Annotated in this window: 54 protein-coding genes, 1 tRNA gene and 1 pseudogene (1 of these 56 running past the window's edge); 38 read left to right on the forward strand and 18 right to left on the reverse strand. The window is 38.9% G+C overall.

Features of this window, described 5'->3' with window-relative positions; translation table 11 throughout:
- The 4 genes from NT175_08500 to NT175_08515 all read left to right on the forward strand — a co-directional run.
- On the forward strand, positions 1-667 hold a 667-nt coding region (locus NT175_08500), incomplete at its 5' end, for a T9SS type A sorting domain-containing protein (GenBank protein ID MCX6234749.1).
- Positions 668-675: 8 nt separating this feature from the next.
- Complete coding sequence (locus NT175_08505) at positions 676-1635, forward strand: T9SS type A sorting domain-containing protein (protein ID MCX6234750.1); 960 nt, start codon at positions 676-678, stop codon at positions 1633-1635.
- Between the two features lie 33 nt (positions 1636-1668).
- Positions 1669-3207 (forward strand): hypothetical protein, encoded by a 1539-nt coding sequence (locus tag NT175_08510; GenBank protein MCX6234751.1) that lies wholly within the window; start codon positions 1669-1671, stop codon positions 3205-3207.
- 231 nt (positions 3208-3438) lie between these two features.
- Complete coding sequence (locus NT175_08515) at positions 3439-3612, forward strand: DUF3796 domain-containing protein (GenBank protein ID MCX6234752.1); 174 nt, start codon at positions 3439-3441, stop codon at positions 3610-3612.
- A 2-nt stretch (positions 3613-3614) separates the two neighbouring features.
- Here the strand turns inward: NT175_08515 and NT175_08520 are convergent, their stop codons facing one another.
- The 3 genes from NT175_08520 to NT175_08530 all read right to left on the reverse strand — a co-directional run bounded on the left by NT175_08520 (position 3615) and on the right by NT175_08530 (position 6889).
- Entirely contained in the window at positions 3615-4361 is a 747-nt protein-coding gene (locus NT175_08520; GenBank protein ID MCX6234753.1) for a twitching motility protein PilT, read from the reverse strand.
- 20 nt (positions 4362-4381) lie between these two features.
- Positions 4382-5386 carry a zinc-binding dehydrogenase gene (locus tag NT175_08525; GenBank protein MCX6234754.1) on the reverse strand — a complete coding sequence of 335 codons (1005 nt, stop codon included), beginning with the start codon at positions 5384-5386 and terminating at the stop codon, positions 4382-4384.
- Between the two features lie 297 nt (positions 5387-5683).
- Positions 5684-6889: an IS110 family transposase gene (locus tag NT175_08530; protein MCX6234755.1), complete on the reverse strand. Its 1206-nt coding sequence runs from the start codon at positions 6887-6889 to the stop codon at positions 5684-5686.
- Positions 6890-7032: 143 nt separating this feature from the next.
- Here NT175_08530 and NT175_08535 point away from each other — a divergent pair, with 143 nt between their 5' ends.
- The 4 genes from NT175_08535 (at position 7033) to NT175_08550 (ending at position 9455) form a co-directional block, all read left to right on the forward strand.
- Entirely contained in the window at positions 7033-7761 is a 729-nt protein-coding gene (locus NT175_08535; GenBank protein MCX6234756.1) for a pyridoxine 5'-phosphate synthase, read from the forward strand.
- A 64-nt stretch (positions 7762-7825) separates the two neighbouring features.
- The gene (locus NT175_08540; GenBank protein ID MCX6234757.1) at positions 7826-8701 is read left to right on the forward strand and encodes a hypothetical protein; all 876 of its coding nucleotides are present in this window, start codon (positions 7826-7828) and stop codon (positions 8699-8701) included.
- Complete coding sequence (locus tag NT175_08545; protein ID MCX6234758.1) at positions 8685-8882, forward strand: alpha/beta fold hydrolase; 198 nt, start codon at positions 8685-8687, stop codon at positions 8880-8882. Before NT175_08540 ends, NT175_08545 begins: the two co-directional genes overlap by 17 nt.
- Before the next feature lie 24 nt (positions 8883-8906).
- Positions 8907-9455 (forward strand): alpha/beta hydrolase, encoded by a 549-nt coding sequence (locus tag NT175_08550; protein MCX6234759.1) that lies wholly within the window; start codon positions 8907-8909, stop codon positions 9453-9455.
- Between the two features lie 35 nt (positions 9456-9490).
- Here NT175_08550 and NT175_08555 read toward each other — a convergent pair whose 3' ends face one another.
- From NT175_08555 to NT175_08570, 4 genes are all read right to left on the reverse strand, one after another.
- Positions 9491-10417 carry a DUF5668 domain-containing protein gene (locus NT175_08555; GenBank protein ID MCX6234760.1) on the reverse strand — a complete coding sequence of 309 codons (927 nt, stop codon included), beginning with the start codon at positions 10415-10417 and terminating at the stop codon, positions 9491-9493.
- Between the two features lie 4 nt (positions 10418-10421).
- Complete coding sequence (locus NT175_08560) at positions 10422-10871, reverse strand: PspC domain-containing protein (protein ID MCX6234761.1); 450 nt, start codon at positions 10869-10871, stop codon at positions 10422-10424.
- Between the two features lie 73 nt (positions 10872-10944).
- A complete protein-coding gene (tatC, locus tag NT175_08565) occupies positions 10945-11787 on the reverse strand; it encodes a twin-arginine translocase subunit TatC (protein MCX6234762.1) in 843 nt (280 codons plus the stop codon).
- A 240-nt stretch (positions 11788-12027) separates the two neighbouring features.
- On the reverse strand, positions 12028-13278 hold the full coding sequence (locus tag NT175_08570; GenBank protein MCX6234763.1) for an S-adenosylmethionine:tRNA ribosyltransferase-isomerase: 1251 nt from the start codon (positions 13276-13278) through the stop codon (positions 12028-12030).
- A 109-nt stretch (positions 13279-13387) separates the two neighbouring features.
- Between NT175_08570 and pssA the strand changes: the two genes are divergently transcribed.
- Entirely contained in the window at positions 13388-14104 is a 717-nt protein-coding gene (pssA, locus tag NT175_08575; protein MCX6234764.1) for a CDP-diacylglycerol--serine O-phosphatidyltransferase, read from the forward strand.
- Positions 14105-14149: 45 nt separating this feature from the next.
- Positions 14150-15556, forward strand: coding sequence for a serine hydrolase (locus NT175_08580; GenBank protein ID MCX6234765.1), 1407 nt, complete (start codon positions 14150-14152; stop codon positions 15554-15556).
- A 31-nt stretch (positions 15557-15587) separates the two neighbouring features.
- Here NT175_08580 and lptB read toward each other — a convergent pair whose 3' ends face one another.
- Positions 15588-16313, reverse strand: a complete 726-nt coding sequence (gene lptB / locus NT175_08585) for an LPS export ABC transporter ATP-binding protein (protein MCX6234766.1) — start codon at positions 16311-16313, stop codon at positions 15588-15590.
- Positions 16314-16324: 11 nt separating this feature from the next.
- The gene (locus tag NT175_08590; protein MCX6234767.1) at positions 16325-17296 is read right to left on the reverse strand and encodes a KpsF/GutQ family sugar-phosphate isomerase; all 972 of its coding nucleotides are present in this window, start codon (positions 17294-17296) and stop codon (positions 16325-16327) included.
- Between the two features lie 367 nt (positions 17297-17663).
- Here NT175_08590 and recQ point away from each other — a divergent pair, with 367 nt between their 5' ends.
- From recQ to NT175_08605, 3 genes are all read left to right on the forward strand, one after another.
- Entirely contained in the window at positions 17664-19865 is a 2202-nt protein-coding gene (gene recQ / locus NT175_08595; protein ID MCX6234768.1) for a DNA helicase RecQ, read from the forward strand.
- 70 nt (positions 19866-19935) lie between these two features.
- On the forward strand, positions 19936-20568 hold the full coding sequence (locus tag NT175_08600) for an OmpH family outer membrane protein (GenBank protein ID MCX6234769.1): 633 nt from the start codon (positions 19936-19938) through the stop codon (positions 20566-20568).
- Entirely contained in the window at positions 20558-20944 is a 387-nt protein-coding gene (locus NT175_08605) for a DUF4296 domain-containing protein (protein MCX6234770.1), read from the forward strand. Before NT175_08600 ends, NT175_08605 begins: the two co-directional genes overlap by 11 nt.
- A gap of 6 nt (positions 20945-20950) precedes the next feature.
- On the opposite strand, the gene NT175_08610 is transcribed toward NT175_08605, so the two are convergent.
- Both NT175_08610 and deoC read right to left on the reverse strand, forming a co-directional pair.
- Positions 20951-21388 (reverse strand): hypothetical protein, encoded by a 438-nt coding sequence (locus NT175_08610; protein ID MCX6234771.1) that lies wholly within the window; start codon positions 21386-21388, stop codon positions 20951-20953.
- 20 nt (positions 21389-21408) lie between these two features.
- Positions 21409-22203, reverse strand: a complete 795-nt coding sequence (gene deoC, locus NT175_08615; protein ID MCX6234772.1) for a deoxyribose-phosphate aldolase — start codon at positions 22201-22203, stop codon at positions 21409-21411.
- A 622-nt stretch (positions 22204-22825) separates the two neighbouring features.
- On the opposite strand from deoC, the gene NT175_08620 reads away from it, so the two are divergent.
- From NT175_08620 to NT175_08705, 18 genes and pseudogenes are all read left to right on the forward strand, one after another.
- Complete coding sequence (locus NT175_08620; GenBank protein ID MCX6234773.1) at positions 22826-26605, forward strand: C25 family cysteine peptidase; 3780 nt, start codon at positions 22826-22828, stop codon at positions 26603-26605.
- Between the two features lie 14 nt (positions 26606-26619).
- Entirely contained in the window at positions 26620-27798 is a 1179-nt protein-coding gene (gene pgsB / locus NT175_08625; GenBank protein ID MCX6234774.1) for a poly-gamma-glutamate synthase PgsB, read from the forward strand.
- Positions 27799-27802: 4 nt separating this feature from the next.
- Entirely contained in the window at positions 27803-28255 is a 453-nt protein-coding gene (gene pgsC / locus NT175_08630) for a poly-gamma-glutamate biosynthesis protein PgsC (protein ID MCX6234775.1), read from the forward strand.
- Between the two features lie 13 nt (positions 28256-28268).
- Positions 28269-29426, forward strand: coding sequence for a poly-gamma-glutamate system protein (gene pgsW / locus NT175_08635; GenBank protein MCX6234776.1), 1158 nt, complete (start codon positions 28269-28271; stop codon positions 29424-29426).
- 259 nt (positions 29427-29685) lie between these two features.
- Positions 29686-30396, forward strand: coding sequence for a hypothetical protein (locus NT175_08640; protein ID MCX6234777.1), 711 nt, complete (start codon positions 29686-29688; stop codon positions 30394-30396).
- Positions 30397-30442: 46 nt separating this feature from the next.
- Positions 30443-31585 carry a hypothetical protein gene (locus NT175_08645; protein ID MCX6234778.1) on the forward strand — a complete coding sequence of 381 codons (1143 nt, stop codon included), beginning with the start codon at positions 30443-30445 and terminating at the stop codon, positions 31583-31585.
- A gap of 68 nt (positions 31586-31653) precedes the next feature.
- Positions 31654-32655, forward strand: a complete 1002-nt coding sequence (locus NT175_08650; GenBank protein ID MCX6234779.1) for a hypothetical protein — start codon at positions 31654-31656, stop codon at positions 32653-32655.
- 4 nt (positions 32656-32659) lie between these two features.
- A complete protein-coding gene (locus NT175_08655) occupies positions 32660-33772 on the forward strand; it encodes a heparan-alpha-glucosaminide N-acetyltransferase domain-containing protein (protein MCX6234780.1) in 1113 nt (370 codons plus the stop codon).
- A gap of 27 nt (positions 33773-33799) precedes the next feature.
- Positions 33800-35077: a hypothetical protein gene (locus NT175_08660; protein MCX6234781.1), complete on the forward strand. Its 1278-nt coding sequence runs from the start codon at positions 33800-33802 to the stop codon at positions 35075-35077.
- A 210-nt stretch (positions 35078-35287) separates the two neighbouring features.
- Positions 35288-35611, forward strand: a complete 324-nt coding sequence (locus NT175_08665; protein MCX6234782.1) for a tetratricopeptide repeat protein — start codon at positions 35288-35290, stop codon at positions 35609-35611.
- Between the two features lie 74 nt (positions 35612-35685).
- Positions 35686-35958 (forward strand): annotated as a pseudogene (locus tag NT175_08670) (tetratricopeptide repeat protein).
- A gap of 348 nt (positions 35959-36306) precedes the next feature.
- Positions 36307-36972 carry a hypothetical protein gene (locus NT175_08675; protein ID MCX6234783.1) on the forward strand — a complete coding sequence of 222 codons (666 nt, stop codon included), beginning with the start codon at positions 36307-36309 and terminating at the stop codon, positions 36970-36972.
- Positions 36973-36991: 19 nt separating this feature from the next.
- A complete protein-coding gene (locus NT175_08680; GenBank protein ID MCX6234784.1) occupies positions 36992-37582 on the forward strand; it encodes a hypothetical protein in 591 nt (196 codons plus the stop codon).
- Between the two features lie 2 nt (positions 37583-37584).
- A complete protein-coding gene (locus NT175_08685; protein MCX6234785.1) occupies positions 37585-37965 on the forward strand; it encodes a hypothetical protein in 381 nt (126 codons plus the stop codon).
- Positions 37966-38404: 439 nt separating this feature from the next.
- On the forward strand, positions 38405-38872 hold the full coding sequence (locus NT175_08690) for a hypothetical protein (protein ID MCX6234786.1): 468 nt from the start codon (positions 38405-38407) through the stop codon (positions 38870-38872).
- Positions 38873-38981: 109 nt separating this feature from the next.
- Positions 38982-40058 carry a type I restriction enzyme HsdR N-terminal domain-containing protein gene (locus tag NT175_08695; GenBank protein ID MCX6234787.1) on the forward strand — a complete coding sequence of 359 codons (1077 nt, stop codon included), beginning with the start codon at positions 38982-38984 and terminating at the stop codon, positions 40056-40058.
- Positions 40059-40124: 66 nt separating this feature from the next.
- Complete coding sequence (locus NT175_08700) at positions 40125-40382, forward strand: SHOCT domain-containing protein (protein ID MCX6234788.1); 258 nt, start codon at positions 40125-40127, stop codon at positions 40380-40382.
- Between the two features lie 4 nt (positions 40383-40386).
- Positions 40387-40896 carry a hypothetical protein gene (locus NT175_08705; GenBank protein ID MCX6234789.1) on the forward strand — a complete coding sequence of 170 codons (510 nt, stop codon included), beginning with the start codon at positions 40387-40389 and terminating at the stop codon, positions 40894-40896.
- 344 nt (positions 40897-41240) lie between these two features.
- On the opposite strand, the gene NT175_08710 is transcribed toward NT175_08705, so the two are convergent.
- Positions 41241-41312 (reverse strand) — tRNA-Met (locus NT175_08710).
- Positions 41313-41409: 97 nt separating this feature from the next.
- Here NT175_08710 and era point away from each other — a divergent pair.
- From era to NT175_08725, 3 genes are read left to right on the forward strand one after another with little or no spacing between them, the layout of a single operon-like run.
- Positions 41410-42288, forward strand: coding sequence for a GTPase Era (gene era / locus NT175_08715; protein ID MCX6234790.1), 879 nt, complete (start codon positions 41410-41412; stop codon positions 42286-42288).
- A 54-nt stretch (positions 42289-42342) separates the two neighbouring features.
- Entirely contained in the window at positions 42343-43647 is a 1305-nt protein-coding gene (gene der / locus NT175_08720) for a ribosome biogenesis GTPase Der (GenBank protein MCX6234791.1), read from the forward strand.
- Between the two features lie 24 nt (positions 43648-43671).
- Positions 43672-44055, forward strand: a complete 384-nt coding sequence (locus tag NT175_08725; protein MCX6234792.1) for a S4 domain-containing protein — start codon at positions 43672-43674, stop codon at positions 44053-44055.
- A 31-nt stretch (positions 44056-44086) separates the two neighbouring features.
- On the opposite strand, the gene NT175_08730 is transcribed toward NT175_08725, so the two are convergent.
- From NT175_08730 to mfd, 4 genes are all read right to left on the reverse strand, one after another.
- Positions 44087-44803 (reverse strand): hypothetical protein, encoded by a 717-nt coding sequence (locus NT175_08730; GenBank protein ID MCX6234793.1) that lies wholly within the window; start codon positions 44801-44803, stop codon positions 44087-44089.
- Between the two features lie 36 nt (positions 44804-44839).
- Positions 44840-46180 (reverse strand): dihydroorotase, encoded by a 1341-nt coding sequence (locus NT175_08735; GenBank protein ID MCX6234794.1) that lies wholly within the window; start codon positions 46178-46180, stop codon positions 44840-44842.
- A 1-nt stretch (position 46181) separates the two neighbouring features.
- Positions 46182-46922 (reverse strand): polyprenol monophosphomannose synthase, encoded by a 741-nt coding sequence (locus NT175_08740; protein ID MCX6234795.1) that lies wholly within the window; start codon positions 46920-46922, stop codon positions 46182-46184.
- A gap of 79 nt (positions 46923-47001) precedes the next feature.
- Complete coding sequence (mfd, locus tag NT175_08745; protein MCX6234796.1) at positions 47002-50376, reverse strand: transcription-repair coupling factor; 3375 nt, start codon at positions 50374-50376, stop codon at positions 47002-47004.
- A 302-nt stretch (positions 50377-50678) separates the two neighbouring features.
- Between mfd and NT175_08750 the strand changes: the two genes are divergently transcribed.
- Entirely contained in the window at positions 50679-51512 is an 834-nt protein-coding gene (locus tag NT175_08750) for a hypothetical protein (GenBank protein ID MCX6234797.1), read from the forward strand.
- Between the two features lie 54 nt (positions 51513-51566).
- On the opposite strand, the gene NT175_08755 is transcribed toward NT175_08750, so the two are convergent.
- Entirely contained in the window at positions 51567-52802 is a 1236-nt protein-coding gene (locus tag NT175_08755) for a 6-phosphofructokinase (GenBank protein MCX6234798.1), read from the reverse strand.
- Between the two features lie 207 nt (positions 52803-53009).
- On the opposite strand from NT175_08755, the gene NT175_08760 reads away from it, so the two are divergent.
- Genes NT175_08760 through NT175_08770 form a run of 3 tightly spaced genes read left to right on the forward strand, consistent with a single transcriptional unit; the run spans position 53010 to position 57287 of the window.
- Positions 53010-55412: an efflux RND transporter permease subunit gene (locus NT175_08760; protein MCX6234799.1), complete on the forward strand. Its 2403-nt coding sequence runs from the start codon at positions 53010-53012 to the stop codon at positions 55410-55412.
- Between the two features lie 37 nt (positions 55413-55449).
- Entirely contained in the window at positions 55450-56310 is an 861-nt protein-coding gene (gene rfbA / locus NT175_08765) for a glucose-1-phosphate thymidylyltransferase RfbA (protein MCX6234800.1), read from the forward strand.
- 2 nt (positions 56311-56312) lie between these two features.
- The gene (locus tag NT175_08770) at positions 56313-57287 is read left to right on the forward strand and encodes a polyprenyl synthetase family protein (GenBank protein MCX6234801.1); all 975 of its coding nucleotides are present in this window, start codon (positions 56313-56315) and stop codon (positions 57285-57287) included.
- 1 nt (position 57288) lies between these two features.
- Here the strand turns inward: NT175_08770 and NT175_08775 are convergent, their stop codons facing one another.
- A protein-coding gene (locus NT175_08775) for an ABC-F family ATP-binding cassette domain-containing protein (protein MCX6234802.1) crosses the window boundary here: on the reverse strand, positions 57289-57671 show its 3' end. 1579 nt of this gene lie beyond the right edge of the window; the window shows 383 of its 1962 coding nt (coding positions 1580-1962); its start codon lies off the right edge, out of view; its stop codon occupies positions 57289-57291.

The following is a 57671-nucleotide window of genomic DNA, read 5'->3' on the forward strand; positions in this document are numbered from 1 at the left end:
TTTACTTGGCGATACCATTGTTGGAGGTAGCGCTCATCCAATTACTGTCTACAGGGATACTTCTTTAATAATTGGTATTCAATGGCGAAATGTAGAATTTCCCGTAGATGAAGGTTTTAGCGAAGTGATAATAACAGATACAACTGGAAATATTTTAAAACGAAGATTATTGCTATCTGAAAATACTATTCCGATTGGTATTATAACAACTTTTGATAACAAGATACTTGTCACAGGCACTTATAATCTTTTTCACATTTACCTTTGGAAACTCAATTCAGATTTAGAAGACGATACCCTATACACTCAGCCCTTTACTTATGACAGTCTTTGTCAATACCCGATCCCTTCTGATACCATCGACCTGAACTGTGGCGTATATGTTTCGATTGATGAAATACCGCTTAAAGAAGACTATGATAAGCCGATGAAGATATATCCCAATCCTGCTGCAACAACTATTTATTATGAATTCAAAGATCTGAAAACCGATGCCGTATTAAGCATTTATGACGGTTATTGCAGGCTGGTGGATGAAATTGAGATACCGGCATATACAAAGAAAATACAAACCGATGTTACGGCTTATCCGGCAGGTTTGTACCTGGCTATACTGAAAAATTCCCAAAATATCATAGGCAAAGAGAAATTTATGGTGGCAAGGTAGATAAAGTAATGAAACAAGCCATTTACAAAGAGGATGTTCTGCCTAATGCAATGATACGTGATGTATTAATAGTCAATCCCCAATCGGCCAAGTCGCAGGAAGTGCTTCAATCGCTGGATGATCGTTTTGATCCGATGCCTGATTACATGATGGCGGAGATCATGCAAGGGCGAGACTATCTTGGTGCAAAAGAAATTCTTGAATCGCGGTTTGGTTATTGGCAGCAGGTACGTGCAAGAGCCAAAAATCAACTGATACGGAAATTCCTCTCCGATACCACCATCCTTAATCCTTACGACAGCTTGATAGCTTTGTATGAAGATGAAACAGATCTTCAGTCAAAATACAGGTTGGCCTTCTGCTATTTTAACAATGAACAGGCAGAACAAGCGCTGAATGTACTAAATGAGATTCCTGCCACATACGAATTAAACACCCACCAAACTGCTATACACCAGGATTTCGAAGATTATTTCAATGTCATAAAAATGATACATGACAGTACCTGGAGTGCACGGCAATTGGATTCACTATCGGTCAATACCATGCATTCAATTATAAATGATGGGTATCCCTTGATCGGTGGTTATGCACGAGGACTGCTGGTAAAGGGCAATTTTATTAATTATACCGAACAGGTTTATTTTCCCCCAAATACAAAATCTTTACCTGAATATCACTTTACTACACATGAAGTAATTAATGAAAAGGAAGAACACCTTATACTTTTCCCCAATCCAGCCAGTGATTATGTTATTGTCTATTTCAGTACTATTGAGCTAAAAAATACCGGCAAATTATTACTCCATGATATTAGCGGTAAATTTTTGGAAATCATGACTCTTCACAACTATCAAAATCAATTGGTTCTAAATCTGAGTGACGTTCCAAATGGTATATACATTATTAGTTTATATGTTGATGATGAATTGGTTGAAAGTAAGAAGTTAACAAAAGCCACTCGTTAATAAATTCATCGAATTTATAAAAATCTTTACAACATGATAAAGATAATATTGACATTAACAATTTCGACGGTATTAACAGCTTTTACTTATGGACAAACTTGGCCAAAGATATATAGTGACAATTATGGAGTACATGTTAGAAGTTTACTTGAAGATTATGATAAAGGTTATATACTGGGTGGATTTATAGATAAAGGAAGCATTCCCTCACAATGGGCTTGGATCATAAAAACAAATCTAAATGGAGAAGTTTTATGGAAGAAACAATTAGGTGATTTATCGTATTTAACATATATTAATGAGATACAAAAGAACTCTGATAATAGCAAAATAATAGCAGGAGCATCCAGTAATTACGATCTTACAGGAAATTTTGATCCTTTGTTTATAAAACTTAATAAATGTGGAGAAGTTGAATGGTGTACTGTCTTACAATCACCAGATTATAATAGTGCCACAGGAGTTATACCATTAAATGAAGGGGGATATGTTGGCATGTTGAAATATTATGGAGGCAATTACCAAAATGTCCGAATCAGCTTAGTAAAGATGGATTCGTCGGGTACACCCCTTTGGATCAGGCATTTGGCTCAGGAAGATACTACAATTAGTAATGAAGAGGGTTATGATTTGACATTGAGCTTTGATTCAAACTATCTTGTTACAGGCCATTGTTATTCCCAGGGATTAAAACCTTACTGGATAATGATTGATACAGCTGGTGAACAATTATGGAATATTAAATGGAATCTGCCTGGCTCAGGACCTGGTAGTGTCATTCAAACTATTAAAAACCAAACTAATTGTTTTTATTCATCTGGTGGACTCATAGGCCCAGGCAGACCAATGACACCTGTATTATTTAAATTCGATGAAGCCGGTAATCAACTTTATCATGTCTATTTATTAGGAGATACTATAGATGGAGGGGGAGCAGAATCAATATGTTATTATAATGATACTACATTAATTATAGGATTAAACTGGAGTGATAATCCGAATCCTGATGATGGGATGAGCGAGATAATTATGACAGATACAATTGGGAATACATTGAAAAGACGTTTATTAATTGATGAAAATAGATCACCTGAAAATATCATTAAAACCTTTGACAATAAAATCCTTGTTTCAGGAAATTATGTGGTGGATGTAAATTGGGATATTTATCTCTGGAAACTCAATTCAGATTTAGAAAACGATACCCTTTACACCCAGGCCTTTACTTACGACAGCCTTTGTCCATACCCGATTCCTTCTGACACCATCGACCTGAGCTGTGGCGTATATGTTTCGATAGATGAAATACCCCTTAAAGAAGACTATGATAAAGCATTGAGGATTTATCCCAATCCTGCCGCTTCAACAATCAATTTTGAATTCAAAGATCTGAAAACCGATGCTGTTTTGAGTATCTATGACGGTTATTGCAAGCTGAGGGATGAAATTGTCATACCGGCATATACAAAGAAAATACAAACCGATATTACGGCTTATCCGGCAGGTTTGTACCTGGCAGTGCTGCGAAATTCGCATCAGATTTTGGCGAAGGAGAAATTAATTATTGAATAGATTTCAGAGCTACCATCGTTGTCTGTATCCTACAGATTACCTCATCTTTTCCAATCACCTCCATGATATCGGTGAGGTGCGGGCCGAGGCTGGTGCCGATTTATATTCTTTTCCCGTGAAGTACATCATTTTTATTGATTGGTATCATCTTAAAAGGATTGAAATACAGTACCTACCTCAATATTTGCTTGTTATTAATACGTATTTTTATCTGATCAAAAAAATAGAATCATGAATAAAAGAAACCTTGGCTATCTGGGATTCTTGGGCTTACTGGGATTTCTGGGCTTCATTTTTCATATGGAAGGCCTTTACGGATTATTCGGGCTATATGGATTTTTCGCTTTCTTTGGCGTGGATACCCATAAGAAAAGGGGGAATAAAGATCCTGACAAAAAGGAATAAAGCTAATCTGTAATTTTCAGATTGTTTATCACCACTTGCATCTTTTCTAAATGGGATCCGTTCCAGTACACTTTATGGCAATCCCTGCACCGGTAAAAGGTGTCGAAGTTGGCTTTGGTGCCTGGCTCTAATTGATCCAGTATTTTATTTTTCTCAATTTTTGAGATCCGTCCATTGCACTCCATACATCTGTCAAAGGGTTTTATCTGCTGATAAAGATCGAGCCTTCCGATCACCTCCTTCACCTGTTCCGATGGCTTCTGCGAACGTATCCATAATCCATGTGTCACATCATTATTTTTCAGCAGAATGACGTCACGTGTCAGGATTATACGTTTTTCTTTTTGTGACAATGCTACTATCTCAGGATCGTCATAATCATTACGGTACATCGTATCAAAGCCTAACATACGCAAATAACGGGCTAACTTACCCAAATGTACATCAAGGATAAAACGTGTAATTCTCAGAGGCTTGGGGCGCAAATGAGTGGCGTGTGTTATATCCAGGCTTTCAAATACCGGGTATACGGATATCATGTCACCCTCTTTTGGCCGGTGATCAAATGAAACAGATTGGCCATTGACCAGTATAAGATCCACCTCTGCATGGGGGACACCAAGAGATTCGATGATATCTTTAATAGAGGGACTACAGAAAAGATTAACATCAATAGGCTTCTTACGCTTGCCAGGCGGAAGAAAATCATTCAGTTCCTCATAAAACCTGATACTGATTGATCCCGGCATATATTTGAATCTTACGTGCTTTAAGGTGTGAAAAGGATTTTTCCATCTGACATATGCCCTACATACTGTAACAGGGCACGGATCACTTCCTCAAGTTTATATGTATGCTGTATTTTTGTCGTGATCATTCCCTTTATGATCATATTCTGGATATCTGATGAAATCTGGCTGAAAGTTTCGGGGCCAATTTCTTTTTTCCAATCCCCAAGGTTAAATCCGACGATTGATTTTTTCTTAAAGATGATTTCCAGAACATCGATATTTGCGATATATTGATTAGCCAGTCCGCCATACAGGATTAACTGAGAAGCGTTGGGCATGGCCTGTAGGATGCGTGCTGTCGACTCTCCCCCCAGCGCATCAAAGGCTGTGGTTGCTTTCAGTTCATGTGCAAGTTCTTTGAGCTGATCCTCAAATTGTTCTGACCGGATGTTTAAAACATAATTTTCTCCTTCGTTTTTAAGCATCTCAAGATGGTTATCCTGCCTGACAATGTTGATCAGGGTAATATTTTTGTCCCTGGCAAGAGCACGTACAAATCTCCCTATCTGTCCGGCAGCGGCCGTATTAATGACAGCCTCACTGCCATAACGAACTGCTGTGTCGACAAGGGCATAAGCTGTGAAGGGATTGATTGCCAGACATGCTGCCTGAAGGATGTCCAGATCATCGTGGACCGCAATACATTTATCAGGTTTTGTTATAAAGTACTCTGCCCATGTACCATCACCGTCATCCTGAGTGAAACAGCACACCCGTTTACCAAGGAGATTCCTGGCTTCGGAACTCTTACCGGCAGCCACTACTGACCCTGCTCCCTCGAAACCTGACACCACAGGTAAAGGTTTCCTGATATTATACATTCCCCTTACAAAAGCGATGTCCGAAGGATTGCACGGAGCTGCTGATATTTTTACAAGGACCTCATCATCTTTTAATGGACGGATATCTTTATTGATGACCTCCAGGCTTCGCAATACCCTCGATAGATTATTATTGTATTCTTTTAGAACAATGGCTTTCATAATATGAGGAAATAGTTTCGTCCTGACCGAAAAGGATCATCAAAAATACGAAATGATCTGATAGAGAATGATTCTTAAATACCGTGAATCAAAGCCCCAGTTAAACGTATATTTCTCCTATAAATCCTTTCCAAGTTATAACGCCTTTGGTATGCGAGTTTCTCCTGCGAGCTTAGCCAAACGAATGATTGGCATTAACTCATGTCTGTGTTCTTAAAGTCCTTTTCAGGACATGTTGCGTTGGTCAATTTGAAAGCGGGGTTGTAAGCCACCACAAATTTACCCGACCTTTACGCTTTATCGTTGTATAAGTTTTTGCAGACGATCGCATTCTTTTTGATGGTACGATATTTTTGCCTGCAACTTCCGCGGATCATACACAATGAGTTTTTCAGGGTTATATTCTTGTTTGTAGTAAAGAACATTCCATATTAACACGCCAAGCTTTCTTGCAATCGCAATCAGCGCTTTTTGCCTGGACTTTCTCATTGCCAACCGATTGAATTTTTCTTTGAAATATGATCCTTTTGTACGTATTGCTGCCCATGCAATCTGAACCAAAACAGCGCGCAAAAAACGATTTCCCTTAGTGATTGCAGTGCTTTTGTATTTTCCGGCACTTTCATCATTTCTTGGACGTAGTCCCGTCCATCCGGAAAATTTGCCACTGTTTTCAAAGGCTTTCATATCTGCCCCCGTTTCGGCTAATACAATCATGGCTGCAATGTGACTTATGCCTGGTATGGTAATCAACAACTTCATTTCCTGTTTGTAATGCTCATTGCACAGCTCTTTCATCTTTGACAAACACTTATTACTTTGACCGACTAACATCTCATACTCCTGAAGGGATAACTCCAGCATAAAACGATGATGTTCCGTAATAAACCCGGTAAGTGATTCTTTGATGTTTTGTTTCGAATGTGTGTTAACGATTCGGCCATGTATCGACTCAACCAAGACATCCGGAGCTGTTTCACCTTGTACAATTTGCTGGATTACCCTCAATACACTTTTGCCTGATATGTTGCTGACAAAACTGGTAATCCGAATACTGCAAATCTCTAACGTTCGTTCCATGTCCTGCAATACCGATGTTTGCCGTTGTTGTAATTTGACATACCTGCGACTATACGTTCGCAACTCTCGTATTTCCTTGCAGGGAACTAAGCTACTTCGCAACAACCCTTTATGCAACAATGTAGCAATCCACTGGGCATCCTTTACATCGCTTTTACGCCCTGGCATCTGCTTGATTAAATAGGGATTGACCAGGATCAAATGAAAGCCCATGTCTTCCAGAATATTCCATACAGGAACCCAATACATCCCGGTGCTTTCCATCGCAATTGCATCAACCCCTTCTGAACGTAATTCTTCGCCCATGGCCCGGATGGACGATGTAAGGGTTGTATACTCTGTTACAGGGCTATGTTTTTTACCCTCGTATGTAGCACTAAAAATTGTATCTTTGTGTACATCCAGTCCGCATGCTCGTTTCATAAAATGTCGAATTTTAGATTATTGCGCAAATATAAATGATTGTGCTTCGAGCACGTGCAGCGCTTGAGCTACGGACTGGATTTTTATTCGTCTGTGTGTAAACCAAACGGTTTGTAATGTATATTTGTATTAAAATTCCCTTAATGACCAGATTGAGTGTAAACATCAATAAAATTGCGACTCTAAGAAATGCCAGGGGCGGCAATATTCCTGATGTACTGAAAGCTGCTTCAGATTGTGAACGTTTTGGTGCCCAGGGTATCACTGTTCATCCACGACCAGATGAAAGGCATATCAGATACATGGATGTGATCGGTCTGAGAACTCTTGTGAAAACTGAGTTTAATATAGAGGGTTACCCGACTGAAAAATTTATTGATCTAGTATTGTCAGTTCGGCCGGAACAGGTTACCCTAGTGCCTGATCCACCTGACACTCTTACATCCAATGCAGGATGGGACACTTACAAAAATGAAGTTTTTTTAAAGGATATTATTCAAACTTTTCAAAAAGCAGGGATCCGCACATCCATTTTCATTGATCCAGTTCCTGAGATGATAAAAAATGCCGTCAAAACCGGAACTGACCGTATTGAACTCTATACCGAAGCATATGCAAGGAATTATTCCATCCACAAAGAAGAGGCTATTAAATCTTATGTAACTGCGGCACTGGTAGCCAGTGAGGCTGGTCTGGGTATTAATGCCGGTCATGATCTGAACCTGGAGAATTTGCGGTATTTTGCTCAACATATCCCTGGATTGCTGGAGGTTTCTATTGGACACGCCCTGATCTGCGATGCGCTGTATTATGGCCTTGAAAACACCATACAGTTATATTTACGCCAACTCAATAGCAAACTAAAGGAGTAAAACTATGTTCAAATCCAGAATGCACCTGAGATATGCGATTCTTTTGATCCCATCACAAAAGGTCATGAAACAAATTAAACTCTTTTTTATATTCATTCTCCCATTTTTAATCATTTTTCCCAATACAGGATTCATTAGTTTGCAGGAAGAAACATCTTATGTTGATAAAAGGCTGATAAAGAAGTGGGAAACCCCGGCAGATTTAAAAACGCCTGAATCCGTATGTCATGATCCTGTGCGTAACCTTATCTATGTCAGTAATATTAATGGTAATCCATCTGAAAAAGACCTTAATGGATTTATTGCCAAACTAGATCCAGATGGAAAAATTATTGAGCTTAAATGGGTGGAAGGTTTAAATGCCCCAAAGGGAATGGCCATTTACAAAAATTATCTGTATGTTTCAGATATTGACCGGGTGGTGAGAATCGATCTGGATAAGGGGACTATCCTTAATAAATTCCAGGTCCCGGGGGCAATATTTCTCAATGACGCATGCATCGATAAAAACGGCCAGGTTTACATCTCTGATTCCAACAGCGGAAAAATATTTGTTTTGAAAGAAGGACAGGTGCAAGTATTTATTGATTCAAAGGACCTTAACGGCACCAATGGATTAGTTATTGAGAACAATTTCCTTTTCGCCGGTGCAAGCAGTAAGTTGTTCAGAATCAATCTAAATGATAAATCCATTGAGCCCTTTATTGAGAATACAGGAGGTATTGACGGCCTTGCTCGCATTGACGATGGGAAATTTCTGATTTCCGACTGGAAAGGCAGTGTGTACCTGATTCAATCCGGGAAGACAGCGAAAAAGTTGCTGGATACTTCGTCGGATCATATAAATGCAGCTGATATAGATTATATTCCCGGTGCAAAGATTCTGCTGGTACCAACCTTTTATGATAACCGGGTAATGGCCTATGAAGTTAAATTATAGGATATATGGAACAGGTGAGCCCGTAATAATCCTGCATGGTCTTTTTGGAATTTCAGATAACTGGGTGACGATAGGCAAAAGGCTTGCAGAACATTTTACCGTATTTATTCCTGACTTCCGTAACCACGGACAATCCCCCCACAGCCCGATTTTCAACATTTTAGCATTGACAAATGATTAGCTTGAGTTCATCCAAGACCAGCAGATAAACAATCCTTTCGTGATCGGACATTCCCTGGGAGGAAAGGTTGCCATGAATCTGGCTCTGAATACATTATGTCCACTAAAAAAATTGGTTGTTATTGATATCAGCCCGAGGTATTACAATTTGTGCCAGGAACATCTCCACATCCTCAGTGCTATGGCATCTGTGAATTTTGATAATATCAGAGCACGGTCAGATGTTGACAGTCTCTTATCACAGACAGTAACCAATGAGCGTATCAGGCTTTTTATCATGAAAAACCTTTACCGAATTAATGATAAAAGATTTGGCTGGAGGTTGAATCTGAGTGCGATAAGTGACAATATTGACCACATTGCAGCTGGTATCCAGAGCACAAATACATTTGGCAAGCCCACGTTGTTCATCAAAGGATTATTATCAGATTATATTACGGAAAAGGATATTGGCCTTATCTTGAGATATTTCCCATCAGCGACCATAGCAACCGTTCCAAAGGCTTCCCATTGGGTGCATGTGGATGCACCTAATGAACTGTACTCAATATTATACGATTTTCTGGGTAACTAAAATGAGAAGGTAAAAGTTAAAATAATATCGTATGCTCAATAGCGGATCACTTCAAAACTTGATACAGCAACATCTACATCAATAATGATCTTATTGGGGTTACCTTCCAGGTTTTCAGTCTGGTAAGTGTTTTGACGAACTTTTGTAAAATCTTCGAGTGATCGTGAAGATAATACTGTAGTTCCGGAAATCTCACATCCTGATGAACGGGGTATCCTTAATAAGACAGATGAAGCGCCAGCTTCTATATCAATGTGTATTTCATTTGCCTTATTTCCCAATTTAATTTCCATAGATGATGCTCCTCCCTCAATACTGATTTGTCTGGTTTTGTAATTGCTGAGATCCATCAGCAGGGTGGCAGCGCCAACGTCAAAATTGAAATCCCATTCCGGCAATTCATTCAATTTAATATAGACTCTATTTCCGATTTTATTGTGGCTATGGATGACAGGCTCTCTCAGCCGGAGTTTGATTTCACGCTTTCCATTGATATCCTGGGATGTCATCTCATATTCCCCCAGATATCCACGGTTGTCAAATTCCAGAAGTTGACTGGTCTGGCCACTGATCTCGAAAGCACCGGCTGCAACATCAAGTTGCAAACCAGCCTGGAGCAGGGTTGAATCGTATGGTTCGCTAAGAATCTGATCAGAAGTCACTGATTTATGCTTGAATATCTCTTTCCCTTCCCTGTCATGATGAAAAAACCAGAAGGGTCTGTATACCCCCCAGTCGATATAAGAAACCAGGATAACTGAAATGATAATTGTCACCAGCGACAGTGTCAATTTGATCCATGATTTTGCCGGGATGATGGATAAACCCCATAATATCAACAAGACCGGCCATAACATAAGGAACTGTAACCAGCTGAAGTGGACCACATCCAGGTTTTTAAGTATGATCAGTATACCGATAAAGATCAATATGATGCCCCAAAATATTTTTTTATAGCTCATTTCTTTATTTATTAGGATTGATAAATGATTTTCTCAATAAAAGAAAGCCTCCAACAATAAGAATGACTGGCCAGAGGTCATGGAAATCAACCCTGGGAATAAACTTTGCCAAAAGAAACAATACTCCAATGGTTATTAAAATGACACCCCCTGCTAAATTTCCCTTATCAGGATTCTGTTTAGGTTTATTATCCTGACCAGGAGGCGGAGTTGAGTTATAAGTTTTGTTTTCTTGTTCCATATTTGAATAGGTTTTAAATGAATCATCAGGTTTTTGTGGAATAAATATCCAAAGGAGAATATAGAGGATCACGCCACCTCCTCCAAGAATGGCAAGGAGAATACAGATCAATCTGACGGCCAGGGGATCGGTTTTGAGGTATTCAGCAAAGCCGCCAGCTACCCCACCGAGGACCTTATCGGTTCTACTTCTGTATAAACGTGTCTGTTCCACCTTGAAATAGATTAAATTTTCATGCAGATATGACGTAAAGATAAAAAAAAGGTTACAATATTGGATATTTATATCACCCCTGAAGCAAACTCCTCTTTTTATAAACCCTCTTCGACACATAAATACTGAGTTCGTAAAGGGCATAGAGGGGAATGGTTGCAATGATCTGACTAAAAACATCCGGAGGAGTAATGATTGCAGCCACAATCAGGATTAAGATAAAAGCATATTTGCGATTTTTTTTCATAAATGCCGGTGTCATAATGCCGATTTTTGTAAGAAAATACACAATGACAGGCAATTCAAAAATAAAACCCATACCAAAAGTCAGTGTGACTACTGTAGATATATAGGATTTCAGGGATATCTGGTTAAGGACCGCTTCGCTGACCTGATAAGTCCCAAAAAAATACAATGCCCATGGAACTAAAACATAATAACTGAAAAGGATACCCACTAAAAAAAGTACAGACATGATCAAGACTGTTATGCTGGCATATTTCCGTTCGTGCATTTTTAATGCTGGTCTGATAAATCGCCAGAATTCCCATATTATGTAAGGAGTAGCGAGAATAAGACCTGTGGCTATCGAGACATACACATGCATAGTAAACTGACCTCCCATGGAGAGGTTTATGATATTCATTTCTAAATCACGGAGACACAATGTTTGTACCGATAGGAGATCGGCCAGTTTGCAGAGTAACCGATAAGTGATAAAATCTGAATCTTTAGGTGCCAGAATGATATGGTCAAAGATGAAGGTTTTATAAATAAGAGCGACAATAGTCATAGCGACAATGACGAGGACAGACCGTACAATGTGCCACCTGAGCTCTTCAAGGTGTTGCCAGAAAGTCATCTCCTTTTCAGGATCATTCTTCTGTCTTGCCTTTTTTTTAGTATTTTCGGACATAATAAGAATAAGACAAAAATAGGAAAACCTTTCCTGACAGGAAAGGTTTATTTATAATTAAGAATAAAGCACAGCATCTGATTAATGCATCAGAATGCTGATCCATTAATCAGGATGCCTTTTTTCTTGTTCTAGGTAAAAATGATCTGAGTTATAAGTCTCCCCCCAGCCCTCTCTCGTTTAACAAAAACAAACTTAATTTTGAATTAAATCTGTCCTAATAAGTGAGACCATCTCCGTTTATCCAGCTATTCCGGTTATTCTCTTGTACAGCAATGCGCTATCGCCATAACTTAGAAACCGGAAGTCTTTTTCGAGAGCATAATCATACACCATTTTCCAGTTATCTCCAATAAAAGCGGCCACAAGTAAAAGCAGGGTACTTTTAGGTTGATGAAAATTAGTCAGCATAATGTCGGTCAATCTAAAATGATAACCGGGAGCAATAAGAAGTTGAGTCATACCGGTGAGGTACTTTAGAGAAAATGTATCGCAATAATTCAAGACTGCATGCAGCGACTCGTTTAAAGTTATTTCCGAAGCATACCACTTTTGATATGGATCCCATTGAGTTATAAAAAATTCTTTGGTATTTTCCGGTTTAGCAGTTAGTTTAACTCCAAACCCATAAAGACTTTCCAGGGCGCGGACTGTTGTTGTACCCACAGCTATAATGCTGCTATTATCATTTCGACTTAGCTTTCGGATCAGATCAACAGGGATAGATACACATTCGCTGTGCATCACATGATTACCTATTTTTAGTGTGGTGACTGGTTTAAAGGTACCAAGGCCGACATGCAGGGTAAGAAAAGCCGTTTCAATTCCTTTAGTTTCAAGCGAATCGAAAACGGCCTTGGTGAAATGCAGACCTGCTGTCGGGGCAGCGACTGATCCCTTTTGTGTGGCATAAATTGTCTGGTATCTTAATTTGTCCGATTCGCCAGCATCCCGTTGAATATATGGAGGTAAAGGTGTCAGACCATAAGCGTCAAGGATTTCAGAAAAGATCATATCGGCTGGTTCCCAAAAAAATTTGACTGATGACGGATTTGATTCAGCTGATAATCGTTCGGCATTAAGAATGCATGTTCTACCTTTATGATTGAATGTGCATGATAACTGTCCTTTTTGCCATCTCTTAGAATGACCGATCAGGCATTTCCAGACTACAGGGGAGAATTGCCAGAAGGCCGATTGTATATCAGCCACTGGCTCAACGGGTTCAAGACAGAAGATTTCAATCCTGGCTCCGAAAGGCTTTTGAAAAAACAACCTGGCCTGTATAACCCTGGTATTATTAAAGATTATCAGGCTGTTGGCTGGCAGATGTCTGGCTATATTCCGGAAAATAGTGTGTGTCACTGATCCATCCTTATAAAGTAAAAGTTTCGATTCGTCTCTCTGATTTAATGGGAACTGGCTGATTTTATCTGGCGGGAGGTTATAATCGAAATCACTAATACATATAGACCCTGGATTTCTCTTCACTTATATTAAAGTTTTATCTTTAAACCGGAACTACGAAATTAATATTCAATTAAATTTTCCGGTGAAATATTTATTATTTTTAACTCAAAATAAAGGTAATTAAAAGATCATGCAGATAAGAAACCATATTCCGAATTTTATCACATGTTTGAATTTGTTTGCTGGTTGCATAGCTGTTGTTGCAGTTTTCGATCAAAAACTGACAATAGCCTCCCTTTTTATAGGAATAGCTATCATATTTGATTTTCTAGATGGCATGGCAGCACGGATCCTTCATGCCAAATCCGATATTGGAAAACAGCTTGATTCTCTTGCTGATATAGTATCCTTTGGCGTTGCACCCGGCATGATTATTTATAAATTACTGGATACCAGCATCACCAATGCCGAGCTGATCCAATTCCCAATAGGAATTATCCCTTATTTTTCAATATTGATCCCCATTTTTTCCGCCCTACGTCTGGCAAAATTCAATATAGACACTAGGCAAAGTGATATTTTTTACGGATTGCCGACACCGGCTAATGCAGTATTTTTAGCTTCCCTGCCATTAATCCTTGCTGCCACAAACCCAGAGCAATGGATCCATATACTGATATGTAACACTAATTTTCTTCTTATAGTAACGTTTGTATTTTCTGGCCTGCTTGTGGCCAATATCCGGCTCTTCTCTTTGAAATTCGCCAATTTCTCCTGGGACTTAAATCGACTGAGGTACGTTTTTCTTTTCCTGTCCCTGACCCTTATTATCCTATTGAAATTTATAGCTCTGCCCCTGATCATTATAATGTATATTCTGATATCTTTAATCTTCTTCAGAAGATAGATTCATTATCTTTGCAGATTATTTAATTGATTGCAGAATTTTATAATGAATAAACAGATCTATAAATGGACGCTACGAATAGTTCTGACAATCCTCTTAGTCATAGTTTTTATCCATCCCGAAATAAATTTTGGCACCAAATCATTATTTAAAGCAGAGATACTATCGATTGAAGAGGAGTCACAGTTAAACGAGTTTTTTCTGAAAGAAAAGCGTGCCCAAATGGACTCCATCATGAATATTTCTGCGGTGTCTTTTGGATTCAACGGCAGTGTTCTGCTGGCATTAAACGGTCAGATTGTTTATAGCCGTTCCTTTGGATATGCAGATTTTACATCCAGGGAATCCCTGACTGATCATTCAATGTATCAGCTTGCCTCCGTCAGTAAACAATTTACGGCTATGGCCATCATGATCCTTAAAGAGCAAGGTAAACTGGATTATGATGATCCACTTCAACAATACTTAGCTGATTTTCCTTACAAGGATATTACGATCAGACATTTATTAAACCATACCTCTGGCTTACCTAATTATTTATGGTTTTTTGAAAAATATTGGACAGATCAAACACAGATCCCTTATAATGATGCACTTATCAGGATTTTACAGGAACAGAACCTTCCATTAAATTTTAAACCCGGGTCACATTTTGACTATTCCAATACAGGTTATGCAGTATTGGCTTATGTTGTAGAGAAAGTATCAGGTATGCCATTTGGTGATTTCCTACAAAATACTATTTTTGAGCCACTTGGTATGTTACATACCTGTATTTATTCAAGAGCTATTCAAAAAGATTATCCTGATAGACTCAACGGTTACAAAAGAAATTACAAATCCTTCAGACCTGTTGAAGAGACTTTACTCGACGGTATCGTAGGTGATAAAGGCGTTTATTCGTCGACAGCTGACCTTTTACTGTGGGATCAGGCATTAGAAACAGATAAGCTTATATCCAGGTTCACGATGGAAGAAGCTTTTACACCGACCAGGCTTGACAATGGACGCGAAATACCTTATGGATTTGGCTTCAGACTAAAAAATGAAAATGAAAAGCGTGTTGTTTATCATCATGGCATGTGGGAAGGATTCCGCAATGTCTTTGAGAGATACATCGATGATAAATTCACCGTAATTATCTTAAACCATACGAGCTTTAATGGTATCAACCGACTGGCAGATCATTTAATTCAGGCATATCTTAATCCACCTTATAATTCATTAACGCAAGATCTGGTATTTACGACATTGCATAAAGGTGTAAAAGCTGCGGTAAAACAATTTGAAGAGAAAAAAGCCGTTGATCAATATACCAGGGTCGATCAAGTTAAATTACTTGCAGTCGTAAAATACCTGGATGACTTGAATAAACGTAGCTTATCGAAGAAAATCATGCAACTCTATTTTTCATTATCCGGTGAAAATCAATCAAAAGCATCAGGTTCGTGATATATTAGAAAACCTATCGGAAATATACCCGCTATCGTCTTAATTCAAATTTCTCTCCCAGATATACTTTTCTAACATGTTCATCTCTGGCTAGTTCTTCTGATGTCCCTGACTTAAGAATGGAACCTTCAAAAAGAAGATAGGAGCGGTCGGTTATGGAAAGTGTTTCATGGACATTATGATCAGTAATAAGAATGCCAATATTTTTATTTTTAAGTTTGCCAACAATATTCTGAATATCTTCAACGGCGATGGGATCTACACCTGCAAAAGGTTCGTCAAGTAAAAAAAACTTAGGACTGACAGCCAGAGCACGGGCGATCTCTGTTCTTCTTCTTTCACCCCCTGAAAGTGTTATTCCCATACTTTTCCTGACATTTTGCAGGCCAAATTCATCAATAAGGGCTTCCAGTTTTTCTTTTTGCTCATATTTGCTAAGACCTGTAAATTCAAGGACCGCGCGAAGGTTATCTTCCACGCTGAGTTTCCTGAAAACTGAAGCTTCCTGTGCTAAATAACCAATACCCAGTTGTGCACGTTTGTACATTGGCATGTTGGTGATTTCAATGTTATCCAGAAAGACCCGGCCTGAAAAAGGTTTTATTAAACCGACAATAATATAAAAGGAGGTGGTTTTCCCTGCACCGTTTGGTCCAAGCAAACCAACGATCTCTCCTTGGTTTAATTCAATAGTGACATCGTTCACGACTGTCCTGCTTTTATATTTTTTGACTATCTTTTCCGTGCGGAGTATCATATAAATGATGTTTAAATAATGCCTTCCTTAAGAATATCATGTAAATGAATAACTCCGATATAATTACCGTTGTCGAGGACAAGCAATTGTGTGATGCTATTTCCCCTCATCATATCGAGTGCGTCAGACACGAGTGTGTTTTTATCGATGGTTTTCGGATTCCTTGTCATTATATCCCTGGCTTTAAGCTGTTCCATACTGATTTTTTTCTGGAGCATCCTTCTTAAATCGCCATCTGTAATAATACCAGTAAGTTGTCCATTTTCAAGCACAGCTGTTGCACCGAGACGTTTTGATGAGATTTCAATGATGATATTGGTCAGGTCTTCATCGATATCCACACTGGGAACAGCATTATGAGTAAACAGATCAGCCACCCGCAGGTATAAACGCTTACCCAGCGATCCACCAGGATGATAACGGGCGAACTCACTAACTGTAAATCCCCTGCATTCCAAGAGACAGATGGCCAGAGCATCACCCATAACAAGCTGAGCAGTAGTGCTGGATGTTGGTGCCAAATTATTAGGACAGGCTTCTTTTTTGACTGACGTAATGATGACATAATCAGCTTGCTGAGCAAGATATGAACCGGCATTACCTACCAAAGCGATGATTTTATTACCAAGCAGTTTTATAAGAGGGATCAGAACCTTAATTTCAGGAGTGTGACCACTTTTCGAAACACAAATAATTATATCGTCTTCCCTGATCATTCCAAGGTCGCCATGGATAGCATCGGCAGCATGCATGAACATTGCCTGTGTTCCGGTTGAGTTGAAGGTCGAGACGATTTTTGCAGCTATATGTGCGCTTTTACCTATTCCCGTAATGATGATTCTTCCCTGAGTATGAAGGATCAATTCAACACTTTTGATAAAATCATCGGTGATATACTGTTCAAGACCAAATACTGCTTCAGCTTCGTCCCGAATAGTCTGTATGGCTATATCTTTTATCTCATCATGTGATTTCACTGGCATTATCCTTTTGACGGTTCGTGTAAGTAAGATTATACAAATATACAATTATATTCAGGTTCATTCTTTTCTGTTCAAACGTGATACATACGCAGGATAGTACATAATATGATCCAAGTAAAAAACGTCATTCATTATCATGAAATCATAAAAATAAATTTTACTGTCACTTATCAATTTGATATATAATATGATATAAAATTGCGCCCGAATAATTGTTAGATATTTTTATTTAGAAAAGTCTTTTATTTTTTATATATTTGTATATAGCGATGTATTTTTTGAAGAAAAGAGAACAATATTTCAAAATGCTCGTCCGTTAAAAAAAATTTCAACTTCAGGGCTTTATCAGGTGAAAATACTTGGGGAAATGGTTGTTAAGAATGATACTTCTCTTCACGAGATGTTAAAGAATGTTTTTGGGTTTGATTCCTTCAAGGGTAATCAGGAGGTCATTATTCGAAATCTTATCGCTGGTAAAGATACATTTGTCATCATGCCAACAGGTGGGGGCAAATCCCTCTGTTACCAGCTTCCGGCCCTGCTCAATAAAGGTACTGCAATTGTCATATCACCTCTGATCGCCTTAATGAAAAACCAGGTCGATTCGATTAGGAACTTTGGGGTTGATATTGGGATAGCACATGTCCTGAATTCTTCCCTTTCCAAATCAGAAATAGTTCAGGTTAAGAAGGATCTAAGGGCTGGAAAAACGAAACTTCTTTATGTTGCACCTGAATCTTTGACAAAGGATGAGAATGTTGATTTTTTAAAAGATATTAATATTTCGTTTTACGCTATAGATGAAGCTCATTGTATCTCTGAATGGGGTCATGATTTCAGGCCGGAATACAGGAGAATCAGGCCGATCATTGAAAGCATAGGCCAGAATGTACCTGTCATTGCGCTTACTGCTACTGCGACGGTAAAAGTACAACAGGATATCCAGAAAAACCTCAACATTCAGGATGCCACAATCTTTAAATCATCCTTTGACAGGCCAAACCTTTACTATGAAGTCCGGTCAAAAACAAGTAACGTTATCAAAGATATCATCAGGTACATCAAATCCAATCCCGGGAAATCCGGAATAGTTTATTGTCTTAGCCGAAAAAAAGTGGAAGAGTTAGCCGAAACATTTCAGGTTAACGGCATCAAGGCTCTTCCATATCATGCTGGCCTTGATTCAGCTACCCGGCGCACAAACCAGGATAAATTCCTCATGGAGGAGATGGATATAATTGTTGCCACCATTGCATTTGGGATGGGTATTGACAAACCGGATATCCGGTTCGTCATACACCACGACATGCCAAAAAGTATTGAGGGCTACTATCAGGAGACCGGCCGTGGCGGACGTGATGACGGTGAAGGTAACTGCGTAGCCTTTTACAGTTACGATGATATTCTGAAGCTGGAGAAATTCATGAAGGATAAACCGGTAGCTGAAGAAGAGATTGGCAAGCAACTCCTTCATGAAGTGGTTGCATATGCCGAATCATCTATATGCCGGCATAAATTACTACTACATTATTTTGGGGAGTCTTATCCGCACGATAACTGCGGAACCTGCGATAACTGCCTGCATCCCAAACAACGTTTTGAAGGGAAAGACTTCGTGAAACTGGTCCTTGAAGCTGTCCTGGCTACCAAACAGCTTTTTAAATCCAAGCACATCATCAATATTCTTATTGGAAAAAGCACGGCCCTCATTAAATCATACAAGCATAATAAACTCGCTGTCTTTGGCAAAGGGGCAGAAGAAGATGAAAAATTATGGAGTGCCGTAATCCGGCAGACCCTGATTGAAGGACTTATCGTTAAAGACATTGAAAACTATGGACTTTTAAAGATAACCCAGGAGGGAAGAAAATATCTTGAGGAACCTTATTCCATATTGCTTTCCAAAGACCATGATTACGAAAAGGCTGACGAAGAGGAGGAATTTCTCGGTGAAGGGGTACATAAAACAAGTACTACTGATAAGACCCTTTTCGCACTTTTAAAAGATCTGAGAAAAGAGATTTCGCGCAAAGAGAATCTTCCACCATTTGTCATTTTCCAGGATCCTTCACTTGAGGACATGGCTATTCAGTATCCAGTCACCGAGGAGGAACTGCGGCAAATCACCGGGGTGGGAGCCGGAAAAGCCCAAAAATATGGTAAACCTTTCCTCGAACTCATCAGACAATACGTCGAGGAAAATGAGATCATACGGCCAAATGATATGGTCGTGAAATCGGTAGTAAATAAATCAGGACTCAAAGTCTTCATAATTCAGAATATCGACCGGAAGATATCATTAGAGGACCTTGCATATGCAAAAAACCTGAACTTTGACGAACTCCTGCTGGAAATAGAAAGTATTGTCTCTTCCGGTACAAAACTGGATATCACATACTATATCGACGAATACGTTGATCCCTACCATCAGGAAGAAATTTACGAATATTTCAGGGAAGCCGAAACTGATTCTGTTGAACACGCCCTTGCCGATCTGGGTGAAGATGAATATACCGGCGAAGAGATCAGGCTGATGCGAATTAAATTTATGTCAGAACTCGGGAACTGATAAAATCCTATTCCTTACAAATAATTTTTATAACTTGCTGCCACTTAATAACAATTAAATATTATTTAAAATGGAAGAACCTGTAATAGAAAAAAAACATCTATCGCGCATTGTATGGATTGTCAACATTATTTTATTCGTCGGAATGGTTATCCTCTATTTTATCATACTCAGTCATCCTACCCCAAAACAAAAGAAAATCAGAAATACGACCAATACTATCGGTCAATCCATTAAAATTGCTTATGTCAATTCCGATTCCATACTTGCCAATTATATATTGGCTATCGATAAGAAAAAAGAGTTGGAAGCAAAAAGCCAGAAACTCGAAACAGAAATCCTTGCTAAACAAAATGGTTTTGAAAAAGATGCCAGTTATTTCCAGGAACAGGTAAACAAAAATGCCCTGTCGCAGCAAAGTGCCCAGCAGATATATGAAGAATTGATGAAGGAGCAGCAAAAAATTTACGACCTGCAACAACAGTATACTGCTGAACTGGCCCAAAACGAAATGGATATCAACAGCATGCTGCTTGATACACTGACAAATTTCTTAAAACGTTACAATCTGGTCGATGGATATGATTATATCCTCGGTGTCAACAGGGCAGGAAATGTTTTTTATACAAATGAACAATTCGATATCACTCAGGAGGTGATTGACGGATTAAATGAAGAATTCCAGTCAAAGCATGGCAAATAAGATTAATATAATATTTTTTTTTATTGTCCTTCTTCTGATTAACGGCTGTCATACCGTTCATAAGGATGACTTCCTTCCTCCTCCCGAAAATCTCATCCCGAAAGATAAAATGATCGACATACTTGTAGACATCCAGCTAATAGAATCGGCTATAAAAGCAGACCCTTTCCGTAAACAAAATCTTGATTTTTATGTTAATTACTATTATGACTATTTATTCAAAAAGTACACGATACAGAGGAAAGATTTTGAGGAGAGCCTGAAATACTATCAGCAAAATATCGAAGAGTTCGATAAGCTCTTTGCCGACGTAATCACCAGACTGAGTAAATTACAAAGTGAAGTAAACAATCAGCAGGATACAAAGGCAAACTGATCAGACTTAGTCATTTTTAGTGAACACGGCACTGTAGGAGCTTTTATCTCCTCCTACTTTTATGGTATAGCTCCAATTGATGGTATTTACATCAACGATAGTTCCCTCTCCATAAACCGTTATGCTGTTGTCGTAACATACCTGCTGCTGAGGTATGCTGATGGATGAGCCACTAAGGATGCCATAGGGTGGTTTTTCATCAAAGCCTATAAAACCGAAATTTTTCAGCAGGATATTCGATTCGCTGGTTGTATCCTTAACAATTTCAACAGGATATGTGAACAGTAGTTTAAATGCGGCCGGTGTTTCATTACAGGTCCACGTACCGACATATTTATCACGGGGATCACTTGATAATCCGTTTGTGTCATCTGGTTCGCAGGCGTAGAATCCGGTTAAAAAAAGGATAGAAACCAGAAGGAATAGTCCAATAAATTTTTTCATAACCCGAGGATTAACAAATATTATACCGATTTCAAAAGAATTTTACTTAAAAGCCTATCAGCCAGCTTGCTGGCACCAATGCGGAAAAACTCCCTGGTGATCCATTCTTCACCAAGAACGTTTAATACAAGGAGATAGTATTTCATTGCCTGTTCCAGTTCAGAGATACCACCTGCCGGCTTAATGCCAACCATTTTACCTGTTTTATCATAGAATTCCCTTATGGTATCCAGCATAACCAACACAGCCTTTTCAGTTGCGGCAGGGTGAATTTTACCGGTTGATGTTTTGATAAAATCAGCTCCTGCATTGATAGCTATTTCGCTAGCTTTCCGGATGCTTTTTATAGTGATGAGTTCTCCTGTTTCCAGGATGACTTTCAGACAAATATCTTCACACATCCCCTTCATTTGGGCTATTTCATCAAATACATAATCATCATCACCCTGCAAAAACCGCCCTCTGGATATGACCATATCAATTTCTTCAGCACCCTCATCAATTGCATATCTGGCTTCCTGCAGCTTTATGGATAAGGGAATCTGACCTGACGGGAAACCTCCGGCAACAGCAGCGGTGTGAATGTCAGAGCCTTGTAATTGATGCCTGACAATCCTGGTGAAAGCAGGATAAGTGCAAACTGCAGCCACATAAGGCATATCCAAAACTAAATTTTTGTAAGCCAATGCTGAGTTGCAAAGTTCGATCACCTTTTGATCTGTATCGGATCCCTCAAGAGTGGTCAGATCGAGTATGCCCATGATTTTCTTCAGGGTAGCGACATTTATATTTTTTTCGGTAACAACTGATACCATTGACTCAATCCGGTTTTTCAAGTCTGATTCAGAAAAACTGTATGTATCGAATTTCAACACAATCAATGCTATAATGGTAAAATACTGTTCATTTTCTTCATCAAAGAGCAATTTAACTAAAACTGTAGAAAGGTATATCAGAGTTTTAAAAAACTTAATGGCAAATAACCTTGCACAGTTTTAACCGGCATTATTCACAAACCCAAAATTCGATAAAAAAATGATGCAGGTGGCACTAGGAGAAAAGAAAATTGTTATTCCAGGGGGAATGGCTTTCATTGTTTTGGAAGGTCATCCGGTTTAGCACTCAGGCTTTCTAATTCATCTAATAAGAGTAAACTGCAGTCCGAAGAAATCGTCTCTGGCGTAAAGCTTAATTCTATTGGCTTTTTGCAAACCGGAGAAAGGTCAAAAAGGGAGGTAGAAAATGTTCTGTCGGAGAAATAGGATCAGTATCTAGTTTTTTTGTTACTTTACACACACAAAATTTTGCGTTAATTAACTGACCCCTTAAAGATAAAGAATATCAATGAGAGGGTCAACTTTTACATTTCTTTAATAAATAAAGCAGGTTAAATATCACAACGTTATTCTTGGTTATACTAATTTAAAATTCTTTGGTATGTTAAACAAAATTTTACTTGTACTATTAATTTCATTAATTATTCCATTCAAAATGAAGGCCGAATGGTTAGCGCTGGATAAGAACAAACCATTGAGTTCGTCTCCGAAAATTACATTACTCAGAGATGATAATAAAAGCACTGTTATTAAAATTGAAATATCCGGATTCGATCTGAAGGAATTCATTTCAGAAGACAAAACATTCCAGGCTGTGGATTTGCTGTCAGAAATATTCACAACGGACCCCGGCCATCCTGAGTTGCCATATATAGCTAAAGTATTGGCTATACCCGATCAGGCTGGTATTTCAGTTGAAGTATTAGAAACAGGAAAGGTTCAAACATTCAAAGATATTTATTTGCCACCGGCGCGCTCAAGTTGGCTGGAAGGCGAACCGGAACCTCCCTATAGAGAAAATACTGATGCTTATCGATCTGATGAGGTTTACCCGAAAGAATTTGCTAAACTGGAACCTCCGTCAATTTTTCGTGATTTTCGCATTGCCCGTGTATCCGTTTTCCCGGTTCGCTATGTTCCCGCTAAAAAGGAATTACAGGTAGTGTCCTCTATCACGGTCCGGATAAATTACGGACATGGTGAGGTAGTGAATCCAAAAACTACCCCTAAAAAAGCAATTGCCCCTTCTTTCGCAAAACTGTATCGCAGTTTCATTTTTAATTATCAGAATGTATTGGATAAGCTTTACAATGGTAAGGAAGACGGACGGGAAGTGATGTTATGCATTATGCCGGATGAGTTTGTTGGAAGCTTTCAAATATATGCCGATTGGAAGCGTCAAAGCGGCACTGACATACACGTAACCAAATTCAGCGACATAGGGGCTAACTTTAGTAATCCGGTTATCATCAAAAACCATATAGCCGATGCATATTACAATTGGGAGTATCCACCAACGTATGTTTTAATAGTAGGCGACGATGGCGTCTTTCCCAAAAAAATCGTAACTTATCCCGACTATTCATTCCCAAATGAAGATTATTTTGTAGAAATAGATGGCCCAGATTATTTCCCTGAAATGATGATAGGACGTTTTACCAACGAGGGTGATTACCGCATGCAGGTGATGATAAATAAATTTATGCTGTACGAAAAGAATCCTTATACTACTAGTACAGATTGGTTTAAGAAAGGAACCGTTTGTGCAAATAATTCATATGCGTCACAAATAGAGACCAAACGGTTTACTACCAGTTTAATGTTACAGAGTGGCGGCTTTACCTCCGTGGATACCTTGATGAGTGATGGTGATTACTGGGGATGGAACTGCACAGTGGACTTAAATGATATTATCAATGCAATCAATGAGGGGCGAAGCTATTTAAACTATCGCGGCGAAGGTTGGTACTATGGTTGGTATGCGAATTGTTACGAATTTTCTACCTCAGATGTATCCAACTTAAACAACGGTGAAAAATTTACTTTTGTGACCAGTATTGGCTGTGGCGTCGCAATGTTTGACGCTAACGGAGGTAATTGTTTTGGCGAAGAATGGGTTGAATTAGGTTCATTAACAAATCCAAGAGGTGCCGTTGCTTTTGTTGGACCTACTTCTAACACACATACCGCATATAACAACAATATAGATAAAGGTATCTATGTAGGAATGTTTAAGGAAGGGATGGACACTCCCGGGCAGGCACTGCTGCGAGGAAAACTTTACATGTACAATATTTTCGGAAATGAATACTATGTAGAATATCATTATAAAGTTTATTGTGTTTTAGGAGATCCCAGCATTCATATTTGGAAAGATGTTCCGTTAGAAGTGAATGTTAATTATCCACCTTCCATTCCGACCGGGAACAACCAACTGGAATTTACAATTACCTACGCTTCATCTGGAGAACCAGTTGAAAATGCGCAGGTTTGTTTAGCTGGAAATGAAATCTTTACTACTGGTATTAGCGATTCGACTGGCAAGGTAGTTATTGAAATCACACCCGAAATACAGGAAACATTGTCGGTAACCGTACGTGGGGGAAATGTGATTCCTTATCAGGGGACTTTGGATGTTATCCAACCCGTTGAAGAGCTTATTGAACCGGAGGGCGATCCCATAATTGTCGATTTAGACGGGAATACAGATGGACTGGTAAATCCCAATGAAAATTGTACTATTACTGTTACCCTTAAGAATTGGGGAATCCAAACGGTCAGCAATATTCAGGCTACTCTTTCGTCAGCCGACACAAATTATGTACAGATAATCTCTACCAATCCGGTAAGTTTTGGTAACCTGGCTCCAGGCGATTCCTATACCGGAAATCCCTTTCAGTTTTACGTAAAACCCGCATGTCCCGTGGGCCAAATAATTCCACTACAATTACATGTTACCAGCAGTATCAGCTCCTGGGACTATATGTATAATGTGGAGGTAAAGGGATGCGAGTTAGTGGTTTATAATTTTATGGTAAACGATGCAGGTGCGCCAAATGAAAATTACAGGATGGACCCCGGAGAGACCGTAAAGTTATTTATTTCAATTATGAATAATGGCGATGATTTTGCACCCAATGTAATGGGCATTTTGACAAGCAATGACCAGTATATCACTATTGAAGATTCCATTGGTTCATATGGAACATTAGATATCGACAGTGTAGCGCTAAATACAGAAAATTATTTTGTGGTTAGTGTTAGCGCAGCCTGTCCGACTGAATATTTAGCTGAATATTCATTAAAGCTTTACACGCAGGATGGAAATTATCCTTATCAAACAATTCCTACTCTTACTATTCCGGTTTCTTTACCCATACACTCCGATTATACAGGACCTGACGCTTACGGTTACTATGCTTATTCCAGCGATGATTTTTTTGATCAGACCCCTGATTATGATTGGTTTGAAATAGATGGAATTGGTAACCAAATAAATGTACCAGGCATAAGTGATTTTACAGAAACAGTAATCTTGCCGTTTACTTTTAAATACTACGGTATTGATTATAATCAACTTCGGATTAGCACGGATGGCTGGTTAGCATTTGGCAGTGGTACACAAACAGCCTCTGAAAATACTCCCCTGCCAAACAATGATAATGTAATTTGCATGGCGGCGGGTTTCTGGGATGATTTATATGATATCGAAACTGCAGAAGGTAATATTCTTTATTATTATGATAATGAAAACCACCGTTTTATAATTGAGTGGGATAGTATCGCGCTTAATCATTTTGGGTTTGAACCTAATATAGAGGTTTTCCAGTCGATTTTATTAGATCCTGCCCATTATCCTACTTCAACCGGAGATGGCGAAATTATTTTTCAGTATGAAAAAGTTGAGGCGCCTGAAAGTTGTACAGTTGGTATAGAAAACCATACACAGGATATTGGTTTACAATATGTTTATAATCGAGATTATGATCCTACAGCTTCTCATTTAATGAATGAATTCGCTATAAAATTCACTACCGAACAGCCTTTTGTTTCAATAATAACATCAGTTGAGGATGACAAGGAAGGGAGTAAACTTACTCACAGTGGTTTTGCATTAGAGCAAAATCAACCTAATCCTTTTAATTCTCATACCTGGATAAACTATTCATTACCTGTAAAAAGTAATGTATCACTTAATATTTTTAACGTTAAAGGGGAGTTGGTGCGCACTCTTCAAAACGGACAGAAGCCAGCGGGAAAATATTCAGTAAAATGGAATGGGCAGAATAACGCAGGAAATCCTGTGAGTTCAGGCATCTATTTCTATCGTCTTCAGACGGAAGGTTTTACAGGAACCAGGAAAATGTTCATTTTGAGGTAATCTTAAACAGGACAATGTATAGTTTTTACATTTTACTGGTCATAATAGTCATTGCTGTAATTGCGGGTATTATTGAGTATATCCGTCATCAGGAACGGGTTTATTCAATTCCAATCCGGATTCATATTAATGGTACCAGGGGTAAGTCAAGCGTTACCCGTTTAATCGGAGCCGGTTTGAGGGCGGGTGGAATTTCAAACATCACCAAAGTTACCGGTACGTTTCCCCGTTTGATTATTGAAGACGGTACCGAAACTTACATCCATCGTAAATCGGCTGCCAATATCTTAGAACAATTGTCCATAGTGAAATATGCCGCTTCGCGAAAAGTGCAGGCATTAGTAATGGAATGTATGGCTTTACAACCCCACTATCAGATGATTACTGAAGATCATATGATACATTCCAATATAAGTGTAATGACTAATATCAGGTTAGATCACACAGATATTATGGGGCATACCTTGCCGGAAATCGCTGAAACACTTGGGCGTACAATTCCTAAAAATAAACACCTTTTTACTTCCGAAAATGTAATACCACAGACTCTGAAAAAAATGGCGGATAAACGAAGTACGGTTTCACATTTTATTGATCCGCAATCAGTATCTCCTGAAGAAATGAAAGGATTCAGGCATATAGAGCATCGTGAAAATGTATCTTTAGCGTTGGCGGTTTGTCAACATCTGGGAATAGATCGCGAAACGGCATTGAAGGGCATGTACCAAGCTATTTCGGATGCCGGTGCATTAATGGCTTACAGGGTTGAGGCATTTCAAAAACGCATGGTTTTTTACAACGCATTCGCAGCCAACGATCCTGATTCCACTTTTATAGTCTGGCAAAAAATCAGGGATGAAATCGGTTTTGAGGGCCAGCGGATAGTGCTTTTAAACACCCGGCAAGACCGGCTTTATCGGGCTAATCAACTGGCAGAAATGACGGGCACGAAAATAAAAGATGAAACAGACTATTTGATACTGATCGGTCAATCAACTGATGTGGTAGAAAATATGGCAATTAGTTACGGCGTACCGAAGAAAAAGATATTTAATTTAGGCTATACCACACCTGAGAAGGTTTTTGAAAAGGTATTATCTGTAACTGAAAAAATATCCACTATTGTTGCTATAGGCAACATGGGAGGCATGGGCGCAGTAACAGCTGAGTTTTTTGAACACAGAAGTTATTAAAAAAATGATTGAATTAGCAATTACATTAGGCTTGATTTTAAGTTTGCTTTCCTACGAAGTTTTCGGAATTGCTGCCGGAGGTATCGTTGTACCGGGTTATATAGCGCTGCAGCTTTCGCACCCCGACCGGCTTGCAGGGACTTTGGGTGTAAGTTTACTTACTTATTTAATTATAAAAGTTTTAGGGAATTATACTTTCCTTTACGGCCGGCGTCAAATGGTGCTCAGTTTGTTGCTTGGCTGTTTATTAGCTAATTTTTCACGGTATTTCTTAACGATTAATTTAGCAAGCACCACGCTGGAACTTCAGGCAGTCGGCTGGGTAATTCCAGGATTAATTGCTCATTGGTTTGCCAAGCAGGGAGTTTTTAAAACTATAAGCGTATTATTTGTATCTTCTGTGCTGGTGCGGTTAATCCTGATATTGCTTTTCATGGGTGCGTTGTTGCCTCAATAAATTAAAAAAGTCAATGTATAAATTCAGAGCAAAATCCAACATAGTTTTAGGTCTTATATCTCTTTTATCGCTATTGGCATTTATTTCGGTAGAGAATGGCAAAATGGATGTTAAGCAGGACTGGTACAACGAGAAACTTGAAGCTGCCCAACTTTCCCAATTAGCGGCCAATCGTCTGAAAAGCTACCGCCTGGAAAATGGTGTTTTCATTGATGCAATCAACGACCCGAATCAAACCGCACTGATCGGTCAGGAATATACACTTATTACTACCGATCAAGGTTTAATTGAATCAAAGCTGTCAGCAACAAATCCAAATTTTGCAGCAGTGATTGTCCAATTATTAAAAGATGCCGGTTTAAATGAAAATGATAATGTTGCCGTAGCTGTTTCCGGATCTTTCCCCGGTTTAAATATTTCTGTATTAGCAGCCCTGGAGACTTTGAAATTAAAGCCAATAGTTATCACTTCGGTAGGTTCATCCAACTTTGGCGCAAATGATCCATACTTTACCTGGCTGGATATGGAAAATATATTATACAAATCAAACATTTTTCACTACAAGTCAGTAGCTGCTTCTATTGGTGGAGGCAATGACCTCGGTCGTGGATTAAGTCCGGAAGGACGGGATTTGATTGTAAAAGCCATAGAAAGGAATAATGCTGAATTCATTAATGAAAAACATCTTGAAAATTGTATTGCCAGACGAATGGAAATTTATGAAAAAATTAGCCAGGGGCAACCAATAAAAGCATTTATTAATGTTGGTGGCGGAATTGCCAGCCTGGGGAATACTATTAACGGTCAGCTTATCCCCTCCGGGCTAACGCAGCATTTGCCTATGAGTAACTTTCCGCTTCGTGGTGTTATCATTCAAATGGGTCAGAAAGGAATCCCGATTATTCATCTTCTTAATATAGACCAATTACTTGCAAAGTATGGATTACCCATTAACCCGGTTCCGCTTCCGGAGCCAGGAGACGGTGGCATTTTTATTCAAAAAAAATATAATGTTATTATTACAGCAGTTGCAACATTCGTTTTAGTTACAGTTATTGTTTTTATTTATTTAAGTGAGCGAAAGCACCATCGTCTCGGAACAGACGTGGTTCCACTGCCTAATTATCAAAACCCCGATAAATATGATAATGAGGACATAACGGTTTTGTAATACTGTGCTAAGAAATACTGTAAAAAAATGGTAATTTCTATAATAAAATTAGAAGCAAATGAAAAAGATCCAGTTAGTTTTGTTGATTTTATTTTTGTTTTATTCCGGTATAATGGCTCAATCCGGCGGGAAATCCAAATACCTGAAACCGACAAATTTTCAAAAAAAAGTAACAACCATTGTATCTGGTAAAACCAGGACTTATTATTCTTTAAGTACTGTGGAACCCTCAATACTAACTATCCAGGGGCCGGGAAGGTTGAAGGTAAATACCCGGGGACAGTTTAAACCCGAAGAAGGGGACTTGCTAAAATATGAAGTATTATATACGGTTGATGGTGGTGCGCAGAAAAGTGTCACAATAAGCGCTGTTAAGCGTTCAAAAATGGCCACCTATTCAAATGGGACATTAGGTGTACCAAGCCAGCTTAAAGATTTTGAAATTGAGCTTTTACGCGGCAATCATACCATTGAATTTAAACTTAAAGAAAATATCATTGATGTTTCAGCCCGGTATGAATTTACACCTACTAAAGTAAAAAAGCAGGAGTGGTTAGTATTTTCTCCCATGCAACCGTCAGAACCTATTGATTTAATTTCCAAGGAAACGACAATAGGTTATTATCGCTTTTCCATGGAAAAACCCTTGAAAGTCGAAATAATCGGGCCAACCGAATTGCGTGTATTAACCCGTACAGAAAATCAGTACCAGATGAAAGGGAGGATTAATTACCGTGTGCAGGTGAAGGAAAATAACATTGTAATAAATACTTACCAGTTAAACAGCAAACTTTCTGAAATAGCTGTATATAAAGATGATAAGGCATTAATCCCCGGGACGGCTTGTGAATTTGTGATTTATGTTCCTAATGGAAAACACACTTATGAAATTTCACCTTTAGATAAAGATAAAAGCACTTTGTTAGGCCGCTTGTTACTGCCCAAAAAGGATGTAAAACTGGAAAATTAGCGTAATTGGATATCCCGGTTTCAATTTGAAAATAAAAATTAAACACGTGAAATTCATCAGATTAAATTATTATTTCTTTTCCTGTAAAACTTTTTTACTCTTTTTGATAATCATCTTTTCCCTTTCAGGTAGCAATGCTCTTGCTCAAAAAAAGAGCCCTAAAAAAGTACAGCCTTTTGAAGTAGAATTTAGTTTTGCTACTATTTATGATAATAATATTCTGAAATATTCCGAAAAATACCTGGAAAGATTTCTCAACCATGAAGATGAAGGACGATTTCATATTGATACTTATGATGATGTGATCTTAAATCAATCTTTAAAACTATCCTCGACCTTTCGCATTTTCGGGAATTTAAAGTCTAAAATTAATTTTGATTTCAACAATAATTTATATGTGATAAACGGCATTAAAAACTGGTATTATGCAAGTCTTGGATTCCAGCAATATTTGACAAAACGGGCCAGTCTGAAAATTTTTTACAACTATATTCCTGATTTTTATGTTCGCCATTTTCGCGATGATGACTGGGTGGATATTTATGGATATACTCCGGAAACATTTGTACCCTTTGGATATTCAAAAGATAATTTTGGTTTTTGGATCCAGAACACTTTTTTTCGTGATACCCGTGTCAAATTAGCAATAGATTATTCAAAATATTATTACAATCAGCATTACACAGAATATGATTCTAAAAACTTTTCATATGCAATGAACTTATATCAGCCGGTTTATAAAAACCTTAAGCTGGAAATAGGTTATCATTTTATAACATCGGATGCCAAAGGATATGATGAACCCGATGAAAACAAAGAAAATTCTGACGATTCTGACGCATCTTATGAAGAAGATGGATTTCGTTTTGGATTTACATGGGAATTGCCCCGCTTTAATAAACTTGAACATAATTTGGATGTGGAATTGGGGTTCCAGAAACGATATTTTTCTTCAAAACATTATTTGGAATTGGATCAAGAACATGCCGGACGTGTGGATGATAATTTTCAAATGAATGTTACCTATGCCATAAGGCTGTTTAAATCCGGGAAACTATCTGCATTTTATAACTTTTATCTTAGAGATACCAATACAAGAGCCGTAGAAAACCAGGCATATTTATCTGCTGAAAAAGACTACCATCAAAGTCAAATCGGATTAGAAATAACTTATAATTTGAAATTTTAAAAATTAACCGGGCATTTTTACCTATCTCAACGGTAATTTATTAAAAAGAAAATTTGAAGAATATGAATATGAAAAAATTGTTTATCTGGCTACTGTCCGGCTTGTTACTTTTAATGGGTTGCGGAAAACCAATTGACCCCGAATCATTGAAGCCAGGTGATGGTGGTTATAAAATTGTCAAACGATTTCCCACATCCGGGTATGCCCAGGATGTATTGAAGAAAGACAGCTTGCTGTATATAGCGCAAGGTGAAGGTGGTTTGATAATTGTCAATGTTGCTGATCCGAAAAACCCACAAACTGTTTCAGTAACCACTGAGGACGTGCGGGGTTATTCCACTAAAATCGCCATGAAAGATAGTGTGGTATATTTAGCCGCCGGTTCATTTGGTGTAACTGTTCTCGATGTTGGAGATCCGGTTGTACCAATTGTTACCGTGTCGAATCTGAATATGAAACCGGCACGAAATTTTCGCATTTTGGGAAATTTTATGTTTACTGCAATAAGTGAACAGGGTGTCAGTATTTCTGAGATTAGTTATCCCACCCAACCTGATATCCGTGGCGGAATAAGTACAACAGGGTATGCTTATGGTTTAACAACCACTGCTGACAGTAACTATTTATTGGTGGCTTGTGGCGAAATGGGGTTGTCCATATTCGATATATCCGATTTTCAGGAAGGATTCGGAGTTTACCCAACTGTTGGCTGGTGTGATACACCAGGCTGTGCAGAAGCAATTACGGTTTTAGATAATGAATCAGTTGCCTTTATGGCTTGTGGTACCGCCGGACTGCAAATAATTGATTATTCCGATACCTCCAATGTCTATATTGTAGGTAGTTACAATAGTGGCGGATATGCCAAAGATCTGTTGTACAATAACCAACGGATTTATCTAACTACGGAAACCAGGGGCTTGCAAATTATCGATGTTTCCGATGTTACCGAACCATATTTAATAGGTTTGCTTGAAACAGCATACGCACTCGGCCTGGATATGGATGAAAAGTATATTTATGTGGCAGATGAGGATGAAGGATTAATCATTATCTCCATCCCTGATTAAAAAAATGAGCAAACCACTTGAAGAAAAGCAGCGCTTTCAGTTTATCGACCAGTTTCGCGGTTTGGTTGTCATCCTCATGCTTGTCGACCATAGTTCCTACTACTTCAATTCGATTTGGGAACAAATCGACCCGCTTGACCCACTCTTCGACACTTGGGGCCAATTCGCCCTCCGATATGTGGGATATCTTTGCGCCCCCGGTTTTCTGATGATTTCCGGGGCAATGGTCTGGTGGTCTTATCACCAGCGGATTAAAAAGGGAACTCCAGACTGGACCGCCCGCTGGCAGCTAATCCAGCGAGGTCTTTTTCTCATTATTGTGCAGATAACATGGGTGAACTCATCATGGGGTGGTTTCAGCGAATTTAAGCCCGGGCATATTGGGATCATTGCCTGCATCGGCATTTCCATGATTCTACTGACTCTGATTGTAAAATTGCGTTGGCAACTGCAACTCTTCATTGGGCTTATCATCTTAGTTATCCACCCGCTTCTGCTCAAGATTCCCTACGATCCGGAAGTCACCTGGGCCCGGGTTCTGATGCAAACATTCATCGATGCAGGTGAATTTAACAAATACCCGGTTTTGCCCTGGTTTGCCCTGGCTACGTTAGGATCTGTTATGGCGACCGGATGGCTCCTCGTCTGGAAGACAGATAAAAAGCGAATTTATTGGAGTATCGGAATTGCGGCTGTAGTGTTACTCATGGCGATAGTGGTGCGGATGGCTCGCGGATACGGCAATATATTTCCTTTTTCCGACTTCGGTTCCTATTCATTTTTTTTCGACCAGAAGTATCCGCCAAGCCTCTACCTGAACCTCTGGTTCTTCGCGTTGGTGGTTTTTGGGATTAGTGGATTCATCGCGTTAGGTAAAGTGGCTCCGAAACTCCTGGTGGTTTTCAGCATCCCGGGTAAGGTGCCACTCTTTTTCTACTGTATGCACATTGCAATTATGGGGGTATTTGTGAAACGTTTGGGACTTTTTTACCGCGAGGGTGGTGTACTTGCTTCACTGATCGGATTGGCTGTTATGCTGGTGGTGATGCTCCCACTCTGCAAATGGTTTTATGGTGTAAAAAGCCGGAGTAAGAATTTTATCATCCGAATGATATGACGGAGGAGTGGAATGGGAATAAAAAAGATGAAACTATTTACGTCAACAATGTTCCTGATAACCTTCCTGCTGCTAGTAGTGACAGGATGTTCGAGTCGTATTGATGTGCCCGTTACGGTTGCGGATTCGACCATTGTCTATCCTGCAAAAAAAGCCGATGGCATCTCAGCAAAGATCACACTATGCAGGAAGATAAGCAAGAAGACCGGCAATCGAATTGATGCAGGAACGGTTTTCACTATCAAGGAAAAAGAGAGTATCTATGCTTTCGTAGACTTAGAGAATTGTTTTGTACACGGTGTCCGTACACTGATGTTCCACCTCGACTGGATTGATACGAGCGGCAGGTCATTTTACCGAAAGCGGATCGATCTTTCTCCCGACGATACGACAACGACGCTAAATAGTTCCATCTCGATCTCTCCCGATAAACGACAACCAGGAGAATACCTCTTACGGGTATACCTTTTCCGGGAACTAATTGCAGAGAAGAAATTTGAACTCCGTCCGGAATCCCAGGTCACTCCTTCTCAGGTTGAAGAAATCAATGCAAAGATTATACTTTGCAGAAATGTAGATAAAAAAACAGGTAGGCGAATTAGAGTGGATTCGGTTTTCACAATCCGGGAAAAAGAGAGTATTTATGCTTTCGTAGACTTTGAGAATCGTTTCGTGCACAGCGACAGGGAACTGATGTTCCACATCGACTGGATTGATACGAGCGGCACGTCTTTTTACCAGAAGGGGATCAATCTTTCCCCCGGTGATTCCTCTTCGACGATAAATAGTTCCATCTCTATCTCTCCCAATAAACGACAACCAGGAGAATACTTCTTCAAGATATACCTTTTTGACGAACTAATTGCGGAAAAAAAATTTGAACTCCGTCCGGAATCCCAAGTCACTCCTTCTCATGTTGAAGGAATCCAGGCAAGGATTATACTCTGCAGAAATGTAGATAAAGAAACAGGTAAGCGAACTGGAGTGGATTCAGTATTCACAATCAAGGAAAAAGAGAAGATTCGCGCTTTTATAGACTTGGTGAATCGTCGTGTCTATGGCGACCGGGAACTGATTTTACTTCTCGACTGGATCGGACCTAATGGCAGGTCTTTTTATCGGAAACAGGTCGATCTTTCCCCCGGTGATTCTTCTTCGACGATAAATAGTTCCATCTCGATCTCTCCCGATAAACGACAACCAGGAGAATACCTCTTAAGGATATACCTTTATGACGAACTGATCGGAGAGAAAAAATTTGAACTCCGTTCGGAATCCCAAGTCACTCCTTCAAAGGATGAATGAAGCAGGTTGAAAGAGTACAACGAATACAATTACTATTTTCCAGTGTACAGTAGGCAGTCGGCAGTCTTCAGTCGGCAAATGATAGCTTGTTGAAGGCTGATGATGAAAATTCATTTACGCTGATATTTTTCACTCATTGTAAAAAAGGATCGCTGAAAGAATAGTTTTATTACTGAATTTTCACTAATTTAGAGTGTTAATCTGAAATATATGAGGCACAACTTTTTATTTACAGTTTTCATTTTCGCAAGCATACATTTGTTTTCACAGAACCATTACAGTCAAAGCTATTTTAATAATGGTTTAGATTTTTATAAGAAGGAGAACTATCAGGAGGCTGTCAGATTTTTCACAGTTGCTATTACGAGTACACCTGACTATTATGAAGCCTATCTTTATCGTGGCGGTGCCAACATGAATTTGGGCGACCTTGATCTGGCCATCAATGATTTCAACAAAGCCATTGAAATTCAGCCCGACAGTGCAGTTCCTTATTACAGCCGCGGACAAGTCAATAGATATAAGGAGAATTAGAATATCGCACTTACAGATTTTAATAAAGCCCTGGAACTCAAACCACAGATTGCAGACTCTTATTCTACTATTGCAGGGGTGATTCTTTTTTACATACCGGAAATTATGAACTGGCGATTAAAGATTTGAATAAAGCCATAGAATTAAAACCGGATGATGCCGAAAATTATTACGCTATGGCATGTCTATATTCATTGATGAATCAGGAGCAAGAGGCGTTAACGTATCTTGAGCTGACCCTGCAAAAGGCAAATTATATGGAATACAGGATCACTAATGAAAAAGAATTTGACAATATCAGGAATTCCCAGGGATATAAAGATCTGATGGCTAAATACAAGAAATAGGTTTTATGTAATCCAGCTTCGTGAAAAAAGAAAAAGCCCTGTGGTTTCACACCAGGGCTTTGTTGTAGCGGGGATAGAATTAACTACGTTTTGATTCACGATATTGCAAAAGTAGTTGATTATATTGAGATTCTAAATACTAAAAACTTTGAAAATCTGTTATAGAGTCCAAATGATCAAAATCAATCAAACAAAAAAAAAGTTGGTTGATTAAAAATTTTGTTTAAATTTGACCTTAACAGTAGAACTCGTTTCATTGAGCAAAGAAAAAGGGTTCTTTGTATAAGATACTTACTTCCATTCAACCTATACAAAATGTAAAAGGATTACTTTAAAAAAAATAGAGAAATGACATCATATAGAATACCAGATGACGTTAAAAAAGGATTTACAATACTGTTAAAATCTCCACAAAAGAAAATTGATTCTTTGATTTCTGAGTTAGCTAAAATTCCTAAAGGTTTATTACCTTCAGAGATTACCGAATATATCTCGAAGAAAAAAGTCTTTTCCAAAGATGATCCTTCATATATAGTGAAAGTATTATTAAGCCTTTATACGTTAAAAGAAAGTGAGACAAAACCATTATCAGAAATAGTTATTAATATACAGAGTGCACTGAATGAAGCTGAAGATATTACCCCGAAGCCCAATGAAAATTTTATTAATAATTTTATTCAACTTCTTTCACTGAAAACAATCGGATTAACTTGTAAGGCATTTAGTCTTCTGATGGAATATGAAAAAACTTATGTCGAATCAAGAATTATCACCGATATCAGACCTGTCTTTACTGACGATTTAGAGGAAAATATTGACATGGGGGTTATTGTTCATAATTTAAGGATAGAGTATCACAAAGGGCAATCAACTCACGAGGAGATTTTTATTGCATTAGACAGTGATGACTTACGTGAACTTAAGGAACGGGTCATAAGAGCTGAAAAAAAAGAAAAAGCAATCAGGACTTATTTTGCTGAAAAAATTTCTTTCTTGGATACTTCAAAAGAATAACACACTATAGATTAACACCATGCCAGCATTATTAATAAAAGAACGAGAACTTTTAAGTCCTACTTCGTATCTTACAGGTGCTTCATGCAATCGAAAACACTCATGTAATTATAAAATAAATAAAGAGTGGAGAAATACAGAGGAAATAGATGATTATATTCATTTATGGACAAAAAAGTCTGGCACTATCAAAGTAGCCATAACAAAAAAGACTTCTATTGAAGTTAAAACCATATTTCATGAATTGATAGAAAAAATTCAGAGTTCTAAATTCATCCTTGAATTAAAAGATAATTGGGATGATGAAGATAGTAAAGGGTATTCTGAAAAAACATATGTAAATGCAATTAATTTTTTTAAACGTTACGCACAATGGATTTGGGATGAAAGAGGCGTAATAATTGATACTCCCAATATTTTACCCAGTAATGAAGGAAGTATTGATCTTTTCTGGAGTAAAATGGAATACGATCTTCTAATCAACATACCCGCATACCCTAATAATGTTGCAAGATTTTATGGTGATAACAAAAAAGATTCCAAGATTGAAGGCGAATTCCCATTAAACTCTTACAACCAAGGCATCTTTTTATCACTTTTACAAAGTTAATCATGAATTCAGAACATAAGTACCTAATAGAGGAAATTCCAAATACTGATTTCCTCTATCAAAGAGTACATAAGAATCATAACATTAACGGTATCTTAGCTTTGGGATTGGTTTTTAAAAATCATGGCGCCGGTATGTCAACGGATTGGTCTAAATACTCAACACCAGAATTAACCAAGAAAAGAGCTGCATACTATTATAAAAACCCAGAGAACTATGGAGTAATAAATATGAAAGTAGAGGATGTTCGAAGTATTGAAAGTCAGGTTGTTAAGCATACACCCATTAATGAAAATCAATCTCACACCGATGTTATTGGAAAAAAATCTCCAAAAGAACAAGTCCTATTCAATAGAATATATTCTTGGTCTATAAAGCCGTAATTATAATAGAATAATTCAAATCCATTTCATTATCTAGTTGATCCTTCTCGGGAGAGCTTGACAACAAAACCCTTTGCTCACTACGTTCGCTTTGTCTTTTTCTTTTTCCCTTCATCCTAGCAAGCAAGCTTGCAGTTTTGTGAAAAAAGAAAAAGCCATTACAGGAGCAAAAAAATCAGAGTCATGCAGAGAATAGAGAGATTAGAGGCCAGAGAACACTATTATGAAAGGATGAGATGGATGATCCTTCCAAAATCAATCCAAGAAGCATTAAGGTAGTATCAATAGTCACATTCATTACAGATGAGGTGGTCAGATTGTATTTTGGTGATTGATTTATCTTTCAGATATGCAATTAATATTAGATTATTTGCCTTTTCTATCTATAATTTGTAACTTCACGTCATTAAATTTAAAAATCTAATTATTGGAGGTAATTATGAATCACAAAGTGTTATCCCTATGTAGTTTAGTTTTTTTAGCTATAATACTTTCTTGTTGTTCATCAGAAGAAAAAAAGGCAAGGATAGCTGCGAACAGAGCAGCGTCGGATAGTATATTTAAGGTTTATAGGGCGAAGGAGGACTCGATTCGTATAGCCAAGGAAGCCCGTTACAGACCGTTGCCCGGGCCACCATCGAAGGCTTGGGTCGGCAGAACAATTAAGGTAGATTTTGGGCTAAATGGATGGGGTCGAGGTTTAGCAGGTTTAGTAGTTGAAGTAAAACTAATAGGAATTGATGATACTGAATACTTGGCCACTCATGACAACGGTGATAAAATATTTTTAACTGAAAAACCTTTTGGAAAGCTTACTGAATCACAGACTAATGAGTTGTGGTTTGCTTGGTTTGATTTTAATAATAGGCCACATTTAGAAGGGTGGAAGGAGGTAGTAAGCAATTAGCAAGACCATAATAAAAATGACTGGAATTTTTCAGTTTTAGTTTTTAATGTTACTATATTGTCCATGCAAATCTATTTCATTAACTTTGGGATAATAAATAAATAATACTATGGACTTTAAGGATCAAATAAAAATTCTGCAAGACAGAGTAATTAAGTTAAAAGACCAGCTTACAACTGAGGAAGCAACTAAGCAGACATTAGTACTGCCTTTCATTCAAACTCTGGGTTATGATGTTTTTAATCCTACAGAGGTAGTACCGGAATTTACCGCAGATGTTGGATTTAAGAAAGGAGAAAAGGTTGATTATGCAATACTTCTAAACAATCGACCCATAATTCTAATAGAGTGTAAAACGGTTACCGATAAACTTGAAAGCCATGACACTCAATTAATTAGATATTTTCAAACTACAAAGGCGAAATTTGCAATTCTGACAAATGGTATAAATTATAAATTTTATACTGACTTAGTGGAGGTGAATAAATTAGATGAAAAACCTTTCCTTGAAGTTGATTTTTTAAACTTAAAAGATCAAACGGTAGCGGAGTTGAAAAAATTTAGCAAACCATACTTCAATATTGATGAAATATTTAATAGTGCAAGCGAACTCAAATATAGTAACGAAATTAAAAATATTCTTTCAGAGGAATTTAAAATCCCATCTTCTGGTTTTGTTAAATATTTTACCAGTAGAGTTTATGATGGAACTAAGACTGAAAAGATATTAAGTCAATTTACTGAAATAATAAAAAAAACTTTAGGACAATGGTTGAGTGACCAAATCAATGAAAGGCTAAAATCTGTAATGGAGAAGGAGACTCAAGAAGAAACTCCCCCTGTACCAATTGTTGAGGGTGGAGACAAAGGAGAATTAGATAAGAAAAAGGAAATTATTACAACTCAAGAAGAATTGGAAGGCTTTTATATAGTAAAATCTATTCTACGACAAAAAGTTACAGCAGACAGGGTTTCTTATAAAGATACACTTAATTATTTTGCCATAAACATATTATCAAATAATATTAAAAAACCTATTTGCAGGTTAAGGTTTAGTCCTACAAAAAAATATATCACACTTTTTGATGAAAAACGGAATGAGATTAAATATGAAATAAAGAATCTTGATGAAATATTTAATTTCAGCGATCAATTGTTGAAGAGCCTTGAGGATTATTTGAAATAAATATTATTTCACCATAGGATTTAAACAGCCTATACATCTATTTAATAATTATTAAACTTTAAAAAAATGATTTGGATATTATTAGTGATTGTGTTAATTGTAATTATTGTGCTTGCAAGCCGCAGCAGCAAAAACAAAAAATTAGATGAGCAAATAAAAAGGCTTGATATTGAAAAGAAGAAACAAGAAATTAATAATCCAACAAGTCCTGATCCTGCTAAAGTCAGTATTGCAGATGAAATTGAAAAATTAAGAAAATTAAAAGATAATGGTACAATTACAGAAAGGGAATTTGAGGAGCAAAAAAGAAAAATATTATCATGAAACCATGAGAAAAAATGTATTTATTATTATGCTGTTCTGCTTTCCTGTATTTTCTTTTTCGCAGACAACTGACACTTTAATTCAAAAAGCCGAAAGCATTAATTGTGACGGTGTGACTAAAACCGTAGATGAGTTTACTGGAGAGAAAACTTTTGAATTCCACATTGATGCAGATGATGGTAGCATTGTGAGTTTTTCAAAGATTATTAATAAAGGTGTAACTGCATATTATTTGAGCATTTGGATAAAAGAATCAGGTATATACACTGGTACTGGCGTAAACTTAATATTAAAAAATGGGAAAAAAATAAATAAGCCAAATGAGAAAGTAGATTATAGTTATGCTGGTAGTAGTTTTTATACAACCACATTTATTAGATTAACAAGTGCTGACATTGCATTACTAAAGCAAAGTGGTATAGAAAAATATAAATTATATATATCAACAGGGCAAATATCAGATAAATCAGATATTTCTAAAGATCTTTTTAACTGCCTATTAAAAGCAAAGTAAAAAAATAATTAGCACATAGATGTTGCTATTATCTACAAATGTTTTGTTAAACTAAAAGAACTCAATGTTATTAAAGTATAACTCTTAAGGTAAAAAAGCATTCATTGTTACTATTTTGTTACCCATAAAAAGCAAAAGCCCTGCAAATACAGGGCTTTTATCGTTTATTGAGTAGCGGGGATAGGATTAACTTCGTTGATCCTCACTGGGAGGGCTTAACAACGGAACACCTGCTCACTGCGTTCGCATGATGTTATTCTTTTTCTTTCGCCACTTTGCAAACAAGTTTGCAGTGGCTTCAGAAAAAGAAAAACCCTTGAAGCGTTGCTTCAAGGGTTCCGTTGTAGCGGGGATAGGATTCGAACCTATGACCTTTGGGTTATGAGCCCAACGAGCTACCTCTGCTCCACCCCGCAATATCGTTTATTATATTACCTTTACCAATAATTGATAGTGTGCAAAATTACATTTTATTTGCTTTATGCGCAAGATATAATTTTATAAAAAAGGAAAATGGCCCATAAATCCGGTTTTGTAAATATTCTTGGCAATCCGAATGTCGGTAAATCGACCCTCATGAATGCTCTTGTAGGTGAGAAACTGTCAATTATCACCTCAAAAGCGCAGACGACGCGACACCGCATCATGGGCATAGTTAATGGCGAGGATTTCCAACTGGTCTATTCCGATACGCCGGGTATTATCACGCCGCATTACAAATTGCAGGAATCAATGATGAAAGCCATAGATATGGCACTTGTGGATGCCGATGTTTTCCTTTATGTAACCGATGTCATGGATGAAAATCCTCACCAGGAGATCATCGACAGGCTTGCTGAATCCAGGATTCCGGTAGTACTGGTTATCAATAAAATAGATCTTTCAAACCAGGAAGCTGTCAACAAAAAAATCCTTTTCTGGCAGCAGGTTTTTCCTGATGCCGACATCGTGGCTATTTCTGCCTTGCTCGGTTTTAATCTGGAAACCGTTCTTTCCATGCTACTTGACAAATTACCCGAGAGTCCCCCCTATTTCCCAAAAGATGAGCTGACTGATAAAACACTCCGCTTCTTCACATCAGAGATCATCAGGGAAAAAATATTGCTGAATTATCAAAAAGAGGTACCTTACAGTGCAGAAGTCACCATTGAAGCTTATGAGGAAACGGAAAAGATGGTCCATATCATGGCCACTATCCATATATCAAGGGAATCTCAGAAAGGAATCATACTTGGTCATCAGGGAAAAGCTATCAAGAAAACCGGTACGGAAGCACGCAGGGACATCGAGGATTTCATCGGTAAAAAAGTCTATCTCGAATTGCTTGTAAAAGTTACCAAAGATTGGCGGGAGAATGCCTTGCAGCTGAAAAGATTCGGTTACGAAATCTGAACTCATTCATATAATTACGAAGTACTTAATTTCACCATATAATTAACACTATCAGTGGGTAATATTTTAGCGATAGTAGGCAGACCGAATGTTGGTAAATCAACATTTTTCAATCGTCTGACAGGTTCCAGGCAGGCCATTGTCGATCCATCAAGTGGCGTCACACGCGATCGTCATTATGGCAAATCAGACTGGAATGGAATCGATTTTTCTGTCATTGATACAGGTGGATATGTAATCGGGTCGGAGGATGTATTTGAAATAGAAATAAGAAAACAGGTTGAAGTCGCTATCGAAGAAGCTGACTGCATCGTTTTCATGGTTGATGTAAAGGATGGATTGCAAGGCATGGATGAGGATGTGGCAGATCTTTTAAGAAGATCAATGAAAAAAGTCTTTTTGGTGGTCAATAAAGTTGACAATACTGAACGGCTTAACGATATCAATGAATTTTACAAGCTGGGATTGGGGCAGATATATGCCTTGTCGTCTATCAACGGGAGTGGCACCGGTGAACTGCTGGATGATGTGGTAAAGGAATTTATAAAGACACAGGAAGACGAAACAAGCGACCTGCCCAGATATGCTGTTATCGGCAGGCCGAATGTGGGTAAGTCCTCCCTTATTAATACCCTTATCGGTGAGGAACGTAACATCGTCACACCAGTTGCCGGTACTACCAGAGATTCCATCAATATCCGTTACCACAGCTTTGGATTTCATTTTACACTCGTCGACACTGCCGGTCTGAGAAAAAAGACAAAGGTTCATGAGGATGTGGAATTTTTTTCGGTTTTACGTTCCATACGTTCCATTGAGAGCAGCGATGTCTGCATTCTCATGATGGATGCCACCCAGGGATTCGAAAGCCAGGATCTGAATATCTTCCGCCTTGTGGAAAAGAATAATAAAGGTGTTGTAATTGTTGTAAATAAATGGGACCTCATCGAGAAAGACACTCATTCGACCAAACTGTTCGAGCAGCAAATACGCGAGGCTATTGCACCGTTTACGGATGTGCCAATAGTCTTCACTTCCGTGCCAAATAAACAGCGTATCTTCAAAACCCTGGAATTATGTCATCAGGTCTTTAAAAACAGGGAAAGAAAAATTTCCACATCGCTACTCAATGAAAAAATGCTACCCATCATTCTAAACAGTCCTCCTCCGGCTACCAAGGGTAAATATGTAAAGATCAAATACATCACACAACTGAAGACCAAATATCCTTCATTTGTGTTTTTCTGTAATCTTCCGCAATATGTCAGGGAACCTTATAAACGGTTCCTGGAAAATAAAATAAGGGAACATTTCACCTTTACCGGTGTACCTATCCAGATCTATTGCAGGCAAAAATAACATAAAAAGTCAATTTTACCCTCATTGAAAGAAATTGTCAGAATAGATAAATGGCTTTGGGCAGTCAGGATATTCAAGACGCGGAATCAGGCAGGTGAAGCGTGCCGAGCGGGAAAGGTTAAGATAAACGGGCAACCTGTCAAACCTTCACACGATGTTAAGGTCAACGAAGTCATTGTCATACAACTGGGGCCTCTTACCAAAACCATCCTTGTTAGAGGAATAATAAAAAACCGTGTTTCGGCAAAACTTGCTGTTGAGAATGCCGTAGACCAGACACCGGAAGCTGAGTATGAAAGGATAAAACTAAAGAAGGAAATGAACTATGAGAACAGGGATATAGGTTCCGGACGTCCGACAAAGAAAGAGCGAAGAGACATCGTCAAACTGAAAAAGTATAAGATCTGATCTGGAGATTCACTGGTTTTCTATTGAATTGTCATTTACGCTCATAATTTACCTCGCGTAATAATTTACCTTTCTCATTCCAGAACTTCCAAGGGCCGACTTTTTCACCAAGAAAGTATTTCCCTTCATAGTACTTTTGTCCATTTTGGTACCACACAGTGTGAATACCATCAGCGACATCATATTTGAATTCACCTTCGCTCCATTTGGAGCCGTCGTTAAACCAGGCGGTCCATAGCCCAAATTTTTTGTTATCTTTTGCAGAACCGGCTGATTTGATACTATGGTTAGGATAAAAATCGATCTGACCGGAGAGTTCGACACCTTTTTGTGTTGATTTCAAAAATTTTATTGTTTCCGGAAATCCATCGCCTGTCTCTTTCAGTTCATAATCCCCGGCAACGAGTAGTTTACCATCAAATCCCCAGATATTCCAGTCACCAATGCGTTTACCTTTCTCGAACCTGGCCTCGCACAACTTCTGTCCTTTCTCGTACCAGAAGGTCCAGAGGCCATTATAAAGACTATCGTCCACAAACTCACCCTGAAGGCGAGGATTTTTATTCTGATAATAAGATATTTCTTTTATGAGGATACTGTCATTCCCGTCAATTTTATAATAGGAATCGCGTTTAAGGGTCCCGTCTGCATAGGATTCAACTACTTTTTTAACATTCCTGCCAGCACAGCTCAATAATATGATTGCTATGGCAGAAAAAAGTACTGCTTTTGTTCTCTTGCGAAACATATCCGGTATTTATATAAGTTCAATTATGTGAGATAATTATCTGGAAAAAAGAAGCCTTTCACCTTTTAATGACTCATCAAATCTGCCATCACAATAAACCAGGTGTCCATTTACAAAAGTATGGGTGATCATTGAATGAAACCGGGTCCCCTCAAGTGGCGACCAGCCGCATTTATAGAGAAGGTTGCCATGATCGATAGTCCATTCACAATTTGTATCAATAACCGTCAGGTCAGCCTTATATCCTTCCCGGATAAAACCCCTATCCCTAATAGTGAAACAGACAGCAGGGCGATGACACATCATATCAACAATTCTTTCAAGGGAAATCCTGCCCTGATGATGAAATTCAAGCATAACTATCAAGGCATGCTGAATAAAGGGCGCACCAGAGGGAGCCTGAAGATAGGGACGATTTTTTTCTTCCAGGGTATGTGGGGAATGATCTGTTGCGATGACATCCAAAGAGTTATCAAAAAGACCCTGGAATAATGCTCTTCTATCATCTTCTGATTTAATGGCCGGATTCCACTTTATCCGGTTGCCATACTCGCGGTAATTTCTGTCGGAAAACCAGAGATAATGCACGCACACTTCAGAGGTGATCATTTTCTGATCCAATGGAATATCCTTGTCGAGTAATTGAAGTTCCTTTTCTGTTGACAGATGTAAAATATGCAGCCGGGTATTATATTCCCGTGCCAAACTTACTGCCAATAAACTGGCCTGATAACAGCATTCGGCGTTCCGGATGAGGGGATGCATGTCAGGACTCAGTGCATCGTTGTATTTTTCTTTAAAAAAACGCAAATTTTCACTGATAATCCGGTCATCTTCAGCATGCACTGCAATTAGCAGAGGCGACCGGGAAAAAATCATTTCAAGGGTATGCTGATCATCCAGCAACAAATTACCGGTAGAAGATCCAATAAATACCTTTATGCCACATACTTTTAATGGATCGGTACGGAGCACATCATCGAGATTATCATTCGACGATCCCATATAAAATGAATAATTGGCCAAAGATTTTTGCGACGCAAGAGTATATTTTTCTTCCAGTATATTCTGTGTAAGAACCGGTGGAAGGGTGTTGGGCATATCCATGAAGGATGTCACCCCACCTGCCACTGCTGCCCTGCTCTCGCTCAGCAAATCAGCCTTATAGGTCAATCCCGGTTCCCTGAAATGAACATGATCATCAATCACCCCGGGCAATATCAATTTTCCGCTTAAGTCAATAATATCAGCCATGCCAGACGCCGGCCGGCCACCTCTGATGACTTCATAAATATAGCCATCCTTAATGATAAGATCACCTGTAAAGATTTCACCCTCATTGACTATTTGTGCGTTGGCAAGATGGTAATTCTTCATTTTACTTCTTCAAATGACGTTTTTTGATATTTATAAGCCGCAGGCTGATGACGCCAAAAATTGCCTCCTTGAATATACCGGAACTCATTTTGGATGTACCCTGGGTACGGTCGGTGAAGATAATAGGTACTTCCTTCAATGTAAATCCTAACTTCCAGGCGGTATATTTCATTTCGATCTGGAAGGCATAGCCGACGAATTGTATTTTATCGAGGTTAATAGTTTCCAATACGCGTTGTGTGTAACATTTAAAACCGGCAGTAGTATCGCGCACTTTCATACGTGTAATCAGGCGTACGTAAGCCGATGCATAATATGACATGAGCACACGTCCCATTGGCCAGTTCACTACATTAACGCCATTAATATATCTGGACCCAATGGCCAGGTCGGCACCTTCAATGGCACAGGCATTGTATAACCTGACTAGATCATCGGGATTATGCGAGAAATCAGCATCCATTTCAAAAATAAAGGCATAACCTCTCTTCAACGCCCACTTAAAACCATGAATATAGGCTGTTCCAAGCCCCAGCTTTCCCTTGCGCTCTTCTATAAAAAGGCGACCGGTAAATTCGTTCATCAGCTGCCTGACAATTCCGGCCGTTCCATCGGGTGAATTATCTTCGACAATCAGGATATCAAAATCTTTTTGAAGGGAAAAAACCTTGCGGATAATGTTTGCAATATTTTCCTTTTCGTTATAGGTAGGTATGATTACTATACTATCTGCCACGTTTATTTGAGTTTGTGTTAACGAAATTAGATTTTTGTTAGCGAGAAAAAAAATAATTTAAGACTTTTTAAGAATTATTTTGGATTCAGGCTTCTGATACCAGTGCGGTTAAAGCACTGTTTGCAGCATTGACAGCCGAAATATTGCTGAAAAGAATCGTCAGTTTATTATTTTTTTCCTGCAGCCGGCAATTAACAGGATTTTGTTGCAGGAATTTAATAATGTCAGTGAATGTTGTTGTCTGATAATACGCTGATTCCTGGTTGGTGACAAAGTAGCCGATCATTTGGTTGGATTTTAACACGATCTTTTCCAGTCCGATACCTTTAGCAAACCATCTCAGCCTGATAGTGTTAATCAGGTCATCAATCTGATGGGGAATTGGTCCGAAACGATCAATAAGCCTGGATTGGAAATTCATCAATTCTTTTTCTGTTTCAATATTATCCAATTCCTTATAGAGGTTCAGCCGTTCTGACATATTGCTGACATAATCGTCCGGTATCAGTATCTCGAGATCGGTTTCGACCACACAATCTCTGACAAATTCAGTGGGGGTTTCACTCTTATAGAGGTCTTTGAAATCACTTTCTTTCAATTCCCGGATAGCCTCATCAAGGATTTTCTGATACATTTCAAATCCAATTTCGGAAATAAATCCGCTTTGTTCGGCGCCGAGTATGTTACCGGCACCCCTGATATCAAGGTCGCGCATAGCGATCTGAAAACCGCTTCCCAAGTCGGAGAATTCTTCAATAGCCTTTAAACGCTTTCTCGCTTCCGGTGTCAGAACTGATAAAGGCGGAGCGAGCAAATAGCAAAAGGCCTTTTTATTCGACCGTCCGACCCTGCCCCTGAGCTGATGAAGTTCGCTCAGGCCATAATTATGTGCGTCATTAATAATGATTGTATTCACATTGGGAATATCAAGTCCCGATTCGATAATTGTAGTTGCGACCAGAACATCATAATATCCTTCGATGAAGTCGAGCATAGTTTGTTCCAGCTCGTGGCCTTTCATTTGACCGTGACCGATGGCAACTCTGATTCCAGGCATAAGCCGGTCGATAATTCTGGCGACATCCAAAATGTTCTGGACTCTGTTATGAACAAAATAGACCTGGCCACCCCTTGAGATCTCGTATCTGATCGCGTCGCGGATAATATCCTCATTGAAAGAATGCAATTCTGTCTGTATAGGAAATCTGTTAGGTGGTGGAGTATTGATGATGGATAAGTCGCGGGCACCCATCATCGAAAACTGCAAAGTGCGCGGTATGGGTGTAGCTGTCAGAGTCAAAGTGTCGACATTAACCTTAAGATGTTTTATTTTTTCCTTGGCTGCAACACCGAATTTCTGCTCTTCGTCAATGATCAGCAAACCTAGATCCTTGAATATAATATCCTTGCTGATAAGCCGATGTGTACCGATGAGGATATCCACTTTTCCATCAGCCAGATCTGTCATAGTCAGCTTTTGTTCTTTAGTACTTTTAAAGCGGTTGATATAATCCACCCGGCAGGGGAATTCTTTCAGTCTTTCTGAAAATGTATGATAATGTTGTAATGCCAGAATAGTTGTAGGCACCAGAACGGCGACCTGTTTGCTATCAGCCACCGCTTTAAAAGCGGACCTTATGGCTACTTCAGTTTTACCAAATCCGACATCGCCACAAATGAGCCTGTCCATCGGATTGTCCACTTCCATATCTTTTTTGACATCCAGTGTTGCCTTGATCTGATCAGGAGTATCTTCATAAATAAAAGAGGCTTCCAGTTCATTTTGAAGATAGGTATCCGGTGAAAACTGAAAACCGGGTGAGGATTTACGTTCAGCATATAAACGTATCAAGTCTTTAGCAATGTCTTTGACCTTTTTCTTAGTTCTGTTCTTGAGGTTTTCCCATGCATTTGAGCCCAAGCGATTCAAAGTTGGGATGGTTCCTTCTTTTCCAACGTATTTAGCTATTCGGTGAAGAGAGTGTATGCTGATATAAAGAAGGTCGTTATTGGCATATACCAGGCGAAGGGCTTCCTGCTGGCGGCCATTGTTATCAATCTTTTCCAATCCGTCAAAACGTCCTATACCGTGATCGATATGGGTTACATAGTCACCCGGTTTGAGATCATACATCTCCCTGAGGGTCAATGCCTCTTTGGTGCTAAAATGCTCTTTCAGATGAAAACGCTGGTAACGGTCAAATATCTGGTGGTCAGTATAACAGGCAATTTTAAGATCCTTATCGATGAAGCCTTCATGAAATTCCAGATTCAAGGGACTGAATTCAATCTTCGGTATTTCGGGGTGCCGCGCCTGAATATCCTCAAAAATCGCATAAATTCTTTCTAACTGCTTGGGATTACCGATGGTAATGATATTACTGATCTGATTTACCGAATTCCCGTTAAGGTCATGAATGAGTAATTCAAAATTTTTATTGAATGAAGGCTGAGGGACAATGTTATAGTCTATTATCAGGTTATGGATGGCATCGGGATGCTTTCCAGTTTCAATGATCGGGAACTCCAAGATTTGCCTTTTAATCTCTTCGCCAGGCATAAACAAAGAGTCCAAAGCCTTATGGTCAATTTTATCAAGTTCTGAACCGGCCAGGACTCTGCCGGCTTTTTCATATTCAGAATTAATCTTATCAATTGTAAAGTGAATGTCATCAAACCAAAGAATAGTCTGTGCATTAATAAATGAAAAAACCGATTCCCTTTCTTCATCACTGGTCCTGTCTTGGGTATTGGGAAGCAATGTTATGCGTGTCAGCTTCTCTGCTGATAGCTGGTTATCAGGATTAAAGGTACGAAGTGATTCGATCAGGTCGCCTGAAAACTCAATGCGGTAAGGGAGCTCATTTGAAAAGGAAAACACATCGATGATACCACCACGGACTGAAAACTGACCAGGGTCCACAACAAAATCGACCCGATCAAAATCATACTCTATAAGCAATTCTATAAAAAAATCGAGAGAAATCCTGTCGCCAATCTGAATTCTGAAGAGATTTTTATGAAACAGGTTTTTCTGAATCACCTTTTCGCATAAAGCTTCAGGATAAGTGACCACAATTGTTTTTCGGCCTTTATTCATAAAACGGGTCAAAACTTCAGTCCGGATAAGAACATTAGAGCTGTCAGGATTATCCATCTGATAATGTTTCTTATAACTTGACGGGAAAAACAGGACTCGTTTTTTATTCAGACTGGCAGTGGACTCACTGAAAATATTTTCGAGATCATTATAAAAATAGGCTGCAGCTTCTTTATCAGGAAGGATAAACAGATAACTGAAAGATGTTGCTTCATACAGGGACGTCGCGATAATAGCACGCTGTGAACCGATGATGCCCTTCAGCCAGATGCGTGCCTGACCAGACGCGATGAGATTCTGAATGATCTGGAATGTCCGGCTGTCCTGACTGTATAGCTTAATAAGCTCCTTTAAGTCCAAAGTATATGAATTTGGAAACCGGTTGTCACCGGATTCAACCAATTAGTCTGCAAATTTATCAATTACAGCGGAACTGAGCAATCCCTCACAAATCCTAAATGATGGGTATGAATCCAAGGCAAGCGTTGGACCCCTTTGCCGCGGCAAGGTGCATAGTTTGTAACCGATCCCGACTTGCTTCGCCGTCGGGATTAATTCGACTTGCAAATTTTTCTGCACTACGTTTGAAAAATTTGAGTCTCATTGATTAAACCAAATAGGATTAAATTTATCTTAATGCCATAATATTTAAACAAAAAAACATGAAAATCTTAAAATTCTTCAGTACAATTCTTTTATTCATTTTAGCCGGTACATTATATACCGGTTGTGAAAAGAATAATGATCAAAGTGATGATACCGATCTATCGGCTGCCAAAGATTATGCGCTGGCAGAAGGTATTTTTGAAGATATCCATACCATAGCTGATGAGGGATTATATGGTACTGACAAAGGATTCAAGTCGACCGAGGGGGATGGTATTCTTGGTCACTGCGCTACTGTGACGATTGATACGATGGCCTTTCCCCATGTCATGACCATTGACTTTGGCGATACAAATTGCCTGTGTAATGATGGCCGGTATCGCCGAGGGATTATAAATGTCAGTTTCACAGGCCGTTACCGTGAGCCAGGTACTGTCATTACCATCACAACAGATAATTATTTCGTTAATGACAACCAGGTCATCTGCACGAGGGTAATTGAAAATGAGGGCCGGAATGAAAGTGGTTTTCTGACATTTTCAATACATGTTGAAGGAAGCATCATTTTAGCAAACAATCAGGGTACGCTGAATTGGACGACATATAAAAACAAAAAATGGATTGAAGGAGAATTCACACCCAGATTAAGGGATGACGTCTACCTTATTACAGGGACAGCGACGGGGACCAGGCCATCCGGAATGATATTTACAAAAGCGATCATTAAGCCATTACGTAAAGAGCTATCGTGCAGATATTTTGTCAGTGGCACAGTGGAAATCATCCCTGAAGGAAGACCGACGCGGTTACTGGATTATGGCGACGGCATATGCGACGATCAGGCAACAGTGACCATCAAAGGGAGAACGTTCACGATTACATTGCATTAAAACAGATGGGATAAAAATGGAAGAGGGTGTCTCAAAAGCGAGGCACCCATTTTTTTATTCCGGAATGACTACAGGGAAATCATATTCAAAGTCGGTATGGACCGGATGCTTCAAAATATGAGATAAGAAATCAGAAAATGTTTCGGTGAATCTGAATGTGTTGACATCATAATATTCTTCAGGCAGTTCCCTGTTACCGATCTTACCCATATCAATAGAGCCTGTGTTGAATTCCTCAAGTTGCTCATAGGGAACAACTTTGCTCATCACGGGCATCTGACCATAATCTTCCCTGAGTAAAAGATCAACCACCTTATCAGCGAGGGTCATGGTCAGGCGGCGGTCATATTCCCTGCAATCACCGGAGCGGGCATAATATCCGGTGATCTGAGCACGGGCTTCAATTTTCAATTTATTATAAATTTCCGATGCGACAATGCCGCTTATCCCACCAAACCGGGGATGACCATATTCATCTACTTCTGAACTTGCATATACAAAATCCACTTGATCTTTCAGATCGTTGTACCATCTCACACCTTCAGCAACAGCGATGATGAGTGTCTTTTTAGGTGATTTCAGATAAGATTCCTTGACGGTTTCAAGGAAGAATTCCTTACGTTCCCTGGTCATTTGAAATTCCGGTACCAGTGCCAGGTCACAGCCACCAAAGACAGCGCTACCTGTTAACCAACCGGCGTCACGGCCCATTACCTCAAGAACGATGATCCGGGAATGCGATTCGGCTGTTGTTTTGATCCGGGCTGTAAATTCAGCAATAGCCGCTGCTGCGGAAGGAAATCCCGGACAAAGCACCGCCTCAATGGTTTTATCATTGAAATTATGCATAGTCCTGGTGCGAAGATCATTGTCGATAGTTTTAGGGAATCCTATTACGGGAATGCCTTCAGTTTCATACAATCGTTTGGCGGCACCATTTGTGTCATCACCTCCAATAGTCACCAGAACATCAATTTTATACCGCTCGAGGTTCTTTAAAATCTGGGGTACACGACTTTCAGGATTTTGTTTGGATGGAAAAGGATTGGTTCTGCTGGACCGCAGGGCTGTACCGCCGTACCATCCATTATAGGACTGGTGGCTCAGGTCCACAACATCACCATCTCCCAATAATCCTTTCCAGCCATGCCTGACGCCATAAACTTTAAAACCCAACAGAGAGGCCCTGTTTCGGATAGATTCAATACTCGAATTGATAGCCGGGGTATCACCGCCACCAGATAATATGGCCAGTGTCTTCCTGCTGAAAAGCTTTTCCTGCTTTTTCATATTTGAAATGATTATTCATGAGGTTGTACAAAAATAGAATTATTTTGGAAACTAACCATATAAGCAAGGCTCTTATTCTGTTTCATGCATTGAAGATCAATTACTTTCGCATAATACTTTTATTTTCCGCCGGAAAGTTATAACTTCGAATGCTTTTATTCTGGTTCTATTTATTCTGTCCTTTTTCAGACAGAGTTTTGTTTTTTTATGTGGACTTACCTGGTTAGATTCATCTTAAGGAACCGTTTGGTCAACATCATCATTATCCTGTTGATAACCGCCTTCATGGGATATAGGGCCCATGATGTTGAAATCACTTATGAATTGACCAGTATGCTCCCTTCAAGTGATTCAACCTACATCAAATACCAGCAGTTTAAAAAAACTTTTGGTGAAGACGGAGCAGTGCTGTTTATTGGGCTTAAAGATGAAGGGATTTTTGATCTGGATTGTTTCAATAGCATGTACGACCTTTCGAATGACATTAAAAATATAGATGGAGTCCAGGAGGTTCTATCACTTGGAAGGTTCTATAATCTGGTAAAAAATGATTCCACAAAGGCTTTTGACCTGAGACCTGTTGTATTGAGAAAACCCTCTTCGCAAGAGGAACTTGATAGCATAAAACAGGTTATCATTTCACTCCCTTTTTATGACGGTATCCTTTTCTGCAGGGAAACCCGTGCAACCCTTATTGCAGTGACTCTCGACAAGGACAAATTGAACTCCAAGAAAAGGATTTCGGTTGTCCATGAAATAAAAGCAAAAGCCGACAAATTCGGTACGACATATAACATAAAACTTCACTATTCAGGTCTGCCATATATCAGGACAATCAATGTACAGAAAGTTGAACGGGAATTAAAGCTTTTCATCCTGCTGGCTATGGTCATAGCTTCAGTCATCCTTTTTATCTTTTTCAGATCGTTCAAAGCCGTCATATTCCCTATGATTATCGTGATCATAAGCTTAATATGGGGCTTAGGGCTCATTTCTGTCATGGGATATAAGATTACTATACTGACAGGGATAATTCCACCCCTGATCATCGTTATCGGTGTTGAAAACTGTATTTTTCTGCTTAACAAGTTCCATCATGAATTCCGTGCACATCGGAATAAAGTGAAAGCTTTGTCCAGGGTTGTTCAGCGTGTGGGATATGCCTCATTATTGACTAACCTGGCAACAGCAGTGGGCTTTGCAACTTTTATCGTCACCGGCAATAAGATGTTAATGGAATTTGGTCTTATCTCTGCCATCAGTATTATGTTCACGTATCTGCTTTCGTTGTTTCTCATTCCCATTTTTTACAGTTACCTGGGAATCCCAAAACACCGTCATCTGAAACATCTTGAAAATAAAATAACCCTTGGCATTCTGGAAAAGATCATCTATCTTGTACAGTACAGGCGTCGAACCATCTATATCGCCACAGCCATATGCCTGGGCATCGGTATCGTTGGCATAACGCAGCTCAAAACCACAGGCCGACTGGTTGATGACATTGCACATAGAGATCCTTTGTACACTGACCTTGTTTTTTTTGAAAACGAGTTTCATGGTGTTCTACCGTATGAAATTTTAATTGACACACGCAAACCCAAAGGTGTATTACGTCTGCCGACACTTGAAAAAATATCACAGCTCCAGGACACCCTTTCGGGCTATCCGGAATTTTCCAAGTCGCTTTCCATTGCCGATGTTGCCAAATTTGCAAAACAGGCTTTTTATAACGGAAATGTCAATTTCTACAGTTTACCGAATAGCCAGGAAAAGAATTTTATTTTATCCTACTTACCCCGTTTTACTGATAACCGGAAAAACTTTTTTAATTCCTTTGTCGATACCAGCTTCCGTGTGACGCGTGTCAGCGTTCAGATGGCAAATCTTGGCACATATGATATTCAGCGTATCAATGAGAACCTCCGGCCTAAAATCGAAAGCATCTTCCCATCCGACAAATACAATGTGGAGGTTACTGGTGCGAGCATAGTTTTTTTCAAAGGCTCTGAATATCTTGTCCGTCATCTCCTGACGAGTCTTCTGCTCGCCATTGCTGTCATTGCAGGCCTGATGGCCTTCCTTTTTACATCTTATAAGATGGTAGGAATCTCCCTCATTACCAATCTCATTCCACAGATTCTCACGGCTGCACTGATGGGTTTCCTTGGTGTTACGATAAAACCATCAACAGTAGTGATTTTCAGCATCGCACTTGGAATAAGCGTCGACAATACCATTCAGTATTTATCGCGATACCGCGCCGATCTGAGAAGAAATCACTGGAACATTAAATCATCGGTCATTTCTTCACTCAGGGAAACCGGATTCAGCATGATTTATTCGTCGAGTGTACTATTCCTGGGTTTTGCCATATTTATCCTCTCCAGCATTGGTGGTACACAGGCATTAGGTTACCTTGTTTCAGTAACCCTGTTTATTGCTCTCCTCTCCAATTTATTTGTTTTGCCCTCCATGATACTTACTCTTGACTGGCACATCACGACTAAGGCATTTAAAGAACCTCTGATTGAAATGCAGGATGAAGAAGAAGATATTGAGCTCACTGATTTGGAGATAAAAGAACCGGACACCAGGGGTTCAGCATGATTCCCTGAAAAATATTAATTTTATAAAAAAATTCACAATGAAAGGAATAGTTCTGGCCGGAGGCTCAGGTACACGTTTATACCCGATAACGCTTGCTGTAAGCAAGCAGTTGATGCCTATATATGATAAACCGATGATATACTATCCCCTATCAGTTTTAATGATGGCGGGTATACGTGACATTCTGATCATATCCACTCCCTATGATCTGCCTCATTTCAAAAAGCTGATGGGTGACGGATCTTCGATAGGATGTTCATTCAGTTATGCCGAACAGGCCATACCCAACGGAATAGCCCAGGCTTTCGTCATAGGTGAATCATTCATCGGAAAAGATAAAGCAGCGCTCATACTGGGCGACAATATATTTTATGGTACAGGTCTACAGCAGGTCCTGTTTGAAAATAATGATCCTGACGGAGGTGTTGTATTTGCTTATCACGTTTCAGATCCTGAACGTTATGGTGTGGTTGAATTTGATGAGAAGAATAATGCCATATCCATTGAAGAAAAACCACAGCATCCGAAATCCAATTATGCTGTTCCGGGATTATATTTTTATGACAACTCCGTTATCAGGGTTGTAAAGGGGCTAAAACCCAGTGCCCGTGGAGAATATGAAATTACTGATGTCAACAGGTGTTTTCTGGAGGCAAAAAAACTTAAAGTGGGCATTCTGAGTCGTGGCACAGCCTGGCTGGATACGGGAACATTCACGTCACTGCTACAGGCGGCGCAATTCGTTCAGGTCATTGAAGACCGGCAGGGGCTTAAAATTGGCTGCATTGAAGAGGTGGCCTACCGGATGGGATTTATCAACAGGAAACAACTGGTCAGTGTAGCCGAACCTCTGATAAAAAGCGGCTATGGCCAGTATCTTATGGATTTAACTGATTAGTCATGTACTCCATCCAATACTTGCATGAACGGTTCAATACAGCTCTGGCCGAACAAACATTTGATTTTGAGCCAAATGAACTCTATGAACCGATCAAATATACTCTTGCCTTAGGCGGAAAACGGTTTCGGCCTGTTTTGATGCTCATGGGTTGTGACCTTTTCGGTGGTGACATCGAAAAAGTCATTAATCCTGCTATAGGCCTGGAGGTTTTCCATAATTTCACTCTCCTGCATGATGATATCATGGACAATGCACCAATCCGGAGAGGAAAACCTTCAGTGTATAAAAAATGGAATACCAACATCGCTATCCTGTCGGGCGATACTATGTTTGCTGTCGCATACAGTTATGTTGCTGAAACCGAAAAAAAATTCTTGCCCGATGTACTTAAAGTATTTACCAGAACAGCCAAAGAGGTTTGCGAAGGACAACAATATGATCTGAACTATGAATCACAGGAAAAGGTTCCCATAAAGGACTATATGCGTATGATACGGCTGAAAACAGCTGTACTGTTTGGTGCAAGCCTGAAGATAGGGTCAATTATCGCCGGTGCCTGTGAAAAGGATACTGAAAACTTATATACTTTTGGAGAAAACCTGGGTATCGCTTTTCAGTTAAAGGACGACCTTCTGGATATATACGGAGACGAATCCAAATTCGGTAAAATATCAGGCGGAGACATACTGGATAACAAAAAAACCTATCCCTACCTTAAAGCCTTAGAAATAGCTTCAGGTGATACACTCCTGTCACTTATAAAGTGTTTCAGTCATAATTCCTTTGACAATAAAACTAAAATTAAGTCTGTCAAAAAAATATACGACCAGCTAAAAATTAAAGACTTTACATTACAGGAGATGGAGGTCTATTATCAAAAAGCCATGGCTTTTTTTGATAAAATTGATGTTGATAATGAAAGAAAAAGAGAATTGTTGAATTTTGCCAAGAAAATCATGGATAGGGATTCCTGAATCATATTTCTGTTTTATGCTGATTTTCAATCTCTTCAATCTGCAGATTCAGTTCTTCCCATGATTTCATTTCCTCTTCCAGCCTCTGCTTCAGTAAGGCATACTTTTCAAATATTCCCTTCTGTTGCAATTGTGTTGCATACTTTTCAGGACTTGAAAAATACTCATCAATAACTTTGATTTCCTTTTCGATTTTTTGTATTTCCGACTCACATTTGCTTATCCGATTGGCTAATTTCCGGTATTCTCTTTCGAATAACTTCTTCTGTTCATATTTGAGTTTATTTTCCGATAAACTCTCATTTTTTATTCGGGATTGCTCTTTAACATGAGAGGCTTCGAGAATCCTGAGCGAATCAATTTTTCTAGACTCCAGAAAATCAT

The sequence above is a fragment of the Bacteroidota bacterium genome, assembly GCA_026391695.1.
GTDB lineage: Bacteria > Bacteroidota > Bacteroidia > Bacteroidales > JAGONC01 > JAPLDP01.

Bases quoted from the DNA above. Each gene is read 5' to 3' on its own strand.
- NT175_08730 (MCX6234793.1), bottom strand. From the start codon at position 44,803: ATGTTTCGCAAGAGAACAAAAGCAGTACTTTTTTCTGCCATAGCAATC.
- NT175_08510 (MCX6234751.1), top strand. From the start codon at position 1,669: ATGATAAAGATAATATTGACATTAACAATTTCGACGGTATTAACAGCT.
- NT175_08700 (MCX6234788.1), top strand. From the start codon at position 40,125: ATGATTTGGATATTATTAGTGATTGTGTTAATTGTAATTATTGTGCTT.
- NT175_08685 (MCX6234785.1), top strand. From the start codon at position 37,585: ATGAATTCAGAACATAAGTACCTAATAGAGGAAATTCCAAATACTGAT.
- pgsW (MCX6234776.1), top strand. From the start codon at position 28,269: ATGTATAAATTCAGAGCAAAATCCAACATAGTTTTAGGTCTTATATCT.
- deoC (MCX6234772.1), bottom strand. From the start codon at position 22,203: ATGGTATCAGTTGTTACCGAAAAAAATATAAATGTCGCTACCCTGAAG.
- NT175_08515 (MCX6234752.1), top strand. From the start codon at position 3,439: ATGAATAAAAGAAACCTTGGCTATCTGGGATTCTTGGGCTTACTGGGA.
- NT175_08650 (MCX6234779.1), top strand. From the start codon at position 31,654: ATGAAAAAATTGTTTATCTGGCTACTGTCCGGCTTGTTACTTTTAATG.
- pgsC (MCX6234775.1), top strand. From the start codon at position 27,803: ATGATTGAATTAGCAATTACATTAGGCTTGATTTTAAGTTTGCTTTCC.
- NT175_08655 (MCX6234780.1), top strand. From the start codon at position 32,660: ATGAGCAAACCACTTGAAGAAAAGCAGCGCTTTCAGTTTATCGACCAG.
- NT175_08760 (MCX6234799.1), top strand. From the start codon at position 53,010: ATGTGGACTTACCTGGTTAGATTCATCTTAAGGAACCGTTTGGTCAAC.
- NT175_08770 (MCX6234801.1), top strand. From the start codon at position 56,313: ATGTACTCCATCCAATACTTGCATGAACGGTTCAATACAGCTCTGGCC.
- NT175_08505 (MCX6234750.1), top strand. From the start codon at position 676: ATGAAACAAGCCATTTACAAAGAGGATGTTCTGCCTAATGCAATGATA.
- NT175_08755 (MCX6234798.1), bottom strand. From the start codon at position 52,802: ATGAAAAAGCAGGAAAAGCTTTTCAGCAGGAAGACACTGGCCATATTA.
- NT175_08750 (MCX6234797.1), top strand. From the start codon at position 50,679: ATGAAAATCTTAAAATTCTTCAGTACAATTCTTTTATTCATTTTAGCC.
- era (MCX6234790.1), top strand. From the start codon at position 41,410: ATGGCCCATAAATCCGGTTTTGTAAATATTCTTGGCAATCCGAATGTC.
- NT175_08600 (MCX6234769.1), top strand. From the start codon at position 19,936: ATGGAAGAACCTGTAATAGAAAAAAAACATCTATCGCGCATTGTATGG.
- NT175_08555 (MCX6234760.1), bottom strand. From the start codon at position 10,417: ATGAGCTATAAAAAAATATTTTGGGGCATCATATTGATCTTTATCGGT.
- NT175_08680 (MCX6234784.1), top strand. From the start codon at position 36,992: ATGCCAGCATTATTAATAAAAGAACGAGAACTTTTAAGTCCTACTTCG.
- NT175_08735 (MCX6234794.1), bottom strand. From the start codon at position 46,180: ATGAAGAATTACCATCTTGCCAACGCACAAATAGTCAATGAGGGTGAA.
- pssA (MCX6234764.1), top strand. From the start codon at position 13,388: ATGCAGATAAGAAACCATATTCCGAATTTTATCACATGTTTGAATTTG.
- NT175_08545 (MCX6234758.1), top strand. From the start codon at position 8,685: ATGAAGTTAAATTATAGGATATATGGAACAGGTGAGCCCGTAATAATC.
- NT175_08675 (MCX6234783.1), top strand. From the start codon at position 36,307: ATGACATCATATAGAATACCAGATGACGTTAAAAAAGGATTTACAATA.
- pgsB (MCX6234774.1), top strand. From the start codon at position 26,620: ATGTATAGTTTTTACATTTTACTGGTCATAATAGTCATTGCTGTAATT.
- NT175_08690 (MCX6234786.1), top strand. From the start codon at position 38,405: ATGAATCACAAAGTGTTATCCCTATGTAGTTTAGTTTTTTTAGCTATA.
- NT175_08540 (MCX6234757.1), top strand. From the start codon at position 7,826: ATGAAACAAATTAAACTCTTTTTTATATTCATTCTCCCATTTTTAATC.
- NT175_08605 (MCX6234770.1), top strand. From the start codon at position 20,558: ATGGCAAATAAGATTAATATAATATTTTTTTTTATTGTCCTTCTTCTG.
- NT175_08530 (MCX6234755.1), bottom strand. From the start codon at position 6,889: ATGAAACGAGCATGCGGACTGGATGTACACAAAGATACAATTTTTAGT.
- NT175_08665 (MCX6234782.1), top strand. From the start codon at position 35,288: ATGAGGCACAACTTTTTATTTACAGTTTTCATTTTCGCAAGCATACAT.
- lptB (MCX6234766.1), bottom strand. From the start codon at position 16,313: ATGATACTCCGCACGGAAAAGATAGTCAAAAAATATAAAAGCAGGACA.
- NT175_08520 (MCX6234753.1), bottom strand. From the start codon at position 4,361: ATGCCGGGATCAATCAGTATCAGGTTTTATGAGGAACTGAATGATTTT.
- NT175_08525 (MCX6234754.1), bottom strand. From the start codon at position 5,386: ATGAAAGCCATTGTTCTAAAAGAATACAATAATAATCTATCGAGGGTA.
- NT175_08695 (MCX6234787.1), top strand. From the start codon at position 38,982: ATGGACTTTAAGGATCAAATAAAAATTCTGCAAGACAGAGTAATTAAG.
- NT175_08705 (MCX6234789.1), top strand. From the start codon at position 40,387: ATGAGAAAAAATGTATTTATTATTATGCTGTTCTGCTTTCCTGTATTT.
- NT175_08660 (MCX6234781.1), top strand. From the start codon at position 33,800: ATGAAACTATTTACGTCAACAATGTTCCTGATAACCTTCCTGCTGCTA.
- recQ (MCX6234768.1), top strand. From the start codon at position 17,664: ATGGTTGTTAAGAATGATACTTCTCTTCACGAGATGTTAAAGAATGTT.
- tatC (MCX6234762.1), bottom strand. From the start codon at position 11,787: ATGTCCGAAAATACTAAAAAAAAGGCAAGACAGAAGAATGATCCTGAA.
- NT175_08620 (MCX6234773.1), top strand. From the start codon at position 22,826: ATGTTAAACAAAATTTTACTTGTACTATTAATTTCATTAATTATTCCA.
- NT175_08535 (MCX6234756.1), top strand. From the start codon at position 7,033: ATGACCAGATTGAGTGTAAACATCAATAAAATTGCGACTCTAAGAAAT.
- NT175_08580 (MCX6234765.1), top strand. From the start codon at position 14,150: ATGAATAAACAGATCTATAAATGGACGCTACGAATAGTTCTGACAATC.
- rfbA (MCX6234800.1), top strand. From the start codon at position 55,450: ATGAAAGGAATAGTTCTGGCCGGAGGCTCAGGTACACGTTTATACCCG.
- NT175_08610 (MCX6234771.1), bottom strand. From the start codon at position 21,388: ATGAAAAAATTTATTGGACTATTCCTTCTGGTTTCTATCCTTTTTTTA.
- NT175_08590 (MCX6234767.1), bottom strand. From the start codon at position 17,296: ATGCCAGTGAAATCACATGATGAGATAAAAGATATAGCCATACAGACT.